The following is a 50549-nucleotide window of genomic DNA, read 5'->3' as shown; positions in this document are numbered from 1 at the left end:
AGTGTTACGGTTGAATAACCTACCCCTTTGATGAAATTCAGACTTCTGCTACCGATGGTACTGGGCCTGTTTCTGAGCGGACCGCTATTAGCAAATTCTGCCAACCAGCGTTTTGATGAGTCGCGCTCCAGGAAACTTTTTGAACAGGGTGTTGAACATTATAATGCTGGCCGCTATTACAGTGCATTGGACATTTTTAGGAGGCTGAAAAACCACCCGCCGGAGGAGTCACCGCAGATCACAGCAAGCATACTCATGTGTATGAAATCGTATGCACAGGTGGGCCGATACGATGAAGCAAAGGCCACAGCGCGGGAATTTCTTAAAAAATTCAACGACAGTGCTTATTTGCCTGATGTCCACATGACGCTTGGGGACATTTACGTGAGCGAAGGTTATTACGGCGCGGCGTTGGAGTCTTACCTCAAAGCCCGTAGTGCCGGCGGGGTAAGAAATACTCAGATCGATGAAAAGCTTTTTAAGCTCTCTTCCGGATTTGTTGGCAAGGAGAAGCTAAACGCACTTATGGCTACGGAAACTAATTCCACGTCCCGGTCTATTCTTTCGCTGGCGCTGGCGAATGGATTGATCTATGAAAGTAAGCGTGATGAAGCCGCCCTTATTTTGTTCAAACTGGACAAATCAACCCTGCCGAAATCCTTCCAGGAATATTACGAAAAGCTCCGGGGTGAAACGTATGAAAAGCGAGGTAAATCTAAAACAATTGGTCTCATTCTCTCTACCAGCGGCCCCGATGAAAAAATGGGGCTTTCATTTCTGAAGGGAGTTCATGAAGCGACGCGAGATATACAGAAACTGAAAAATTTTTCCATCTCAACAGAGATCATCGATATCGAAGGAGACGCTCTGAGTGGCATCCAGGCACTTAAGCATTTGACGCAGAATAGCAACGTTCTGGCCGTTATCGGACCGAGGGAAAATTCCGCCTCCCTAGCTGTGGCCGCAGCGGGTAAGGACGGCTCCACACCACTGCTCTTTCCCACTTCTGATCTGAAAGGGCTGTCATCAGTTGGCGAAAGCATTTATCAGATGAATACCGATCTTTCTCTCCAGGGGCGTTATGCTGCCCGCTATGCGGCCAAAACACTTTCGGCCGAAACAGTGGCCGTCTTGGCACCATCTGACAGGCTCGGTAAAGAACTGGCGGACGGTTTTCTGAACGAAGCCGATGAACTAGGTGTAGAAATAGTTTCTGTGGAGTGGTACTCTGGAATTCCTGTGGATCTGTCGCCACAGCTGACAGCTTTGCGTAATGTTGCATTTCGTCTTGAAGCGGGAAAACCAAAAAAATTAGAAGGTGAAATTGTCTTAGATACCGCTGATAACACTTTTGATATTTCCAGCACGGATTTTTTTGCTGAGGAAGCCACCGGTGATCTGGAGAAGGAAGAGGTGGATTCTACAGAAATTGTTTTGTCAACCATCGATGCTGTATATCTACCTATCCACCCCGGTGATATAAATTATGTCACTTCCCAGTTTTCCTCCTATGGACTGGAGACCCAGCTTCTCGGAAATGTGAACTGGTACGATCCGGATGAATTGAATCAGGATATGATCGGTTCAAATCTACAGGGGATGATTATCCTTACTGACTACCTCCATCCTCAGGAGCAACAGTCGGCTGACAGGGCCTGGGAGATTACCAGCAACATCGAGAACAGAGATGAAATCCGGATGGCTTTGGCAGGATATGATCTTACCATGTTTCTTGGTGGTTATCTCGAATCCGCTGATTCTCGTGCCGCTTTGAAGATGAATTTGGAAAGAGCAGTACCGTTGAGAGGCTTGAGTAAATTTTTCGCCTTTTCTCCTAGTGAACCCCGCCTGAACGCCTCCATCCATTTGCTGAGATATGCAAAGAACAGACTCACGCTTGTGGGTGAGTTCGTTGGCGATTCCCTCTACTCCTACATTTTAGAAATACCCTGAAAACGACCGTCAAGGAAAGTTCATTCACCCTTGAGGATCTATCACTGCATCTGCAAAATGAGGTGTATGCGTCCATCGTTTATCGGGCCGGCAAGAGGAAAGGGCGTTTCAATGATCTTCTCGATTTTTCTGACAGACTAGACAATAATGGTAAGGTAGCGTATGCCAGGCAGATTCATTCAAATAAAGTAGTTTCTGTAGACACTCCGGGGCTCGTGGGTGAATGTGACGGCCTCATCAGTGACTGCCCGAATGTGGTCCTAGCTATTCAGGTAGCGGACTGCCTACCAATTTTTCTTACAGCACCGGATATGTCGGTTATCGGTCTCATCCATGCAGGCTGGCGGGGAACAGTCGCTGGTATAGCCGGAGAAGCCGTTTTTAAACTGAAAGAAGATTTCGGTGTTAAGCCGAAATTACTCTCCTGCTTTATCGGTCCTTCCATTCACACTTGCTGTTATACCGTGGGGGCGGAGGTTAAAGAAAAATTTCATACGGATCACTTGACTAAGAATGGGCCGAGTCACTACACTCTCGATCTCATTAGCGCAAATAGTGCGCAACTGAGTGAAGCTGGAGTGGCCGCTGAAAAAATTACCGTGGATAAGAGATGCACACACTGTTCCGAATCTGGGTTGCATTCCTATCGCCGACACGGTGACCGTGCGGGACGGAATATCTGCTTTCTCAGCCTGAAATGAGTCTGATACCACTATGTCTGTCATAAACGCACTCATCTTGGGTTCTCTTCAAGGTGTCACTGAGTTTTTGCCGGTGAGTAGCTCAGGTCATCTCGTGCTCATAACCAAGGGGCTTAATGTCAAACTTTCCGGTGTCGCCTTTGAGGTGATGGTGCATATGGGGACACTCATGAGTATTGTTGTCTGTTTTTGGGATGAAATCAGAGGAATTTTTGTGAATGCTTTCCAGAGGAAGGAATTCGATTCGGTCTGGAATCTTGCAGTAGCAACTGTCCCCGTGGCCGTTGTTGGCTTTTTCTTTAAGGCCAATATTGAATCAGTTTTCGACTCTACTATCGTTGTGGGTGTTTGTCTGCTTGCTACGGGAGTGATTTTAGTCAGCACACGTTTTGTGGGGCAAGGAAAAGTAACACAGGTTGGATTGGCGGCTGCGTTCATTGTTGGTTTGGCACAGACTCTTGCCCTTTTACCCGGGATTTCAAGGTCAGGGATTACCATATCTGCTGGGTTGTGGCTGGGCTTTACCAATCGGGAAGCTGGGCGGTTTTCATTTCTCATGGCCATTCCGGCCCTGATTGGATCAGCTCTACTTACGCTACCGGACATCATTGAAATGGGCATCAGGGAAGGATCAACTTTTGCTCTATTGGTGGCCTTCCTATCAGCTTTTGGGGTCGGTCTTTTTGCGCTGAAGATGCTCCTTGGTATTTTACGCTCAGGCAAGCTCTATCTGTTCAGCGGATACTGCTTTCTCGTGGGTGTAGTTGCCCTGACGGTCTGGTATTGAAATGAACAAAACAATTGCTATAGGGTTTGCCGGTTACCTTTTGTTTATTCTTGTAGTCGGTATTGTCACAGCACGTTATAATAAGACTCTTTCCGATTTTTTGCTAGCAGGCCGGCGGCTGGGGCCGTGGGTCGTCGCACTGTCGGAACGGGCTTCCGGTCAGAGCGGATGGCTCATCCTGGGACTAACAGGTCTCGCCTATGCCACTGGGCTGGGTGATCCATCCGGGACAAAACCGCAACCGGCACTTTGGGCATCCATTGGCGGCTGTTCCGGTGTGGCGCTATCTTGGATTCTCATCGCTGAAAAACTGAGAAAAGAAACTGAGCAGTTGGGTGCACTGACACTGCCTCGATTCTTCGAGCTAAAGTTCCGAGGCCATGATCCGACCATCCGATTTGTCACTACGGGAATCATCGTTTTTTGTTTTATCTTCTACATTGCTGCTCAGTTTGACGGGGCGGGAAAAGCCTTGGAACAAACATTCGGATTTCCGCATTTCACAGGCATACTGGTCGGGGCATCCATAATGGTTTTCTACACCCTTATGGGTGGTTTTTTTGCAGTGGCATGGACAGATTTTTTTCAGGGAATTATTATGCTGGTGACATTGGTTATCCTGCCTCTAGTGGCCTTGGCCCAGATCGGCGGAATTGAAGGTTTAGTGAATAAAGTTTCAAGCATTAATCCAGAATATCTTACTCTCTCTGGTGGAAGACGTGGGTGGCCGCTTTTATCAGGTGTTCTGAGCGGTCTCGGTATTGGGCTGGGCTATCTCGGTCAACCACATGTATTGACAAGATATATGAGCATTCGGTCGGTGAGTGAGGTGGGAAAGGCGAAAAGTGTGGCAATTGTTTATGCTATTATGACTTACGGTGGTGCAGTCCTCATGGGAATTGTGGCGCTGGCCTATTTCGGTGTCGGTCAGTTTCCTGATCCCGAAAAGATGATGCCGGGACTAGCCATCGCCGTTGTACCGGCCTGGCTCGCAGGAATCCTCATCTGTGGCGCCCTCGCCGCCATGATGTCCACCGCTGATTCTCAACTGCTTGTTACAACTTCGTCTGTGGCGGAGGATATTTATCACCAAAGTATCAACCCCTTTGCGAGCCAATCGCAACTGGTTTTTCTTTCAAGAATAGTAACATTTGTCATGGGCGTTGCAGCGATCTTTCTTGCTCAGCTTCCGTCTTCTATTTTTGATAAGGTTCTTTTCGCCTGGGGCGGACTGGGCGCCGCGCTGGGCCCTCCGTTGGTGTTCTCCCTCTGGTGGAGAAGGACCACCCGAAATGGTGTGATGGTTGGGATGATTCTCGGCTTTCTCACTGTGATTGTTTGGGACAACTTTTTTAAATGGACAGGCATCTATTCTCTCCTTCCAGGCTTTGTTCTTTCAACAGCAGCTGTCTACCTGGTGTCGCGAAGTGACAGAGGTGGACTTCGGTAATCCTAATATGAAGCAAAAAAGTCTTAGAAAAACTGTTGATGAAATGAGAGAAGGCAATGTGGAGCCAGTCTACTTCCTGAATGGTGACGACTATTTTCTTCAGTCTCTTTTCGTTGATGAAGTGATGGTAGCGCTCACAAAAGATGAGCCACCTGAGAAAATCTATTTTTCAGCAGAATCTGTCGATTATACCGCAGCGGTGGCAGATCTCTTTTCTGGCTCTCTTTTTGGTGGCCAAAAGCTGGTGATCTTCCACAATCCAATCAGAATGAGTGGAAAAACAAAGGATGATTTTTTCGACTATTGCCGACAACCCAATAACGATAATTCCCTTATTCTTATACTGGACAAAGTGGACGGACGCTCAGCATTCACTAAGAATCTCTCAAAGATTGTGCCGCCTATTAACACGTCGCCGCCGTTTCCTAACAAAATGGCCGACTGGATCGAGTTTCTCCTAAAGAAAAACGGCCTTTCAGCCACAACAGCTGCCAAAGAGCTTTTACTGGAACTGAGCGGTGACTCGGTCTATCACATTGCTAATGAGATCGAAAAAATCAAGATTGGCCTCTCTGAAGACAGCGAGATTGAAGAGAGTCATGTAGCGGAATATTGCGGGTGGGAGCGGGAATATTTCCCTTGGTACCTGTCAGATGCTGCCGGAAGCAAGGACCTCCACAACAGTATACTCATCGGTAAAAGCCTTATTCATCATGGTGTGGATGTGGTGTCCATGGTTGCCCAATTGGCAACACTTTTTCAAGAACTTTATTTAATGAGCCTGCCTAATGGAGAAGACAGTGACCTCCCCCGAACAGGTTGGCTAAACCAAATTCTTACTCGGAAACTTCCTACATATTTCAATAACTTCTCCCAAAATGAACTGGAACAGATTGTAAAAGCTTTGGGCGAAGCCGACAGAAATATCAAGACAGGAAAGGGTTCCGGTGAAACGCTTCTTGTCCCACTTCTCCACAGGATTGCGGTAGGTTATGACTGATAAGGTTCAGTACAACGACAAAGAGCTGATCCTAAGATTTCAGCAAGGTGATGAACTTGCCTATGTTGAGCTTGTTAACCGGTACCGCGACAGGCTCATAAACTTTGTCTTCAGATTTGTCGGATCCTTCGAGGAAGCCGAGGATATTGTTCAGGACACATTTGTAAAACTTTATCAGAAGAAAGATTATTATCGTCCCATCAACGCATTTTCAACTTGGATTTTCACTATCGCCTCCAATTTGGCCAAAACAGAACTGAGAAAGCGAAAACGACGGAAGGTTTCTTACCTCAGTCGGATTGGGATGGAAGAGAAGGATTTCGACATCCCGGTGGAAGACACCACAGATGAGGAGACTGTAGGTGCATTTGCTGAGTCTCAAATTCAGAACGCAATCCAATCACTTCAGCTTCATTTTCGCACCGCTCTCATACTGCGAGATATTGAGGAACTTTCTTATGAGGAAATCAGTAAGATACTAGATGTTCCACTTGGAACGATTAAATCGAGAATCAACCGTGCAAGACTACAGTTGCAGGAAAAGCTTAAACATGTTCACAAAGATAGGAGGACGCCTATTTGATGGATTGTTACGAGTTTCAAGACAAAGTATCAGCATATATCGAAAAAGAACTCACCCTATCTGACGTCAACAGATTCGATCAGCACCTTGAGTCATGCAGAATCTGTGCGGTGGCTTATATTGGCGTCAAGTCAGCCGTTCGAGCTGTCAGAGGGTCGAAACGGATTTCTGTATCAACAGGCTTTAATGATCGGCTTATTGGAAGACTTGAGCGTGAAAAAGTCAAACCGGTGAGAAAAATCAGCGGGCTGGGTCGTGGAAGGAGAATATTTGGTTACAAGCCCCAGTACGCATTTGCCTCCTTAGCGGCCGTCGTGCTTATCGTTGTGCTCACCATCGGTATACTGCCGGACGGTGACGACAATATCAATTTCAATCCGTTGCCGCTATCCACACAGCAGAACGTGAATGACACCATTCAGCCAGCCATGAGAGGCGGTGCGCCCGCCGCTCCAACGCTCGTCTCAGAGGAGCCTGAGGAAGATTCACTGGCCGCACCGAAAGACAAGACATTATCGACACCGCTGGACTTCCGTGAGAAGATTCAGCTTGTTAAAGACAAGAAAAAGTAAGTCCCGCGCCTTCTTTCTTTTTCTCCCAAGCAACTTTAATTTCCCGGTGTGAGTGGACTTCGACACGCCTTCTCCTCGGACAATAGCAGCAGAATCGGCATCATTCTGGCGTTTGCTGTTCTGTTTCTGTTATTTGTCTATCCCAACCCGGAAGGGCTTATTTTCGGACTGCTTCGCATGGCATTCCTGGGGTTGGCTGTTTTTCTTTTCATCCAATTTTATCAGCAGGAGCAAAAGAGGGGGTTCCCAGCTTCAGGTAGAGGTGATACTTTAACAATGCTTAAAAACCAACCTACCTCTTTGGAAGAAGAAGTTAAGGGCCTTGCTGTTGAGGGTCGCTTCATCATTGATTTATTGGCCGACGCAATGCCGGGCTTTGGTATTGCCTATTACAGTTACAACGATTCATCGCCCTCTCTATCACTCAGTCAGACTGCTGGAGAAGAGGTAGAGTTCGCATCAACCATCTCTGCGGAATCTGGAAAGATTGAAGATTTCGTCAAAACCGTAGCCGTGAGATTTTTCACGCCCGGTGCTGATGAGGACGCTGTCACCCAATTTTTTATTACAGACGCCACTATTGAAGATGGTACTACACTTCTGGCGGTCCCAGTAAGTGAAAGTGATGAAATGACGGGGGCGTTCATCATTTGCGCTCATCAGTTTGGCAACTTTCAGGATTACCACAGACCTCTGGTTGAATCCTTTGCTAACGTCTTGGCGGAAGTTATTGGTGATGAGAAAAGTGGCGACAGGAGCGAGGAACACCTCAGTTTCTTCAAACGTCTGGAGATTTTTCAACACGATCTTGATATTTCCAGATCCAGAGAGCAGTTGGTCAATGCCATAGCCGATTTCTGCAAAGAAAACTTTACTTTCGATAAGTTCACTTTGGTTTTTCTCGATCCTAAAAAAAAGGATGAGGCCGTGGCTGAGGAAGTGATAGGATACAAAGATGATTTTGAAGCAGAAACACACTTCCACAGGGAAAAGTCACTCCTTTGGAAAGTCCTTGATGGAGAAGACTTTCTTTCTACTGATTTGACAGACGAAAGCCTTCTCGGTGGCGGGAGATTTAGTAAAGGTGATACTCAGAATCACCACTTTTTTTCCTTCATTGGGGTACCTATTCAAACCGACAGCCAGACAATGGGCTGTCTCGTTCTTGAGAGTTTTTCCTCGGGTCTTTACCGTAAAAAGGAAGGTCGAAATCTCCATATTTTTAGCACCCGTCTCGGTGTTTTACTGGATTGGTGGCAAAAGTATGACGTTATTCGCGAAACGGCTATGCGCGACGGCTTGACAGGCTTGCTGAACCACCGCTCTTTTGTTGAAAGATTCCAGCAGGAACTTCAGAGAGCTGGTCGCTACAACGAAAAACTTGTTCTGATGATGTTGGACCTGGATAAGTTTAAACGAATTAACGATAACCACGGTCATCTCTATGGCGACTATGTATTAAGGGGCACTTCCGCTGTTCTCAAGACCGCTGTTCGAAACATTGATATTGTAGCCCGGTACGGGGGAGAGGAGTTCGCCATTGTTCTTGTGAAGACGACCAAGGTGAAAACCTTCAACTCGGCAAAACGAATTGTTCAGTCTCTTGCTGATCACCCATTTGAGAAAGAAGGAAAAAAGGTTCGAATGACCATCAGTGCAGGAATGGCAGAATATCCGACGGATGGCGAAAACATGAGAGAACTGATCGCAATTGCCGATCGCGCAATGTATGAAGTGAAAGGCCGGGGCGGTAACAATGTGGAGGTCGCAGGTGAGATTACCAAATAAACGTTTCGTGTGATTATATGTTTGGAGCACTTTATTTGTTTTGTCCCAATGAACGTTAGGATAAATTTTCTCGATGAGAAATGAATCTTAAACTGTATAAAGATACCTCATTTTGGACTCTCACCGTGCTCTCGGCAGTTTGGTACAGCTGTACCGTTAAGCCGGCACCTGAACCTGTGTTGGCGATTGAGACTGGTCCGGCTAAGGTAGAGGTGGAGGAGGTCAATACCAAAGCGCTCCAGCACTTTATGGACGGTGAGATGTATTTCTCTCAGGGCAACTATCCCATGTCGGTGATTGAATTCCAGGACGCACTTCGCTATGACCCTGGTTCATCAAGTATTCACACTTCGCTGGCGGAAGTTTATATCAGGTTAGGCAAGCTGGACCGTGCCGAAGAAACGCTTCAGGAAGCCCTCAGGCTGAATCCTCTCAACCCAGATGCCAGGGAGTTACTTGCGCAGCAATTCCTAATGCAGAACAGTATCGAGAAGGGGCTGGAGCAGTATTTCATTCTGGAGGAGAATGATCCTGACGAAAGACAGTACTCTTACGTGGTGGCAGAAATTTTGGTGAGACAAGGGAAACTTGAGGCTGCTCAGGAAAAAATGTGGACTATCTATCAGAGATATCCTTCTGAGCTTCAGGCGCTCATGAGAGCAGCGGAAATTGCCAAACAACGCGATGAACTGGAATTTTCCTTGGAAGCTTACGCAAAGCTCACTGAGGAAAAACCAAACAATATTCAGTTCTGGAAAGCCTACAGTGAACTGGCTGTCATGCTGCAAAAATTTGATAAGGCGGTAGCTGGACTCAACAGTTTGGCACGGCTCACAAGTGACGATCCCGCAGTCCAGGAACGTCTGGGCATTCTTTATTTTGAGAACAATGAAATGGAGTCAGCAGACTCCATTTTTACCATGTTGTATGAGGGTGGTACACGGACACCGGGAATCCTCTACTATATGGGGCGTATTTCCATATCCGAAGATGATTATTCCCATCTTGCCGTGCTGGCCACAGAACAGGTGGAGCTGTTCCCTGATGAGGTTTCCGGATACACCAATCTTGCGCTGGCTTACATAAATCTTGACAATCCTCTTGAGGCTATCTCCATCCTTCTTAAAGCACGTGACAAGTTTCCCAAGAGTTTTGGGATTAACTATCTGCTGGGCAGCACATACAGCATGGAGAAAAGATACGAGCTTGCCAAGAAGAGTCTTAAGACAGCCCTTTCTATCGATCCCGAGTCAAAGTCTACAAAGCACTTGTTGGCAACTGTCTACAACTATCTAGAAGATTGGATATCTTCCGACGAATTGTACGAAGATCTTCTCACATCCAATCAGAACGACGGACAGGCCTTGAATAATTACAGCTATACACTGGCTGAACGAGGAATCAACTTGCGCAATGCTTTGGACATGGCTGAGAAAGCCATAGAACTTGAGCCGGGAAATCCTGCTTATTTCGATACCATTGGCTGGATCTATTTCAAGATGAAAAAATTCGAGAAGGCACTGGAATATATCGAACAGTCTCTTTCAAAAAATCCTGAGAATGCGGTTGTTTTGGAACATTTAGGTGACGTGCTCATGAAGGTAGATCGTCCGGAGGATGCTCGTACCTATTACGAAAAGGCGCTTGCCATAGATAAAGAAAACGACCGCCTTCAGAAAAAGATAAAAGAGTAATGCTTCTTGGCTGAACCAGTTAACCTCTCCATCGTCATTCCGGTCTTTAATGAGCGAGAATCGATCTCTCACTTGCTTGATGAGATTCATTTCGTCATGGACACCGATTACAGCTATGAAGTTATCTGCGTAGATGACGGCAGCAGTGATGGCACTTTCGAGTATCTCAGGGAGCGGAGTCAAAGCGATGGAAAGCTCAGGATCATCCGGCTCCTCAGGAATTATGGGAAGTCCGCTGCACTGGCGGAAGCGTTCAAGAGAATCTCATCAGGTTATGTGGTTACCCTGGATGCTGATCTTCAGGATGACCCGATGGAAATACCCCGTATGGTGGAAAAACTGCAGGAAGGTTATGATTTGGTGTCAGGATGGAAAAAGGAGAGGCGAGATCCGTTATCAAAGCGTCTGCCGTCCAGGCTTTTCAATTTTACCACTCGTCTTCTGACCGGCATCCGCATTCACGATTTCAATTGTGGTTTGAAGGCTTACCGATGCAATGTTGTTAAATCACTTGATATTTATGGCGGCATGCACCGCTACATTCCAGTTCTGGCTGGTAAAAGGGGATTCCGTGTCACTGAGATTGTCGTAAACCATCGGCCCCGTCAGTACGGGGATAGTAAGTTTGGTAGGGAACGGTACTTTAAGGGGATGTTTGATCTCCTCACTGTACTTTTTCTCAGCCGGTACACACGGCGTCCTCTCCACCTGTTCGGTCTTTTCGGGCTCATCAGTCTTTTCCTCGGAATCGGCGTGGATCTCCGTGTTCTTTACTTGAAATACGGTCTGGGAGAACCTTTTTCAAAGCATATTGCTCTGCTTGTTTTTGGCGTATTGCTGGTGATTCTGGGCGTTCAGTTTATTGCCATCGGACTTTTGGGTGAGATGATTGCTCAGTCAACTTTCAAGACCGGTGAGTCCGTCAGGGAAGTTGTACTTTATGATAGTTCAACTCCCTGAGGTTTAGTCACAATTTCCTCTTCATCCTCATCTGTAAGCGTGTTAATTAGCGTCATTACACCGGTATTTAACCGGGCCGATGAAATTCCTCACCTCCTTGAATCCATGGCAAAACAGACCGTGGCTTCAGATAGGTTCGAGATGGTGATTGTGGATGATGAATCAACGGATGAAACGATCAATATTATTGAATCTATAGAACCTGACTTAAACTTTAACTTTAATCTCGTGAAACAGGAGAATGCTGGCCCCGGTGCCGCTCGAAACCGGGGGATGGAAGAGGCAAAAGGGGAACTGTTTATTTTTATAGATTCGGATTGTGAAGCCGATCCCCGATGGCTGGAGACTATTCTTGAATCTTTTGAAGGAGAAGGTTTTGGTGCCTTTGGTGGTCCCGATGCCTCAAAAATGGGCTTCACCACACTTCAACGTGCCATTGATTTCAGCATGACATCATTTCTCACTACCGGCGGGCTTCGAGGGCACAGCATTCGTCCCTTGGCCAAATTCTACCCTAGGAGCCACAATATGGGGATGACCCGATCTCTCTATGAAAAGGTTGGAGGTTTTGGGTCTCTCCGGCACGGCCAGGATATAGAATTGAGCAACCGGATACACGCTAGCGGTGCGAAAGTGGCTTATTTACCGGAGGCTGTTGTCTATCATCGCCGTCGGAGCACTTTAAAGAGATTCTTCAGACAGGTTTTCAACTGGGGCGTGGCCCGGATCAATCTCGGTAAAATCGATTCCAAGATGCTGGAGCCGCTTCATTACGTACCGGCTGTGGTCACCGTTGTAGCAACTATCGTGACAGTCGGTTTCCTCATAGATCCTATTGAGTATGGTTCATTTTTCGAGCTTGGTTTCGGATTTCTTTTGTTTCTAGCCGGTGCCGGTGCGTGGAAGCTGAAAGATGTGAAAATATTTTTCACTCTTCTGGCAGTCATACCGATCCAGGTTTTTGGTTATGGTCTGGGGTTCCTCCTCACCTTTGTGCGCCGCTTCATTTTCCGGCATGGGGAATGGACGGGATTTCGCAAAAAGTATTACTAAGCGAATGGAACAGAGTTCGCAATTGCCTCCACATTTGACCCTTCTGAAGCGAGAGGAAGGGAGAGAAATTCCCCGATCGACGAGTGAAATCAATGATAGAAGTATGCGGGCATACAATGAACAATATTGGTACGGTGAAAATTTTCTCGCAGACTATATCGGTCTCGCAGACTATGTCGGAAAAAAAATTCTTGAAGTGGGCCCAGCCGAAGCAGGTTTGCTGAAATTCTTAAATGAGCAGGGCGCTAATTGCACTGGAATGGAGCTCTCTCCTCTTCGGTTTTCACACTCTGAACTTCTTCTCAGCGACAACTCGGAGATAAAGTTGGAAAAAGGTGATATCTGTAACTCTGATTCTTATCTGGAGACATTGACAGAAAAATTCGACGTCATTATCATTCGGGATGTCATTGAACATATTGAAGATAAGCTGGCAGCTCTCAGAAATATGTTTGATTTACTGTCAAATGAAGGGCGTCTTTTTATTTCGTTTCCGCCACGTTACTGCGCCTATGCTGGGCATCAACAAACAGTGAAAAGCATTTTCGGAAAAATCCCGTATTTACATCTGTTGTCGAACACGTTCTACTCAGCTTATCTCCGAATGTTAGGACACCCGGAGACAGGCATTGATTATCTAATGGCTACGAAGATGACAAGAGTTTCAGTACGTAAAATGGAGCGACTGTTTAGCGAAGCTGGCTATAAAATAGAAAAACGAGGCCTTTTTTTCTTCCGACCCGCATATCGTTTTCGATTTCATCTGCCGACCTTAAAAAATCCTCTTTCCTGGCTGTTTGGATTCAGGGAACTGCTGACAAACGGCGCACTCTACGTGCTCGAAAAAAGGACGAACAATTGATTGTGATCGTCGTTGGGGTGCACCGAAGTGGCACCTCTGCCGTGGCTGGGATCCTGCACTTGAACGGCATTGCCATGGGGTCTGAGAAAACATTCAAACCGAAACCGATGCCCCAAAATCCTAGGGGATTTTATGAGAACTACGATTTTAGGAAACTAAATGACAGGATTCTGAAGTTAGCAGGTTACAGGGTAAAATCTTTCGATACCCTTATCCCTCAGGCCCATACCAATGACAGGATGATGGCCAAAATGGGGAACCTTATTGACAAGCAATTGTCGGGAAATAACCATTGGGGATGGAAGGATCCCCGAACCTGTCTGACACTCAGTGAGTGGTTGACCGTCATGAAGGAAAAAAGCCTCCTTAATGATACCAAAGTTGTGTTCACTACTCGAGGAGCATCGGCTGTTGCTCAATCTTTACGGAACCGTAATGGCCTCCATTTTGATAACGGCCTTATTCTTTGGCGCCTTTACACTGAAAGGGCCCTGGAGGCGGTGGATAAATATTCTACCCAAACATTTCATTTTTCCTTCGAGGATCTGTTGAAAAGACCACAGTTTGTCTGTGAGAAACTTTTTCAGTTTCTAGGAACAGAGTATGACCCATCGATAGTGGAAAAATTTATTGATCCTAGTCTCAATCGCAGTAAGCCTGCGGTTGACATTGAATTGAGTGGGGAGGTGGCGGCTCTTACTGATAAACTTCAAAGGTTATCATCAGTATAGATTCTGTGAAAAAAGAAAAAACAATTACTGTTGTCTCTGTCAACTGGTACTCTTCAGAGCATATAAAAAGACTGTTAAATAATTTGCGCAATAAGGCAGATAACATCAATGCTCTAACTTTTATGATTGTTGACAATACGAACGGTGCCGATGTCCAGTTGCAAGATGCAGTCGGGGAAGTTCCTTTCGTAACAATCTTGCCTAATGAACCTGAGCGTAAACAACGCTCTGAAGCCCATGCCTCAGCCTTGGACACGGCCATGCAACAATTAGAGACATCCCACACTCTTGTTGTTGACCCCGATGTTTATATTTTCAAGAAAGGGTGGGACAGTTTCTGCCTCAACGAAATCGAATCTGGGAAAACTTCTGTGGGGGCGCCCTACCCGAAATGGAAACTTGGTAAGGTACATGACTTTCCCAGCGTTGTCTTCATTTTTGCCCGTACAGATTGGTTCACAGAAGAAGGCCTAAGCTGGTTCCCTTTTCCTCCGCTGTGGCATAGAACATGGAATTTTTTTGTGCGGAAAGTTGTGAGACTTTTCAGATTTGCTAAGAGATCGAGGTTGGAGAATAGTAGGTATATGAGAATGGTAACTTCGGGACTGGAGGCCATGACAGGAATCACATCTCCAGACACAGGATGGCACTTTATAAAAGCCGCTAAAGAAAGAGGAGATAACTGTACTGTTTTCCAAGTTCCCTATGCTGCTGAACTGCCGTCGGATAGTGAATCCATGATTGAGTTAGCACGCAACTTCGAACTTTTTTTGCATAACGACGAACCTTTCATGAGTCATATGTACTCTTCTGGTATTGCTTATTACCGGACTGAAAAAGGTGGTGACCCGGAAGCTTGGCTCTCGGCAGTGTCAGAAGTGGAGAGGAGTTATAATTGAAACTGAACACTAAGACCGTGATTTTCATCCTTGCCGCGGTTAGTTTTCTTTTCCTCGGTGAGATGATCCTTTCCAATAAGGTTCCAGAATCGGCGGATATGTTTCACCGGATACCACTGGATCGATGGGCTGAAGACTATAACTCCAAGAACGACAACATGCCGCAGTGGTATCCCCACCTTTTCGGAGGAATGCCGTCATACGGAGGTTTCATTTATGCCCCGGCCGATCCACTTAGAAAGATTTTCGATTTTTTGAATCTTGGATGGGGGTTGAGATATTGGGTCCATTTTATCATTGCGGCCCTAGGCATGAATGCTTATTTACGGCGCAAAAGATTGTCAGAGGTAACAAGCCTGTTCGGTGCACTGTCTTTTTCACTGTCGCCTTATCTATTTGGTTTGATTAATGCCGGTCATCCGGCAAAGATGTTTGCCATTGCTTTCATTCCATTGGTGGTTCTCTTTGCGGAAAAGGTGATGGAAAACAGAAATGTGAGATCGGTTTTACTTTTGGCCGTTTTCACCGCATTTCAACTGTGGACAAAGCATGTTCAGATAGTTTACTATACCTGGATGCTCATCGTGTTTTTGTGGTTCTGGCGAGCGGGGTCAGCCCTTCGACTTAAACAGTTTGATCTGAAAAAATCCGGACAGAGCCTCGGACTTATGGCGGGAGCTATTGTCATAAGCGGTTTTCTAGTGGCTGATCCATATCTGCCCATCTACCGGTTCCAGGGGTACTCCACACGCGGCGCCGCCTCAACACTGGATATTGAGGGAGAAGCAAAAAAAGGGACCAGTTGGGAGTATGCCACCCAATGGTCTTTTCATCCCAAAGAAACCATTTCGTTGTTTTACCCATACTTCTACGGGTTACAGAACTTTCCCACTCGCGATCTGAACTCTCAATCCTATTGGGGTTACATGCCTTTCACTCAGTCTACTCACTATATGGGGCTTGGGGTCCTTGTTCTGGCTGTGGTTGGTTTCCTGATAGGGAAGCCGAAAACGGACAGCCTATCCATGGGTGTCGCCACTGTTATTATACTTATCATAGGGTTTGGAGAGCATTTCCCCGTTCTCTTTTGGCCCCTTTATCAGTTTTCCCCCATGTTCGGACGGTTCCGGGTTCCTTCCATGATCTACATTTTACTGCCATTCACACTTTCTTTTCTTTCCGCAACAACGCTTCATCAGATATGTGAAGTATTGGAATCCAAAAGTGAAAAGATGGAACACCTAAGGAAAAGAATTATTGTTGTTTTTGGTATCATTGTTGGTCTGTCCCTACTGTTTCTGATCCTTGGCTCTGAACTGTTCTCTTTCTCCAAACTGGGGGAGGCTGGCAGGTATCAACCAGAGACATTTGCCCAACTGAAGGGGGCAAGGATTAGTTTGTTTAAAAAAGGAGCACTGGTGGCTTTTGTTTTATCCGGAATGGGCTTAACTACATTTTGGTTAGCTTTTAAAGGAACTGTGAAGCCGTTCTTTGTAGGGTTGTCTTTCATAGCAATAACCATCATTGATCTTTGGGTTGTCCACAACGAATTCATGCATTTGAGATCGGAACGGTCCATTAAAGCCGGTTACCGCCAGACAAAGGAAGTTCAATTTTTATTAGAGAACAATGGGCTACACCGGATTTGGCCTGTCGAACAGTTTAATACCAACTGGTACGCCTACTTTGGACTCTCAACAGTCGGTGGCTACCGGCCGGTGAAGTTGAGATCCTATCAGGATCTTCTGGACGCCCAGGCGTTGAACAGTGAGGCGGTCCAAAATATGCTCAATGTTAAGTATTTGGTAACACAGCGAACCATGAACGATCCGAGATTCCGCCTTGCCTTCCACGATCAGTTGAAGGTGTATGAGAACAGGAAGGTTCTTCCCAAAGCGTGGTTTGTGAAGAAGGTCGAATCAGTTAAGAGTGTTCAGGAATCTCTGGCATCCATCCTGAGATCAGAATTTGATCCCAGTTATATAGCTTATGTTTTGAACTATAGGGATAAGACTAGTTTAGAAATGGGAGTAGGAACAGTCGAGATTATTAAATATTCTGAAAATGAAATTGTTTTGGAAACAGAGATAACTGGTGATGGTTTTCTTGTTCTCTCCGAAAATTATTATGGTCCCGGCTGGAGGGTCGATGTGGATGGTGTGGAGACTGAGATATTTCGTACTAACCATGTTCTCAGAGGTGTTCAGATTCCCACCGGGAGCCACAGTGTTACCTTTTCAGTTGACGATTCTGCCTATAAAATGGCACGATTCATCTCCCTTTTGAGCATGGTGTTAATGGTTACTATGCTATCGGTTGAATATCGCGGTGTTATCACTGACCTCACCGCTCGGTTACGAATCAAAAAGCAAGATATGGGGAGTTGACTTCGGCTTTGTAATTTTACGACCATTATTTAACAATAAATAAATGAGCATTCCTCACGGCGAAACGTTAATTGATCTTCAAGTGGAAGCACCCCAAGAGGTTAATTCTGACTTGCCAGTAGTCACGCTCTCACGGAGGGGGCAGGCAGATTTTGAAATGCTCTCAATTGGTGCATTAAGCCCGCTGAGCGGCTTTATGGGTGCTGACGATTACCAATCCGTCCTCAATAAGATGAGACTAAAAAACGGTTTGATCTGGTCTCTACCCATCGTTTTACCTGTGGAGGATGAATTGGCTGAGCATCTTAAATCATTCGGTGAAGCAGTACTAAAGGGCAACGGCGGTGAAGTTTTGGGTAAAATCACAATTGAAGACATTTATAGAGCTGACAAGGAGAAAGAAGCTGAAACTGTTTTCCTCACAAGTGACGGAGCCCATCCCGGTGTTGCTTCGCTCCAGAAGCTGGGTAATTGGTACGTTGCTGGTGAAGTAGAAGCCTATAAGTTTCCTCATCACGGCAAATTTTCTCAATACCGCCATTCGCCGGCTGAATTGAGGCAGCTATTTCAGGAAAAAGAGTGGAAAACAGTGGTGGCTTTTCAAACACGCAATCCCATCCACCGGGCTCATGAATATCTCACCAAGTGTGCTCTTGAGACTGTGGACGGCTTGCTCATCCATCCAATCGTCGGTGAAACCAAAGGTGATGACATACCCGCGGAAATCCGGATGGAATGTTATGAAGCCATTATTGACAACTATTTTCCGCACCGCCACACCGTTCTTTCAGTCTATCCTGCCTTTATGCGGTACGCCGGTCCCCGGGAAGCCATCTTTCATGCCATTACCAGAAAAAATTACGGCTGTACCCATTTTATTGTGGGCCGAGATCATGCTGGTGTTGGTGATTATTACGGCACCTACGATGCACAAAAAATATTTAATCAATTCTCTTTGGATGAGTTGGGAATCCAACCCATCTTTTTTGAGCATGCATTCTATTGTAAGCGAACCAACTCTATGGCCACCACGAAGACATCAAGAGCTATGGATCATGAAAAAATTTTTCTGAGCGGGTCCAAAGTTCGAGAAATGCTTATAAATGGAGAAAGATTGCCGGAGGAATTCACTCGACCTGAAGTAAAAAAAATCTTGAGGAGACATTACCAAAATGTCTAATGAAAAAACACTGTTACCGGGAAGCAATTGTCAGAAGGGTGTTGCTGTCTGGCTCACGGGTCTGTCCGGCTCTGGAAAAACCACCATCTCTATTCCTCTGTGCGAGAAGTTGGAAGCCATGGGTTATCGTGTCCAGAGGATGGATGGGGATGTAGTGCGCCAGAAATTGACACGTGATCTAGGGTTCAGCAAAGAAGACCGGGACAAGAATATTGAGAGAGTCACTTTCGTGGCTGAACGTCTTGTGAAACACGGCATTATCACAGTTTGTGCATTCATTTCACCCTATCGTGCCGAAAGGCAATACGCTCGGAGTGAGATAGGACGTTTTGTGGAGGTTTTTGTGAAATGCCCACTTGAAGTTTGTGAAAAACGGGATGTTAAAGGGCTTTATGCCAAGGCGAGGGCTGGAGAGATAAAGAATTTCACGGGAATTGATGATCCTTATGAAGAACCTGAAGATGCTGAAATGACGGTAGACACTTCCACGACAACATTGGAGGAGGAAGTAGATACCATCATCGCCTATCTTCAGGGAAATGGCTACATAATGTGAGCATGCCGCACTAATTTCCCTGCGAAGGGTTTGTATGCGGATTTACAAGCAGGCTGGAAATATCAAGGGAGCCCTTTTTCTAGGGGCTGTAATCCTGATCATTGGCCTTTTTATTTATACTCAATCCATCATTAACGCCCTCCGGAGTGAAAGCCGCGAGACCGTTTCGCTCTATGCCCACATCATGGCCAAGGGCGTTACAGGTGCTAACGATAACGAACTCGATTTTGTCTTTAGAGAAATCATTCTGAAAGTGACTTTTCCCATCATTCAGTCCGATGCCGATGGAAATCCTGTAAACTGGCGGAATCTTGTAGATGATGGCGACATTGAGAAAGAAACAGTTCGAGAGATAATGGAGGCCATGGATTCTCAGAATGATCCCATTCCCCTGGTGGTGACGCTTGATGGGGATGTTGACGCTGGTCCCAGAGTGTATGAGCTCGGTCATCTCCATTTTGGGGATTCCGTCCTAATTAACCGGTTGAAGATGTTGCCATACATTGAGATTGGGGCAGTAGCCCTATTCATTTTCTTTGGCTTTTCAGGTTTCCAGGTGATCAGGAATACGGAAAAACAGCACATCTGGTTCGGTATGGCAAGGGAGACCGCTCATCAACTGGGAACACCCGTTTCATCTTTAATGGGGTGGGTAGAACGATTGAAGGATCATCCCGAGGAGTCATCTCAGCTTGCCTCGGAAATGGACACCGATGTTTCCCGACTTCAGGAGATTAGTGAACGTTTCTCGCGTATGGGCTCTGTTCCAAAAATGGAGCCGGTTGAGGTTAGAGATTTCCTTGAAAACCTGAAGTCCTATTTTGAGCGCCGGCTTCCTAGCGGTGCAAAAGAAATGGTGCTCAGTGTGGATAGCCAGGAAGTAACCGCCAAGACGTCACCAACCTTGCTTAGCTGGGTGCTGGAAAACCTTATAAAAAATGCCATCGATTCCATTGACAAGGGGGACGGTAAGGTTACGCTAAAGTCAGAGAAAATGGACAATGATGTTTCTATCAGCGTGAGTGACAATGGGCGGGGAATTGCCAGACGGGACTGGAAAAATGTTTTCCGGCCAGGCTACACCACTAAGGAACGGGGTTGGGGAGTCGGACTCAGCATGGTAAAGAGGATTATGGAAGATTTCCTGGACGGCTCTATACAAATTAAGTCATCGGAGGTGGGAAAGGGGACCACTATAGAAATTCGCCTGCCGTCTTTTGCGTCATAGCGAAAAAAGTAATCACAAGAATTCTGTACTTGAGCACTTTTCTATGATGAAAAAACTGTTATTCTTGTTTTTCGGCTTTTTTTTATTTGTTGTTCAATTACATGCGGATGACTATCCAAAAAATCCTGACATTGATATACTGCATTACCGTTTTGAACTAAACCTTTCCGATGATGAAGATATTATCCGGGGAAGTGCAACCATCAATATCATTTTTAAGGTTAAAGGCATTAAGGAGATACGCCTTGACCTAATTAATAAAGATGATAGCCTTGAGGGCAAGGGCATGGAGGTATCGGGAATCAGTTGGAATGACCGCACTCTAAAATATCTTCATCGGGGGAACGTATTGACTATTGCTCTAGATCAACCATCAAGAGTAAACCATGAAATATCTCTAACTATAGATTATCATGGGGTGCCCGCTTCTGGTTTAAAAATTGCTCCAAATAAATACGGTGATCGCACCTTCTTCAGTGATAACTGGCCAAACAGAGCCAGGCATTGGTTGCCAACCGTGGATCACCCCTATGAAAAGGCCACTTCAGAAATGATTGTAATTGCACCAAATCATTACCAGATAATATCAAATGGCCTTCTTATTGAGGAAAGTAATCTTGAAAACGATCTAAAAAGAACTCACTGGAGACAGTCCGTACCTATATCTTGTTGGCTATATGTATTAGGCGTAGCCGAATTCGCAATTCAATATGTTGATACGTTTGAGGGAAAATCCATTCAAACTTGGGTTTATAAACAAGATAGGGAGGCAGGATTCTATGATTTTGCCGTTCCTACTAAACATGCCCTGCAATTTTTTTCTGATTATGTAGGTCCTTTCTCCTATGAAAAGCTTGCCAATATTCAATCCAATAGTGTAGGGGGTGGCATGGAATCAGCGACAGCCATTTTCTATGGTGACAAATCCGTTACTGGGAAACGGACGACCCGCTGGAGAAATGTCATTATCCATGAGGTTGCCCATCAATGGTTCGGAAATGCTGTAACCGAATATGATTGGGATGATGTTTGGTTGAGCGAAGGGTTTGCCACCTACTTTACTTTGTTGTTTCGGGAACATGCTTATGGACGGGAGGATTTCGTCTCCGGATTGATTCCTTCCAGGGAACGGGTATTCGATTATTATGAAGATCATAAGAACTATCGAATTGTTCATGACAATCTTTCTGATATGAGTCAAGTTACTACCGGTCAAACCTATCAAAAAGGTGCATGGATTCTTCACATGTTGAGGAATCTGGTAGGAGATGAAAAATTTCAGGAGGGGATCAAAAACTATTATTTACGATATATGAACTCCCACGCATCTACCGATGATTTTAAACATGAAATGGAAAAAGTATCAGGCTTGGATCTGGACCAGTTCTTTAGTCAATGGCTTTACAAGGGGGGGCACATTGTTCTTGATGGTTCATGGAAATTTGACGAGAAGAAAAAAGAAATTATCATTGATATCCAACAAGTTCAGGATGATGGATATTTATTTTCTTTTCCTATCGAATTCGGGATTTATGAAGAGGGAAAAGTTGCGCCGAATGTTGAACAAAGGAACCTAACCAAAAAGAAATCCTCATATTCCATTCCTGCGGAATTAAAACCTAGTAGGGTGGTCATTGATCCTAGAACAGTACTGCTTGCTAATTGGTCCTTAAAGGAAAAAATCAATTAATTAAACTTTTATGGTGTCTTCTACGTGGTAAAAACGAGACTCCAATCATTTCTGTCATTGTAAATCTTGCTTGGTAGCCATATCGTGGCTACAATTTGTTTAATTGAGATAAAAGATATTTTTTGTGTGCTATGAGCAGTAAAAAAGAATTCAACGAAAAGTATGATAAAATGCTTGGCGAATTACAGATCAAGTTGGTCAATATGCAGGAATGGGTTATACATAGTGGAGCAAAGATTGCGGTTGTTTTTGAAGGGAGAGACGCCGCAGGAAAAGGGGGTACCATAAAGAGGGTCACAGAAAATTTGAATCCCAGATATTGTAAGATCATAGCTCTTGCAGAACCCACGGAAAGGGAAAAAACCCAGTGGTATTTTCAGCGTTATATCCCTTACCTGCCAGCCGGTGGTGAGATTGTCATTTTTGACCGAAGCTGGTATAACCGTTCCGGGGTAGAGCATGTCATGGGTTTTTGCACTGAAAAAGAGTACATCAATTTTTTGCAAACTTGTCCCGAATTTGAGCGGATGATTATCAGTTCCGGTATTCAGTTAATCAAGTACTGGTTTTCAGTCAGTGCTAAAGAGCAGATGAAACGCTTCAAGGGCCGGGCAGAGGACCCCACCAAAGGTTGGAAACTGAGCCCCATGGATCTGGAATCCGTTAACAGATGGGACGATTATTCTCAAGCCAAGGACAATATGTTCGAACACACGGATACGCAATTCTCTCCATGGTACGTTGTTGAGTCAGACAACAAGAAGAAGGCCCGGGTCAACTGCATCAGTCATCTATTGCACAAGGTTGATTACGATGAGGTAGAACGGCCCGAGGTCAAACTTCCAGAGCGTGTTCAGCAAAAAAACAGAGACCGGCCATCGCGGTCTATTTACAATTACGTGCCGGAAGTACTCTAATTATTTAGTTCATTATAAAATCATTTGAAGCGTGAAGCGAAGTTGAAATGAAATCATTACCCTGACTTCTTGGGCATTAATATATACCCCTACGCCACTATCGGACATGAGGGTACGGGGGGATAAAAAAACACTAACCTTCGAGTTATGAGCCCGACTGAAGTGTTTCTATTTTATATGTGCTGGATGGCTACATTGCGTGGAATTATCCCACAAACAAAAAACCCTCGAGGAAAACCCCGAGGGTTGCTAAGGCTAACTTAAGTTGCCTTCAGCTCATTCTGTCGGCAACAAAATCCCAGTTGATTAGATTATCCAAAACGGCACGGACGTGATCTGGTCTTACATTTTTGTAATCCAGGTAATAGGCGTGCTCCCAGACATCAACGCCCATGAGGGCGTGCTTGCCGCGGGCCAAGGGATTTTCAGCATTGGGAGTTCCCATAATGGTAAGGTCGCCTTCTTCCTCAAGGAGCCAGCACCAGCCGCTGCCGAAGACGCCGACGGCCGCCGTGGTGAATTGTTCCTTGAATGAATCCAGTCCACCGAAAGCTTCGTCCATCATTGAAGCGAGACGCCCGGAGGGAGTCCTAGAACCGCCTGGCTGCATTTGGTTCCAGTAAAGAATATGGTTCCACGCCTGACCGGCATTGTTGAAAATCTTTTGGGTATCGGCGTTTCCAAAACTACCCGTAACCACATCCTCAAGGGCCATATCGGCAAAATCCGTCCCTTCCGAAAGGGTGTTAAGCATATTGAAATAAGCTGCATGATGTTTGCCGTAATGAAGCCCTACCGTTTGCGATGATATTGTGGGTTCAAGGGCATCTTCGCCATAGGGGAGTTCAGGGAGAGAGAAAGGTTGACTCATGATTACCTCCGTCAATTTTCTATCTTATAAAGTCCAAAAAAGAGTCTCAGTACATAATAAAGTTACACCACGGGGAAGATAGAGTAAACGCAAAAGCAACCTTCAGGATGAATTATTGATACCAGTCATGAAAAAACTTTCATGTAAAATCTCTTTCAAAGTGTTTACCAGTGATTCCCCGTTGCTTTGGGTGAAAACCATGGGCGGCCTGATTTTCAATACATTATTTCTAGTGCCATCAGTTGAAATAAGAATTCCACGTTCCTTCATTCGTTCAACTAGGTAGTTTGCGTGCTCTGGCGCCGGTTCCAAGGAATCGCGGCCCTTCACCAGTTCCATACCGATAAAAAGCCCACTTCCTCGGACGTCGCCAATGACGGGATGTTCTTTCTGGAGGGCTGTTAGCTGGTCCAAAAGGAATTTCCCAACTTTAGCAGCATTCTCCTGAAGTTTTTCCTCCTGCATCACATCCAGGACAGCCAGTGCGGCAGCACAGGAGACAGGATTGCCGCCGTAAGTGTTAAAATATTCCATACCTGTATTAAAGGAGGCGGCAATTTTTGGGGTGGTTACCACTGCAGCGATGGGGTGGCCGTTGCCCATAGGTTTGCCCAGGGTTACAATATCCGGGACAACGGACTGAGCCTCAAATCCCCAGAAATGACTGCCCACTCGCCCGAACCCCACCACCACCTCATCGGCGATACAGACGCCGCCGGCTCCCCGGACAGTTTCGTAAACGGTGGAGAGATAATTTTCAGGTGGAATAAAAATTCCACCGCTGCTGATCATTGACTCACTAATGAAAGCAGACAACTTTTCACCCTTGTTTTTTATCTTATCCACGGCCTCTTTCACTTTATCTGCATATCGTTCTCCCAGATCTGGTTCATTGTATTTGTATTTACCCCGGTAGCCGTCAGGCATGGTGACCATCTCAACATGATCAGCCAATCCTTCACCACCGGGTCCGTCAAACTTGTAAGGACTCACATCAATAAGTGAAATGAGATGGCCGTGATAGCCCCCTTCAATGGTGATCACATTTTTTCCGCTGGTGTAGGCTTGGGCCAGCCTGAGGGCCAGATCGTTGGCTTCACTGCCGCTGTTCACAAAAAAGCAGATGGAAAGAGGGTCTGGCATGGTGTCTGCGATTCGCCCAGCCAGTTGTATAATATTTTCGTGGAGGTAGCGCGTGTTTGTATTCAAAACAGCCGCTTGTTTCTGGATTGCATCTACAACCCTGGGATGGGAATGACCAATGTGGGGGACATTGTTTACACCATCTAGGTATTTTCGCCCTGTATGATCGTAAAGATATTGTTTCCAGCCCCGGACTATTTTCAACGGTTTTCGGTAGGAAACACTGAGCATGGCACTCAGATTGGATTGTCGTGAAGTGGTGATTTCTTCCGGCAGTATTTCTTTTGCCACCGCCCCTTCACTGTTGAGATTCAACAATGCTGAGGGATCGGGGGAGATGCTGGTCCAGATCTCACGTTCTGATGACCTGGCAACGCCGGGAAAATCACCGTAATAATTCAGGCAGTCGGTAATAACCTGAAAATGAAGGTGTGGCGGCCAACCGCCATTTTCATTCTCATTGCCGATCTCTCCGATCTTTTTTCCGGCCTTGATGGTGTCGCCATTTTTCAAACTCTTCAGAACTTTATTACTCAGGTGCCCATAAAGAGTATAAAAAGTGGAAACATCGGCCGGAGAATGTTTCAAAATGACAGTTGGTCCGTAGTCCAGGTGACCGTCATTATTCTGGACTGATTGAACCACCCCCTCCAACGGGGTAGTGACCTGCGACCCCGCCGGGAGGAAGACATCGAGGCCGAGGTGAATGGTTCTCCATTCATGCCCATTGTTGTTTATAGTTTGGAATTGATCACTGGTATAGATCATTCGCGGTTCATTGTATCTGCCCAAAGCTGGGGTACCAATGAGCCGGGTGAGCGCTTCCATGTTTTCCCAGACACTGTTTGTCAGGTCCAGACTACCGATGGAAAGATCAACCACCACCATCTCGTCATCGCTGAGATCAGCATCAACTACTTTTGAAAACTGGTTCTTCTGATGATTCATCCACTTAACGAGGTGGGGAGTAGAAGGCGACGGCTCTAGTCCACAGGTGTGCCTGAAAGAAAAATGGGCAAACTCCGGTGATGTTTCCTTCAGCTTTCCAAGCAGCTGCCACGCCGATTCCTCACTGACAGAGAGGTAGTCATTCTCCGGCTCCAGTGATTTCTGGTGGGTCGCTATAATTACTGTCATGCAAGACCGCAAACAGGAGAGCGCAAACAGAACGGATATCTCCTCCTCTGTCAAAGGAAAGTTTTCATGATAAGCGCCTACAATCTCTCTGGCAGTGGCCAGCGGGTCCGGTTTGTTCAGCATGGCGTAGGCGCACGCTACTGCCGGTTCAGCAGCAAGCCAGGAGTGTACGGAATCACCCACATCGATAGCACCCACAATTTCACCGTTACCGTTAACACCGCACTCGACCAGGATATTGTGATCATTGGCGTCGTTGTATATGACACCTGTTCTGAGGTCATTTTGAATGGGAAGGAGGGCATTATTAATAATTCCCAGGAAATGGTGAATGAGATCTTTTCGTTCTCTGTCGTTGATTTCATGAATATGTTCTTGGATTAGACCGACGCCGTTCTTCATATCCCAGAACAGTTCCCTATCCATGGCCGAATGGGTGAAGTCAGACAATGAAGTAGTCACAGAGCCTAGGAACCGGCCAAAGTGACGCATCAGATGGGGTGAATGGGGGCGATAATCGGCTAGGAAAATCCCATCAACGAAAGTGAGAAGCCTGACCCTTACCTCTTCATCTTCACAATTTTGGACATGACTCATAAGACCACCGTTATTGTCATGCTGAGGCTGGGGCCATTGCCACTGGTTGCTGCTGGAGGAGAGATGAGTGAGCAACTGGTTCTGAAAATCGATCACCTCGTCACTGTCGGCAGGGTTGCACACTTTCAGAACATATTTCTGATCTCCTTCACATGTAATAAGAAAGTTTCGGTCACGCTCGCCGGCAAGTTCCGCAGCTAATCCCTTAATACCGAAAACGGAATAGGTAGCACGGCGGGCATCGTCAACGGAAAAAGTGGGGCGGGGGAAACGATCGATCTTCATAAACTGATTAATTTATAAATAAAACCAGAACACATGAAAAATGAGGCCCCTCAAGGACGACCTGACTGATTACCTCACGCCGTAGTTGTTTTCCGTGGCCTCTTCGTTCCGATCAGTGGCTGGTGATGGTTTAGGTGAAAGAGCTGATATTTCGGCTCGGAGTTCATCAGTCATATTAATCTCGACTGATTGAAGGGACAATTCCAGCTGTTCGGCATTTCTACCACCTATAATGGGTGCTGTAATAGCTTCGTGGGCACCGACCCACGCTACAGCCAGAGATATGGATGAGACACCCTGTCGTTTTGAGAAGTCAGCAAAGGACTCAGCCACGCTATACACTTGTGGATCACCATAACGCTCCTCATACATTTTGTTCTCTAGGAGACGTCCTTCATGGGGTTTTTGACCTTTGGCATATTTGCCAGTCAATAGTCCACCCCCCAGTGGAGAATAGCTGATGACACCCACATTTTCAGAATGGGCCATGGGAAGTATCTCCACTTCAGCTTGCCGCTTCACAAGATTATACATGGGTTGAATACACTCGAACCTGTTCCAACCGCGTCTGGCTGAAATTCCCAACGCCTTGGTCACTTGCCAGGCTGCAAAGTTACTGGCACCCAGATACAGCACTTTACCATCTCGGACGATATCATCCAGTGCCCGGAGAGTTTCTTCCAGCGGTGTGAGATCATCAAAACGGTGAATGAAATAAACATCAATGTAGTCTGTGCCAAGGCGTTGGAGGCTTGCTTCCAGTGCGGCCTTCATATGTTTTCGAGTAGCACCCCGGGCATTCACATCTTCGTCGGTGGGGAAATAAACTTTACTCGTAATGACTACCTCGTCCCTGCAGTCGGCCATCAGTTTGCCCAGAATCTCTTCGGAGCGTCCTTTCTCATAAACATTGGCACAATCAAAAAAGTTAATTCCCGCATCCCGACATCGGTCGAACATTTTTCCCGACTCCTTCTCATCAGCGGGACCGCCGAAGGTCATAGTTCCAAGACACAGTTGAGAGACCTCAACACCTGTATTGCCTAATAGTCTGTATTCCATCGGTTTGCTTGTCCTTTATAATATTGATGACGATTTTAAGCGAAGTGACAGGTGTTAGGCTACTGATTAATTGACATTTGGTGTTTTCCTAGAATTCAATTGATGCCTGCCGTTCACCCGTGATAACTTTCCCCGTGCCTTCCCCCACCAAGAAGAGGCTCTTTCTCATTGATGGTTACGCCATGGTTTACCGTGCCCATTTTGCCATGATTCGAAGCCCTCTAATAACTTCCGACGGAAGACACACCAGCGCCCTTTTTGGTTTTATCAATTCTGTTTTCAAACTATTGAGAGATGAATCGCCCGATTATCTTGCGGCTGTTTTTGATGGCAAAGAGAAAACATTTCGCCACAAGATGTATCCGGAATACAAGGCAACCCGGGAAAAGATGCCTGATGAACTTCGTGAGCAACTGCCCTCTATGTGGAACCTGGTAGAAGCCATGAACATACCCCGCTTGGAGGTTGAGGGTTACGAAGCTGACGATATTATCGGCACACTGGCACTGAAGGCGCAGGCGGAGGGTTTGGAGTGCTGTATCGTTAGCGGTGACAAGGATTTTATGCAGCTTATAACAGACCAGATTCTCATGCATGCACCGGGAAAGGGTGGCGAGTCAATTGTCTATGGTCCTCTGGAGGTGGAAGAGAAGTGGGGTGTGCCGCCGGAACGAATTGTAGATCTGCTGGGTCTTATGGGAGACAGCTCTGATAATGTGCCCGGAGTACAGGGAGTGGGTCAGAAAACGGCCGTAAAACTGTTACAGGAGTACGGTTCTTTCGAAAATATCCTTGAGCATGCGGAAGAAGTGAAAAATAAACGTGTTCGGGAAGGATTGACTCATGGTGTGGATATTGCGCACCTGTCGCGGGAACTTGTCACTCTAAAAACGGACCTTGATCTTCCCATTAAGATAGAAGAAATGAAATTGGGTCAGTTCGATTTTGAGGCCATGAATCAGCTGTTTAAGGAACTAGAGTTTTTCCGGCTCCAGAGTCAACTGGATGCTTTCAGGGGTGATGAAAATGTCAAGACTATTAAAGAGGTTGAGAAAAATTATATAACGGCAGATAGTGAAAAGGCGCTCAAAAGTATGGTCAAGAGTCTAAAAGGTTCCGACCTAATTTCCTTTGATGTGGAGTCTACCAGCACCGATCCCATGCGTGCTGAGATAGTCGGTTTCAGTTTTGCTGTTGAGCCTGACGCTGGCTGGTATTTACCCATCTTGTTTCCTAAAAAAGAGAAAACACTTTTTGGAGGTGGTGATGATCTGTCAACAGTGCTGTCTGTACTGAAGCCGATCCTAGAAGATGAATCTCTGAGAAAGTGCGGTCAGAATATTAAGTATGACATGTTGATTATGAAGCGTCATGGTATCGAACTGAAAGGAGTTCAGTTCGATACCATGATTGCAGCCCATCTCATCCGTCCGGAGGCCCGTTCCTATAAACTGGACTATCTCAGTCAGGAGCATCTCAACTACACCATGCAGCCCATTACAGATCTCATCGGCTCAGGTAAGGGACAGAAGCGTATGAATGAGGTGCCTCTTAAAGATGTTTCTTTCTATGCTACTGAAGATGCTGATGTCTGTTTTCAGCTGGTTCCGATCTTAAAACATAAACTCGAAGAAGCCTTGCTGGAAAAGTTTTACCACCAAGTGGAGGTGCCACTCCTTCCTGCTCTGGTTACTATGGAAAACGACGGCGTCTATGTGGATGAGACGCTAATGAGGGAGATGTCAAAATGGATGGAGAAACAGCTGGACACTTTTTCAACTGACATCCATAATCTTGCCGGTATAGGATTCAACATTAATTCTCCCCAGCAGCTGGCCACTGTTCTGTTTGATGAACTCTCCCTACCGGAGATTCGAAAAAGGTCAACAGATGTGAATGTTCTGGAATCACTTAAAAGCCACCATCCTCTCCCTGGGAAAATTCTTGATTACCGAAAGTTTCAGAAATTAAAGTCTACCTATGTGGATGCTATCCCTGAAATGATCCATCCTGACACCGGCCGCATCCACTCGTCATTTAACCAGACCGTCACCGCAACGGGCCGCCTTTCCAGCAGCAAACCCAACTTTCAGAATATTCCCATTCGAACAGAGGAGGGGCGGGAGATTCGAAAAGCGTTTCAGCCTCAGGAGAAGGGTTGGGCACTTTTTTCAGCAGATTATTCTCAGATCGAACTCCGTGTCATGGCACATCTCAGTGGCGACGAAATGCTGCTCAATGCTTTCAGTGAGGGCGAGGATATTCACGCCCATACTGCTTCAAATATTTATGGTGTCCCTGTAGATGCTATTTTGCCTGAAATGCGACGTACTGCCAAGATTGTCAATTTCGGCGTCATGTATGGAGCAGGTCCTTTCCGGCTTTCCCAGGAACTGGGAATTCCCATGAGTGAATCAAAAAAGATTATTGATTCATATTTTGAGCGGTATTCGGGCATTAAACAGTTCATCGATGAGACATTGGTGTTTGCCAGAAAAGAGAAGTATGTCCAGACTATGCTGGGACGGCGCCGTTACTGCCATGATATTGAAGATAGTAATCAGCGGATCCGGAGTGCATCTGAAAGGGCGACCATCAACATGCCCATCCAGGGAACTGCCGCAGAAATGATTAAATTGGCAATGATCTCTATTCACAGTCAATTAAAGAAAAAGGACTTTAAAACAAAAATGATTCTCCAAATTCACGATGAACTTCTTTTCGAAGTGCCTGATGACGAAATGGATGATGTCAGGAAACTGGTATTGTCAGAGATGGAAAATGCTCTGCCTCTGGATGTACCAGTGGTTGTGGACTGGGGTGTAGGAGAATCTTGGTATCATGCACATTGAGTTATGGAAGCTTCTGTCTCTCTGAAAAAAATTGGTAAGATCCTGAACGGCAGGTCCGTTCTTGCCGGGCTCTCTTTTGGCATTGAACGTGGTTCCATCATGGCTGTGGTAGGACCCAACGATAGTGGTAAGAGCGCTCTTTTAAAGGTTATTGCAGGCTTCTCTAAGCCCGAATACGGGTCTGTCTTCATTGACGGCAAGGATGTACAACTTCGAAGAACAGAGACGGCAAGTGTGGTTGGATATATGCCTCAGGAGGTGAACTTTGATCCTCAACTTACCATATTTGAAAATTTTCAGTTTCATGGCCGGCTCTACGGTATGCCGTCTCAACGGATGAACAATCGTATTGCTTCCCTATCAGAACGCCTCGGTTTTCGCGAGTTTATTCATGATTTTCCTCACGAACTGTCATCAGGATTTCTTCGGCGAGCGCTCCTGGCCAGAACGTTTCTCCCTGATCCTCATGTCCTTCTGCTTGAGGAACCGACCGCCTCACTGGATCTCCGCTCTCAGTACGAAGTGTGGGATTTTCTACAGGAGATGAGAGGCAGCAAAACAATTATATACACAACTCACTCCATTCGAGAAGCAGAACGTGTGCACGACAGGTTGGTCATTATGGACCACGGAAAAGTGGCTCTAGATGGTACACTTGACAGGCTACTGGAGAATGCTGGTGAACTGTTCCATTTTCAGATCCACTTTAAAAAACTGCCGAAAGAACTTTATAAAAATATGAGCAAAGTGACCACTGTGGTGAGCCCTTCCCAAATAGGGGAAGTTTTTGATTTTTATGCCAGAGAACGGAAAGTCTTTTTTGACATCATGGAACTGGCTATCCAGGAAGAACTATTGGACTATGCAGCTGATAAAGTAGGGCTCGAAACCCTGATCATGACTTCCACAGAAGAGCAGCTCCGGTGACTATTTTTTCCGCATTTTTTAATCGTAGGCTCGCCCAGCTCCGGCACAGGTGGATTGGTGAGCTTTCCCTGGCACTTCTTCTTCCAATTGGTATTTATATCACTGTCGGTTTTGGCCTTTCGGAAAGTATACCGAAGTTGCAAGATATCCCTCAACTCGGTTGGCTGATTCCCGGTGTGGTTTTGATGGTGGCTTTCGCCGGTGCTCTTATTGCTGTATTTAATGATCTTTTACGAAACCGTGGCCTGAACGGTTTTTATTGCTCAGTTTATGCCTCGCCTTACACGACCGCCTCAACTGTGATGAGTCTCATGTTTTCGATTTTGCCTGAAGGTGTTGTAAGGTCCCTTCTCGCCCTGGGTATCCTCCAGGTGCTTCTAGGATATGCCTATCCCTTTGTAGGTCAGCTTCTGTTCCTTTTTCTCATCTTCTTGGCTGTCATGTTGGGCGGTGCAGCAGGTTTAACCCTGGGGATTATTGGTGGCGATGCAGTTGCAAGCCAGATGGTAATTCTTCTTATCCTGATCGGCCTCGGCTTCTGTTCAGAATGGTTCGTTCCTGTCGATGTTTTTCCCACAGCGGTTCAGCCGTTGCTTCATTTCCTCCCCACAACTATTCTTGCTGAGTTAAGCAGGGGTCTGCTTTTAAATCAAAATTACTCCCCGGTTCTGATACTCGTTGTACTAGGTACGGTGGCTCTCTGGACCGTTTTCAACAGTTTCCTGTTCCCTCGCATTTCCTCTGAATGAAGGCCTACCTGTCCGGCGGGATGGAAAATGCCCCGGAGCTGGGCCGAGCCTGGCGAGATGAGATGACAGTCTGGCTGAAAGATAAGATCGGTCACACCGTCTTTAATCCTGTTGTGATACAAAATGAGACACTAACTGATGAAGAGTCTGAGAACTTCCGTTACTGGCGTCTTAGTAAGCGGGACCAGTTCAAATCGACTGTGAGGAAACTGATTAAGCGGGATTTGGATGCCATCGAAAACGAAATTGATTATGTTATATGTCTCTGGGACGATACTGTTCTCAAAGGAGGAGGAACCCACGGGGAGGTGACCTCAGCCCATCGTCTGAGTATTCCTGTATATCTGGTGATGAAAATTCCCTTCGATGATATCAGCTCTTGGATCCTTGGTTGCTGCGAAGGGGAATTTGACAGTTTTGAAGCTCTGAAACAGTTTCTGATGGAGAAGTATGTCGGCTGATGGCTGGGTTGTCTCCGTTGATGGTGGAGGTACCTCAACAGACGTTCTTCTTGCGAATACATCATTGGAGACCGCTTACTTAAAAAGCGGTGAAGGAACAAATCCCAATGTCTATGGCGCTGATGGCATTGATAGAGCGGAAAAGCTTATTCGAGAGGCACTTTATGAAAGAGATGTAGCTGTGGAAAATGTGGAAATATGTGTTATGGGTATGGCGGGGATAAGTCACCCAAAACACAGGCCAAGGTTGGAAGAAGCGTGTGAAGCACTTTTCCCTCAGGCGTCTTTGCTTTTTACCTCAGATGCCGAACTGGCACACCGAGCCATCTGGGGAAATGGGCCTGGCATGACACTCATTGTAGGAACTGGTTCTATCGCAATTGGAGAAGATAAGGATGGAAAATTGAGACGGGCCGGAGGGTTTGGTTTTCAAATTGGTGATGTAGGAGGCGGCTATTGGTTCGGCAAGTCCCTCCTTACCGAACTCATCGTCGCCGACCGCTCTGGTGATGAGGAAGTTGCGGAATTGAGAAAAAGGGTGACAGACCATTTCGGAGTCACCAGTTTTGAAGAGGCTCTTGAGAAAGCGTCAGGTGACGAAAGTGTGGCGACTGTGGCGGGTTTGGCACAAGAGATCCTTCAGCTGGCTGAGAGTGAAAATTCCATCGCCAATCATATTGTTGCCTTAGGTGCTGAGGGAATCCAGGAGCTGGTGGAAGAGCTGAAGGAAAAGATTGGCTTCTCCGGCGATTTGGGCCTTCACGGTTCTGTCATCACAGAATCAAAATTCTATCGATCCATGCTCATGAAGAGGTTAGGATTTGATGACTGGAGGAAGGCAGATTTTCCGGCTGTGTTCGGCGGGCTGATTACGGCTGGTGCCGCGGCAGGACTGGAAGAATTGGTTAAGCTCTCGGTTCAAAATGGCTAACCCCATTGCTGAAATACACCTCGACCGCCTTGTTCACAATTATAGGCTTATCAAGAATCGTGCTGGCAAGGCTGAAGTGTTGGCAGTTGTTAAGGCTGATGGCTATGGCCACGGCGCAGTACCTATCTCTCAGGCGCTGGAAAAAGCGGGTGTCAATTATTTTGGAGTTTTTACCATTGGTGAAGCGCTGGAGCTGAGGGAGGCTGGTATCAAGGGTGAGATTATTATGTTTGAGCGTCTTTCCAATGAGGCTGTTTCTCTTGCTGTAGAACATGCAATTACTGTCAATGTTTCATGGTTTGGAGATCTTGATTTCTTAGCGGAAAACTTTCAGAAGGGAGGACTTGTACCAAAGTATCACATTAAAGTTGACACAGGTATGACCAGGCTGGGGATACCCTATGATGAAGCTGCATCCGTTACCGCCCGGATTGTGGAAGGAACTGGCCAGAAACCTGAAGGGGTCTACACCCATCTCTCCACCTCGGACGAAGGTGATTTATCATTTGCCTATGAACAGAAAAAACTTTTCGAGGTTACCGTAAAGCAAATAAGGAAAATATGCTCGCCCGATTGGGTACATATTGCCAACAGTGGTGCACTGGTTAATATGCCGGATTCTTTCTACAATATGGTACGTGTGGGAATGCTCTTTTACGGCGCGGATCCTTCTGAGGAAATGATCAATCCACTTTCAATTGAACCAGTGATGAATTTCAAAGGGGAGATTGTTCTCGTCAGGCGCGTGGCTGCTGAAACACCAATCAGTTACGGTGCCCTTTATCGTCCGAAGACCGACATCATGCTGGCGGTGGTTCAGGTGGGCTTCGCTGACGGCATGCCGAGACCGTGGTTCGAGCGGGGTTTTGTCGGCTGGAATGGGGGGCGGTATAAAATTGCAGGTCGAATTTGCATGGATCAGTTCATGGTGGACTTCGGGGAAAGCGAACCTTCCGAAGGCGACACCGTGTTGATATGGGGTAAAGATGATGAAAATGTCATTCCAATTGAAGAAATTAGCAGAGATATAGGGCTGAATCCATACACACTTTTCACGGCCATGAGCGGCAATAGAGTTGAAAGGATATATCTGAATGAATAGTGCGAAACAACTGGTTCTGGGAATCTTGTTATTAGGCTTTTGGCACTGTACACCACCATCTCCTGATATTAAAGTAACACTTAAAGAATTATCCTTAAATGAACTTAATATTGAAGAAAAGGTCGGACAATTATTCATGGTGAGGTATACTGGTGATTATTACCGCAATGATGCCCACAGGTTCCAGAATGTGAAGCGACTTATCACTGAGCGCCACCTTGGTGGCGTTATCACTTTTGTAGGATCGGTACACGGAACGGTGGCAAACTTGAATGAATTCCAGTCCTTTTCAAAAATTCCCTTACTTGTGGCGGCCGATTTTGAGAGGGGTGTAGGTCAGAAGATTGATGGTGCTACACTTTTTCCTTCCAATATGGCCATGGCTGCCACCGGGGATCCGGAGCTCTCTTACGAGCAGGGTAAGATCACTGCTTTGGAAGCGCGTGCTCTCGGTGTCCACGTCACATTTTCACCTGTGTTGGATGTGAATAGCAATCCGCAAAATCCTATCATCAACTTCAGGTCTTATGGTGATTCGCCGGAGATCGTTTCAAAGTATGGTAATGCCTTTATCAGAGGTGCACAGGATCACGGCCTTATCGCCTGCGCCAAGCACTTCCCCGGTCACGGTAATACGGGCGTCGATTCGCACAGCACATTGCCGGTTATTACATCTGATGAGGCGACCTTCAGGAAAATCGACCTGGCACCATTCAAGGCCGCCGTCGATGCAGAAGTAGGTATGATGATGATTGCTCACATTGCAATACCCGATATGGACGAGAGTCGCTTGCCTGCAACCCTATCCTACAAACTTAACGGTCAAATACTGAGAGAAGAGTTCGGCTTCAACGGACTCATCGTGACCGATGCCATGGAGATGGGTGGCATTACGGAAGCTTTCTGGTCTGCTGAGGCGGCAATTCGAACAATTGAGGCAGGTTCTGATATCGTTTTGCTCCCTATTGAAAATGATACAGCTATTGACGGTGTCATCGAAGCTGTGCGGCGCGGACGGCTTTCTGAAGAAAGAATCAATGAATCGGTTCAGAAGATTCTTCAAGCTAAGAAAGAGTTGGGCTTGTGGGAAAAACGGACCGTTTCTGTGAAGAATGCAAGAGATGTTCTGAGTGGAAGGCAACACACCTCCTCATCAGCCAAGGCAGCGCGAAAGTCCATCACCTTGGTCAAGGATGAGAAAAATAATATTCCCATCCATGTAGGCTCCAGTAAGAAAATGAGTCATATTCTCCTTGCCACCAGTGAAGGGATGCTCTCTTTTTCGAGTCCCTTTCGATCTGCCGTTTCCAGACTTCACGGCAATGTTGATTCCCAGTTCCTCTACCAACCTCTGTCAGAAACCCAGATTTCAGAGATCGTGGCGGAGTCAGATTCTTCTGATCATATTCTCGTGTCTCTACTCATCCGCGTTGCCGAGTTTCTCGGTACGTTTACAATTGATTCAACGCATCGTGAGCTTATCACTAAACTGCAAGAGACTGGAAAACCTGTTGTGGTGGTCTCGTTTGGTTCTCCATACGTCAGTGATGTGGATGAGATTGGCAGTTACCTGGCCGGTTACGGCTACGGGTCAATCTCTATGCGGGCCATGGCTGATGCTCTCTTTGGCGCCACCAGCATTACTGGCACGCTTCCGGTGGACCTCAGTCCGTCATTGCCTCAGGGGCATGGAGTGGAAAGAAGATTCGGTGAGCCGTTGCCCATGTCATCGGAAAAGATCGATTTCAGCGCCGCCCGATCTCTACTTGAAAAAGCCTTAACCGATTCTGTTTTTCCCGGAGCCTCGACCGTTGTATTGAAGAACGGAAAAATTGTCTGGGCACATCAGACCGGTCGTCACACTTATGATCCATTGTCTGAGTCTGTATCATCTGAGACAATCTATGACCTTGCTTCACTAACAAAAGTTGTTGCCACAACGGGTGTGGCCATGAAACTGGTCGCGCAAAGGAAGCTGCCACTGGATGAGCCGGTGAAAGATTTTATCCCCGAATTCACCGGCGGAGGAAAGGAGAAAGTGACCATTAGACACCTGCTGACCCATTCCGCCGGGCTGAAGCCATTCGATGAATACCCTTTGGGCTCAACGGCTGATGTCATTCTCTCAGACATCATTCAGCGGCCACTGGTTTATGAGCCAGGGAAAGAGTACAGGTACAGCGATTTCGGTCCTATCCTTCTGGCCAAGATCTGTGAAAAAGTATCAGGCAAAGCTTTTGAAGATCTTGCCGCTAGTCACATTTTCAAACCGCTTGGCATGAAGAGTACCTTTTTCAATCCCGATTCGTCAGTTCTTGTGCGGGTGGCCCCTACGGAGATTGATGACAGGTACGGCCGGGGACTCGTCCACGGCATCGTTCATGATGAGCGAGCGTGGCAGCTGGGTGGAGTGGCTGGTCATGCGGGACTTTTTTCCACAGCCGATGATCTGGCAGCCTACGCGCAGATGATGATGGATGAAGGATTCTATGGGGGACGGCGCTATTTCAGTCGTTCGATCATCGAGGATTTCACCCGAAAACAGGAGATGCCAACCACTAGCGATAGGGCACTAGGATGGGACACACGGGCAAAGGAAGGCAGCTCGTCTGGAGATTATTTCAGCGAAAGCAGTTTTGGTCACACCGGATTTACGGGAACATCCATGTGGATCGATCCGGTCCGTCGCATCGGGGTGATTCTCCTCACGAACAGGGTGCACCCTACGAGAGAGAGGGAAGGGATTACACAGGTTCGCCGGGATTTCCACAATGCAGTCATGGAGGCGATTCTCAACAAAACGTCCTCCTGATTTTGTGCAGACTGTCGATTTTATTGTTCTTTTTGGCTATCTGACCATTGTTTCCGGAGTGGCACTCTGGGCTGGGGGCAAACAGTCCTCAGCAAAATCATATTTTCTGGCGGAGCAAAATCTACCGTGGTGGATGATTATGCTTTCGGTGGTGGCCACAGAGACGTCTGTCCTCACCTTTTTGAGCATTCCCGGTGTTGCCTACTGGGGAGACTTGGGGTTCCTTCAGCTGGCTTTGGGGTACATTGCCGGTCGATGGATCGTGGCCCGATATTTGTTGCCACTCTATTTTGAAGAGGGGTTAGAATCTACCTACGAATTTTTGCGCAACCGGTGGGGACAATCGGTCCAACGCTTCGGTTCACTGGTTTTCCAGGTAACGCGGATTCTGGCCGATGGTGTACGGCTTTTCATGACAGCCATTCCCTTGGCACTGATTACCGGTTGGTCATATGGCACCTCCATCGCAGTCATTGCGGTGTTTACGCTTGTCTACACCATTCTGGGTGGTATCCGGTCTGTGGTTTGGGCCGATTCCATTCAGTTTTTCATTTATATCATCGGTGCTTTCGTCACTATGGGCCTGTTGAGCATCTTGGTGGACGGTGGGTGGTTAACCATTTTCGCCGAAGCACGGGCTGCAGGAAAACTGGCTATTTTTCACGGCGGCGATCCGGTTACTCAGCAGTACCACTTTCTCACTGCGATAGCAGGGGGGATGTTTCTGTCGCTGGCCTCCCACGGCACGGACCACCTTATGGTTCAGCGTCTTATGGCAGCAAGAAACGCTAGGGACGGGCAGAAAGCCCTTATAGGAAGCGGTTTTATGGCTTTCTTCCAGTTCGCTCTTTTCCTTCTGGTTGGGATAGGGATATGGGTTTACTACAAAGGCGCCGACATAAACAGTAACGAAGTTTTCTCAACGTTCATTATCAATAATCTACCTGTTGGCCTTCGGGGACTCATTGTTGCTGCAATTTTTTCAGCGGCCATGTCAACATTGAGTTCGTCCATCAATGCACTGGCTTCTTCCACCATGACGGACTGGATCAAGTGGCTCATGCCTGATCTATATACACTCCGTACATCTCGCCTACTTTCACTCATCTGGACTGTTGTGCTGGCCGGCGGAGCTACACTGTTTACATCAATGGAAGGGCCTCTGGTGGAGATCGCCCTAGCAATCGCCTCCTTCACCTATGGTGGTCTGCTTGGGTTTTTTCTTTTGGGCAGAGTGAAGGCGGAGTTTCCTGCCTCATCGGTCATAACAGGTTTTGTCGCTTCCATTGCGGTCATGGTTTTCGTTGTTAGCTTTACCGCCGTGGCGTGGCCGTGGTATACACTTATCGGTCTGTCTGTTATGGTAAGCACATCTGTCACAATGCATCTCATTCAGAAATGAATCGCTTCCGGAAAATAACAATCTGTCTGTTATTGTTTGTATCTGCATTTCTTGCAGGTCAGGAGTTTGAGCATTCCAGAGTGGTTCCTGTTCCGGACATGGGCTTTTTGCCAGGCGTGTTTACAGGTCTCGATATCCTCCAGGAGATGAAGTTTGATCAACTCCGCGGCAAGCGACTGGCGGTCCTCACAAACCAGAGTGCACTGAACAGGGGTGGCAAGCATCTCCTGGACCTTCTGGCGGAAAAGAAAGATAAGTTCGATGTAAAGATAATCTTCACACCGCAATATGGTATCCTCACCGATCCAGTCCATTCCCTTAAGCCACCGCCCGACCGTATGGATCAAAGATTTGACGCCAAGATTAAACGGCTTTGGGGGCGGGAGTACAGGCCCAATGTACTTGATCTTCGGGAGGTGGATCTGGTGATTATAGACTTGCAGGACACGGGGGTGCGATTCCATACACTCATGACAACGGTCACCAAAGTGATGGAAGCGGCGGCGGAGTACGAGAAACCGGTGATCATACTGGATCGGCCAAATCCGATAAATGGGAATATCCTTGACGGGCCAGTGGTGAGGCCCCAGTTCCAGTCTTTCGTGGGTTACCATCTCGTGCCCATTCGCCACGGGATGACTGTTGGTGAGTATGCCCTTATGGTGAATGAGACTGGATGGATCCGCCAGTCCGTTACTTGTGACCTGACGGTTATTCCCATGTCCAATTGGCGCCGGGAAATGTGGATGAACGAAACGGGCCTCACCATGACACCTCTCTGGAAAGAGATTGCCGATCCGGTGACGCTGGCTGCCGCTGTCGGGACGGGCCTTTTGGAGGGGACAAACCTCTCTTTTGGTGAAGGGACGTCCGAACCCTACAGGATCGTGGGTGCACCGTGGCTGGTACCCAATCAATTGCTCATGGGGCTGAACAGAGCAGGTCTGGCCGGTGTTCGTTTCAGTGAAGTGACTTTTATGCCTGATTCTCTGTCGCCGATCGTCTCAAATCCTATCTATCGTGGTCAGGAATGTTATGGCGTTAAACTGGTTATCGAAAATCCAGACCGATTTGATTCAGTGAGAACTACCATAACGATCCTTTCCCTTACCGCTCATCTTGAACCCCGCCGATTCAAGTGGACGGGAAACAACTATGTAGATAAGCTGTACGGGCACAACTACCTTCGCATTTTCATTGCCCAGGAGAGAGACATCAGGAAGCTCCCCGCCACATGGTCCGAAGAATTGATCAGGTTTAACCAGTTTCGCCAGAAATTTCTCCTTTATTGATCCCGAAATATGAAGACCGTTAAGTCGGCGGCAACAGTGTGGATTTTATTTGCCGGGCAATTATATGGTCAGGCACACTTTACCTTGCCCAAGAATGTCTGGCGAATTTCGGTGGTGAAGGAGGCATCGTCAGAAAATTGGGTCAGTGCTGGAGGGAAGAAGGGATTGCCAGATGAATATTTTACACTGGACGGTTACGGGCTGAAGTACTTCGATCACCTAAACCCCGAATCGAAAAAAGATCTTGTGAGGCTGAACGAGCAGTATGTTAGTGCCACAGACATGACTAACAAAGTGATTGAAGAGTTCCAATTAAAACAGGCGGCAATCGGTTGGGGAGATACACTGGCTGATTTCAGCCAAAATTTTTTCGGTCCCGATTCAGTCACAATCGGCGGTTATATCAGCAACACGAAAAGGACTATGGAGAGACAACTCACCCGTATCCGTTTTGAGTACGGTCTTACAGAGCGAGTTACACTGACACTGGGAATCCCCAACTATGCCAGTGCCACGCAAACAAATGAATGGGGGTGGCGGGCAAGTCATTCCGAAAACATTGACCTAGAAGGATTTATCGATTATCACACAACCAACAAGGCGAAGTTTGAAAATTTCTTCGCCTCCCCCCAATATTACGACAGTCTCGATACCTATTTTGCCGGTAAGCTTCAGGCTGTTTACGATGCGTTCTACACCACTAATGGGGCGGCATCTGTCCTCTGGGTGCTTGAGCAGGGCCTTGACCCGTTAGGTACATCCATTACCGGCGCTCAATTCAACCCTTTTTCAAACTCTGATAAGGACACAACCAACATTGATTCTCTAATGAAATTCTACCATCCCAATCGATCCACATCGGGACTTGGAGACATTCGCTGGGGCCTCAACTTTCATCTACTTGGTTCACCGATTTGGGCCGGGGAGTCTCTCTTTTCTGTTTACGGTGGGATCGGCATGACAATCCCAACGGCGAAGCTTATCAGTAAATTTAATCCTGATAAAGTTGATGGTGACAGCGGCCGTCCAAAACAATTTTCCCAACTTCAACTGGGAGAAGGAGTTTCCGCTTTACACTTTTCACTGTTTGGGGAGTTCTACAGAACTGTCAGATCAAGGGAAGTGAAGGTCAACTGGTCAACGGCGTTCAAGTTTAATACTGAGGCCAAGTTCTGGCCGAGGGTTACACCTAGAGGCACTTTTTCGGTACAACACGATTCCATACTCTCACAAATTGGAGAAGTGTACAGATTTCACCGTGGTGATGAATTGTTTGGCTCACTGGTGGGATCGCTGGAGTTGATTCCCCGAAAGCTGAAAATTTCTGCGGGGCAGACCTGGTATCTGAAAAGGCGGGACAGTTACTATTCAAAGGATAAGCGGTGGAATGAATGGATGGCCGGGGGTACTGACTTGAGAAAGGACTACGATACGCGGAGTGTGATGATCTTTCAGGATCTTGCGCTGATTTTCCAAAACACCGATCCCATGAATCAGTTTGGTTCTACGCCGTTTGAAGCTGAACTTTCAGTAACACTACCCGTACTTACTCGGCATGCCTGGCACGCCGTGGAGATAAGGGTTTCCTTTGTGACATACTTTCAGTTCTGGTAGAGGGATAAGACTTGAAGCAGAAGAACAGAACCCAGACCATCAGCTGGTGTTTTTATGACTTCGGCAATTCCGCATTTACCACCCTTGTTGTTACGTTTATCTATTCCACCTATTTCACCCAGGCCATTGCCCCGGATGAAATTACGGGTACCTTACTTTGGTCCAGAGGTATATCCATCAGTGCAATTCTGATCGCACTCTTATCGCCCATTTTAGGGGCGATAGCTGACCAGACGGGTCTCAGGCGGCGGATGCTGATCTCCACCACACTAATTTCAGTTGCGGCAACATTTCTGCTCTATTACCCAACGGAAGGAATGATCCGCGAAGCGCTGATTCTTTTCGTCGTTGGTAATGTCTGTTTTGAACTGGGCAGTGTATTCTACAATTCTTATCTACCAGAAATTGCGCCTCAGGAAAAGGTGGGTAGAATTTCAGGATACGGCTGGAGCTTTGGCTATGTGGGAGGGTTGCTCGCCATGTTTATAGCCATGGTCGGTTTTGTTAATCCCGAAACACCTTGGTTCGGTTTGGCCCGGGATGGTGAACACATAAGGGCCACGAACATTTTGGTGGCGGGGTGGTTTGCCGTTTTCAGTCTGCCACTTTTTTTTTCCGTACGGGAAGTGCCAAAAAAAGGGAGAGGAAGCTTGGGGAAGGTCATTAATGATTCTTTCATCCAGCTGAAAGATACCTATCAGCATATTTCAAACTACCGCCAGATCGTCAGGCTCCTCATTGCACGGCTTGTTTACAATGATGGACTGGTAACAATATTTGCTTTCGGTGCCATTTATGCAGCCGGCACCTTTGATTTCACATTTGAGGAAATCATGATATTCGGCGTGGTTCTGAATGTGACCGCCGGCCTTGGTGCCTTTCTCATGGGCTTTTTTGATGATAGGCTAGGTGGAAGAAATACTATCATTGTGAGTCTTTTCGGTCTCATTGTTGCAACATTGGGTGCTGTTGCGGCGCCGAACAAAACCTTTTTCTGGGCGTCTGGAATTCTCGTGGGTATCTTTGCCGGACCTAACCAGTCTGCCAGCCGCTCGCTCATGGCTCGTTTCATACCGAAGGCAAATACCAATGAATTTTTTGGCTTTTTCGCCTTTTCCGGTAAACTGACTTCCTTCTTGGGACCGCTATTACTTGGCATCTTTACGAGTACGTTTGGTTCACAGCGGATGGGTGTGTCGGTGATACTGGTTTTTTTTGTGTTTGGGCTTTGGCTCATTTATAGAGTGGATGAGGAAGAAGGAAAGAGGCTAGCGACCATATCGACCTCGGTCAGTTGAAAAATTATATAATCTTGAAACTTTAAGAATCTGGGTTTACATTTACCAGCCTAATTAAGATTGGAGGAGATGAGACAATGAAGAGAACATCATTTTTCGCAATAATCATCATCGCTATGGTTATTCTTGTCGGTGGTACCTATGAAGCCGAGACGGTTGAAACAGCGTCCATTTCTATAGAAGGGATGCGTTGCGGTGCTTGTTGCACAAAGGTTGAGACGGCGCTAACGGGGAAGAATGGGGTAAAAACTGTATCAGTTAATCTTGAGAGTAAGTTTGCCATCGTTGAATATTATCCCGCCAAAGTTGCAAAAGCGGAGCTGGTGAAAGCTGTTGCTGACGCTGGTTTTGCGGTGAATGAGGCTGCTTGTGAATACAGCGTTGAAAAAACCAAAGCTGCCGCGGAAGGTGCCTCATGTAATCTTAAATCGAAGAAAAAAGCGATTTAGCTGCGATATTACCGTATAAGTTGTAGAAAAAGGCCGGCATTGCCGGCCTTTTTTTTGAAATTGGTATTGACACTAAATTTCTGAGAGATTAAACTTCATTAGAGTCCCGTTGGCACGGCGTGCTCTTCAGAGGAATTTAACATTTCTCGAGGGTAGGACCAGCGGGGCTCTTTTCATTTGACAAAATTATCGATCTGAGGAAGAAATTATGGAACAGGTAACAGCAAGGTACAGCCAGCTTGTTATGCCGAATGATCTGAACAACATCGGTACGCTTTTCGGTGGTAAGATGGTATCGTGGATGGACATCGCCGCGGCAAAGGCTATTCAGCGTTTTCTCCGAGGGACGGAGGCAGCAGGTGGCGTTACTAAAGCCATTGATGAAGTGGTTTTCTCCGAACCGGTATTCGGCGGAGAGTGGGTGAATTTCGATGCAACTGTCATCTCGGCGGGTACCACTTCAATAACAGTAAGGGTGAGTGTCCGGGCCGAAAACGCCGGAGGCAATGCAAGAGATGTCTGCGAAGCAATATTCACCATGGTGGCTGTGAAAAAAGGTGGCGGTGGCCGGTGGGTAAAAGTGGCCCACGGTAAATCTCTTAATTAGTTTGCTTTGGCGATAGGCTCAGTGGGGTATCCTGGTTCATTGCTGAAAACGCGATCGAGAAACTGGGCGAGATGCAGTACTTCCATTTCAATTCCTCGGCGCCTGACACCCCAGGCCAGCTGAATCTGACAACCGGGATTAGCGGTCACCAGGATATCTGCACCTGTTTTCATAACTGCGTTCATTTTCCTTTCCAGAAGATCCAGTGACATTTTCGTTTCAGTAATAGAATAGCTTCCGGCGCTGCCGCAGCAGCGGTCGGCTTCCTTAAGTGGCACCAATTCAACTCCAGGAATCTGTGAAAGTAACGATTTAGGCTCCGCCGATACACCCTGACCGTGGAGCAGGTGACACGGTTCATCATAGGCAACCTTCAACAATCGTCCGTTTGACATCTGTTTCGTCTCCATCCTGGCCAGAAACTCAGAAAGATCAAGAATCTTACCGGAAATCCCCGCTTCCCTATATTTCGAGTATGACTTTAAGTGAGCCCCGCATCCTGCCGAATTTATAATAATAAAATCACTACCTATATTTTCAAAAAGATCGACATTTGACTGTGCCAGATCAGTGGTCGTTTGTGTGTCGCCGCTGTGGGCGTGGAGGGCGCCGCAGCAGGTTTGTTTTGCCAGAATGTTTACATCAAAATTGTACCAAGTGAGAAGCCTAACCGTTGCCGCATGAACATGCGGATAAAGATGATCCATGACGCATCCTGTGAAAAGGGACACTGTCCCACTTTTTTTGCCTACCGCGGAGTAAAGTACGTCGTCATTGGTACCGAAACGCCGTGGCGGTACAGATGGTATGGACGCCTGTAAAGTTCTTACTTTTTGCGGAACCAATAAGTTGAAAGGCCGAGTTGAAAACAGTTTCCGGAGGCCTGTCTTCTGATAAACACGCGTTAGGGTAAACAGTGTCGACAGCCAGCCATGAGAAGTGAGAACTTTACTTAGCAAATGCTTTTCAAAGAATGAAGGCAGTTTTGTTTCTGCCATGGCACTTCGGGTGATCTCCATAAGGTGACCAAACTGAACGCCTGACGGACAAGCTGTTTCGCACGCTCGGCAGACAAGGCACAGTTTCATATGTTCACTAAATGCGTCATCCATGGAAGCGTTGCCGTTGAGGGCGGACGCCATTAAGTAGAGGCGGCCACGGGGAGAATCCATCTCTTTGCCGTTTTCCATGTAAGTGGGACAGGCGGGCAAACAGAATCCGCAGTGGATACATTCTTGAAGTAAACGCTTTTCGTTTTGACCAAATGCGGAGGCTAAGGGAGTAACGACAGCTTCACCCATCAGATACCTCCTACAAATGTTCCGGGGGCAAAGAGGCCTTTCGGGTCCAGATGTTTTTTCAGTTGTTTCATAAGATGAAGGGACGGGGGCGTCAGCGGCCACCGGTCTTCAGCAGAGGATACATTGCTTCCGGTAATTTCAACAGCACCATTCAACCCTGAAACCTGATCAATGAATGTCTTTCGGTCTGAGCTTTCATCGAGTTCTAGTGTGACTGAGCCGCAGGCGGGGAGAATTTTGAGTGAACAGCCTGGCATCTCTTCTGCAAGATTGCAAACAAGTTTATCAACTTTCGACTTTGGGATTGAGACTGCAGCTTCAGTGGAAGACGGGGCTGCCTCATCGTTACCGAACTGGGCGGTTTTCCAGTAGAATTGGGTATCGTCCTCGCTCGCCTTGCCCCAGCGATTTGCCGACGATTTTTCAAGGATGGAAGAGAGTACAGTTGATTGGTCTGCAACACTTTGTTCTGTTCCCATAAGTTCAATCAAAACCCACCAATGTTTCGCCTTGGCGGCCGCCCATCGACCCTTGACCACCGTTAGTGCCTCAACTTCGACTGGTGCTTTATTAATCTGCTTTGACATCCCAAGTGCTTCTTCAGGTGTTGAGAAACAGGCACGGAACGTCACCCGCTTGTCGGGTATGGGCGCCAACTTAAATGACATATTGAGCAGGATTCCTAAAGTACCCCGGGCACCGATATACAGTTTGTTCAAGTCATAGCCACTGACATTCTTTACCACATTGGCGCCTGCTTTGACGATCTTTCCCGTGCCGTTTACCACCGTTGTGGCGATGACCCAGTCTCTGGCTGTGCCGTGCCAGTGACGCCTTGGTCCGGAGCGATTGGCGCTGATGATACCGCCAACGGTGGAATTACCTTCGTCAGTAGGATCGAGGGGAATCCATTGATTTGCCTCTCTAAGTTTGGCTTGAACTTCTGAAAAGAGCATGCCGGCGGGAACGATGGCTGTCAAGTCTTCAGGTGTATGGCGGAATCCATTTGTCAATTTTTTAAGACTGATACCAATGTCAAATGTTTTTCTAGCGGTGAAGAGATCACGTCCGCCACCTAGTGGAAGGAGTGTCTTGCTTTCTTGGAGAGCCTCAGTAACCATTTTGGCAACTTCCTCCGGCGTTTTGGGAGTGGCGACCCGTTCAACAGGAATCTGACCGCTCCCACTTAGTTCGGTAGGATCGATTACTTTCGGTTCAGTAACTACAGCCATCCACCGCCGGCCACTGTTTTTCGGATTTTCGATTCGCCACATCTTGCACCGGTGGGGAAAATCTTGCTGGGGTTTAGCAGTCCCGATGGGTTGAACGCCGACCGAACGGAAAGCATCTGGGCTTCATCATCATGGTTGAACATGAACTTAAAAGCACTCAGTTTCTCCGTACCTATGCCGTGTTCGCCTGAAAGTGCTCCACCGAGATCGATACATTTTTGTAAAATTTCCCGGGAGATTTTTATAGCTGACTTCACCTGATTTTCATCATCGGGATCATACATGATAGTAGGATGAATGTTGCCGTCTCCAGCGTGGCACAGGTGCCCGATTCGAAGGCCGTGACGATTTCCTATCTCTAGATCAAACTTAAGTATTTCAGGCAACCGGGACCGCGGAACGACGCCATCATTGGTATAAAAGGCGGGGGTCACTTTCCCGATAGCGCCAATGGCCTCTTTCCTTCCGCGCCAGAGACGATCCCGCTCTTCATCGCTCTTAGCCTCTTGGAAATCAGTAGCGCCACTATCACGGCATATATTACTGATCCTGCCGGCCTGAGCTGAAAGAGTCGAAGTGAGGCCATCGATTTCTATGAGCAAGATCGCCGCCACGTTTTCAGGGAAGCCCGCTTTCAAGTGACTTTCTACCGCTTTAATCACAATATTATCAATGAGCTCTAAGGCGGCGGGGATGATGCCGGCGGCAATAATGCTGGAGACTGAATTACTGGCATCCTCCACCGATTTGTAAGAGGCAAGAAATGTCTTTACCGCCTCTGGATTTCGGATCAGTTTCACCGTTATTTCTGTGGCGATGCCAAGTGTCCCCTCAGATCCTACAAACAGTCCAACAAGATTGTAACCGGTTGAGTCTTCAGGTCGCCCGCCCAGTTTGACGACCTCCCCATCAGGCATAACCACAGTGAGGTCAAGGACATGATTGGTGGTGACACCATATTTTAGGGTGTGGGGACCACCGGCATTTTCCGCAACATTTCCACCTATGGTGCAAGCTTTCTGGCTGGACGGGTCGGGAGCGTAGTGATAGCCGTTAGGACTGGTTGTATCGGAGAGATGAAGGTTGATGACGCCAGGCTGGACAACTGCCAGTTCATCATCATAATCGATATCCAAAATTTTGTCCATTTTGGACATCTGGATGATAACACCGCCTTCAGCAGCTACCGCACCGCCGCTCAAGCCCGTTCCAGAGCCTCGGGCGAGGAACGGCGTTTCATGACGAACACAACACTTTGCAATCTCAGCTACCTCTTCAGTGGATTTGGGTAGTACCACCGCCTCGGCGCCATATTTGCTGAGCGTTAGTCCATCACATTCGTATACGAGCAGTTCAGTTGGGTGGGAGATGACACGGTCTCTGTCCAGGATCGACTCGAGATCTCTTACGAGAGATGACTTTTTTGGCATGGGCCTGCTTAGTTACACTTTGGTTAAGGCAGAAAAGTACAACCGCCGCCAAACGGACGCAATCGGTAAGGAGCGTTAGTTATCCTTCAGATCATTCACTTCGCACATAACGGCACCACAACTGCAGACGATGAGATCATTTTCCCGCATCCAGGAATAGTCCGTATAGTCCGCTGACCACGGCGTTGTGCACTTGGGACATCTGAGAATTGTGAGATTGAAGAACGGCGTGCTCTCCTCTAAAGTCTCTAAAGTAATGAATTCCATTTTTCCTCTTTCTATTAACATTGTTCCACAGTAAGCATACAAAAGGCGTATATAGTTTACACCTTGTCGACAAACGTGGCAAGAAGAATTAAAGTGTGGTTGCTTTACCCGTTCACTCATTCAAACTTAGTGGGTAATTTTGAGCAAAGAATTTTGAGAGTGGAGAAAAGCAAATGGCACAATTAACGAAAGTTCAGATTTCAAATCAGCATTGGAAAAAAGTGAAAAGTGATGCACTGGTAGTCGGGGTATTCCAAGGAGGTGCTCTTTCATCGCTGGGGAAAGATGTTAACTCTGGTTTGAAGGGAGTTATAAAAACCACCATCAAGAACAGTGATTTTAAAGGGAAATCCAACGAAGCACTCATGCTCTACACCGGCGGAGCCCACTCACGGGTGTTGCTGGTTGGCTTAGGTAAAAAGAAAGAGTTCGATCTGGAAAAATTACGACAGGCGGGTGGTACGGCAGTGAAAACACTTCAGAGTAAGGAGAAAACTTCCGCCACTGCTGAGATTCCAGGTCTGGAACTCATGGACTTTACATCAGCCGAAGCCACACAGGCGTTTGTGGAAGGGACCATTCTCGGTTCCTACAAGTTCCTCGATTATAAGACGGATGATGAGAATGGCACTGTTTTGAAGTCACTTACCGTTGTTGGTGGAGGCAGCAGAAGCGGGATGAAGCGGGGTAAGGTGGTGGGAGATGCGGTCTGTCTTGCCAGGGATCTAGCGGCCCATCCAAGCAATGTAGCCACACCGAGCAGACTGGCCAGTGAAGCCCGCAAGATCGCCCGCGCCGGCGGTATGACCTGCAAGGTGATGAACAGGGATCAGTTCACAAACCTGGGGATGGGGGCGTTTGCATCTGTGGCCCGAGGGGCTCATGAGCCGCCGAAGTTCATCTTGATGGAATACAGGGGCGGAAAAAAGGGTGATAAACCGTTTGCCTTTGTAGGGAAAGGGATCACCTTTGACACGGGTGGTATATCCATCAAACCGTCCTCAAAAATGGATGAGATGAAGTATGACATGTGCGGCGCTGCTACTGTTCTAGGCATTATGAAAGCTGTTGCAGGGCTCAAGCCCAAACGGAACATTGTGGCAGCTATTGCCGCCACGGAAAACATGCCCGGCAGCCGCGCTTCCAAACCGGGTGATATCGTGAAAGCATATAATGGAAAGACCATCGAGATACTTAACACAGATGCGGAAGGTCGCCTGGTTCTTGCCGATGCACTTGCATATGTCTCCAAACATTACGATCCGAAGTACATGGTCAACTTTGCGACCCTCACCGGTGCCGTTATTGTGGCGCTGGGACACGTCGCTTCTGGCGTCATGGGGACTGATGAAAAGCTGGTTCAATCCATTCTGAAGGCAGGTAAAATGTCCGGTGAACGGGTCTGGGAATTTCCACTGTGGGATGACTATTGCGATGATGTAAAAAGCAAAATTGCCGATGTGAAAAATTTAGGTGCCACCGGTCAAGCCGGCACCATTGCCGGCGGCGCATTCTTGAAAGCATTTGTAGGTGATACGCCCTGGGCTCATCTTGACATTGCCGGTACGGCATGGTGGGACAAGGATCGGCCGTACGTGCCATCGGGACCCTCCGGTGTGGCTGTGAGGCTCTCTCTGGAACTTTTGAATATTCTTGGGTAGAGGCTAATTTCGCCCGCAATTTTGGCGGAGTAGCTCAGTTGGTTAGAGCAGCGGAATCATAATCCGCGTGTCGGGG

Annotated in this window: 41 protein-coding genes; 34 read left to right on the top strand and 7 right to left on the bottom strand. The window is 47.0% G+C overall.

Annotation, left to right across the window (positions count from 1 at the left end):
- Window positions 1-30: 30 nt before the first annotated feature.
- The 20 genes from EYO21_00605 (at window position 31) to ppk2 (ending at window position 22991) form a co-directional block, all read left to right on the top strand.
- Window positions 31-1953, top strand: coding sequence for a hypothetical protein (locus EYO21_00605; protein HIB02316.1), 1923 nt, complete (start codon window positions 31-33; stop codon window positions 1951-1953).
- The gene (gene pgeF, locus EYO21_00600; protein HIB02315.1) at window positions 1950-2654 is read left to right on the top strand and encodes a peptidoglycan editing factor PgeF; all 705 of its coding nucleotides are present in this window, start codon (window positions 1950-1952) and stop codon (window positions 2652-2654) included. Before EYO21_00605 ends, pgeF begins: the two co-directional genes overlap by 4 nt.
- Before the next feature lie 13 nt (window positions 2655-2667).
- Window positions 2668-3441 carry an undecaprenyl-diphosphate phosphatase gene (locus EYO21_00595; protein ID HIB02314.1) on the top strand — a complete coding sequence of 258 codons (774 nt, stop codon included), beginning with the start codon at window positions 2668-2670 and terminating at the stop codon, window positions 3439-3441.
- A gap of 1 nt (window position 3442) precedes the next feature.
- The gene (locus EYO21_00590) at window positions 3443-4891 is read left to right on the top strand and encodes a sodium/proline symporter (GenBank protein ID HIB02313.1); all 1449 of its coding nucleotides are present in this window, start codon (window positions 3443-3445) and stop codon (window positions 4889-4891) included.
- A 7-nt stretch (window positions 4892-4898) separates the two neighbouring features.
- Window positions 4899-5891 carry a DNA polymerase III subunit delta gene (gene holA / locus EYO21_00585; GenBank protein ID HIB02312.1) on the top strand — a complete coding sequence of 331 codons (993 nt, stop codon included), beginning with the start codon at window positions 4899-4901 and terminating at the stop codon, window positions 5889-5891.
- A complete protein-coding gene (locus EYO21_00580; protein ID HIB02311.1) occupies window positions 5884-6474 on the top strand; it encodes a sigma-70 family RNA polymerase sigma factor in 591 nt (196 codons plus the stop codon). The genes holA and EYO21_00580 overlap by 8 nt, the downstream gene beginning before the upstream one ends.
- The gene (locus EYO21_00575; GenBank protein ID HIB02310.1) at window positions 6474-7046 is read left to right on the top strand and encodes a zf-HC2 domain-containing protein; all 573 of its coding nucleotides are present in this window, start codon (window positions 6474-6476) and stop codon (window positions 7044-7046) included. The genes EYO21_00580 and EYO21_00575 overlap by 1 nt, the downstream gene beginning before the upstream one ends.
- A gap of 48 nt (window positions 7047-7094) precedes the next feature.
- Entirely contained in the window at window positions 7095-8834 is a 1740-nt protein-coding gene (locus EYO21_00570) for a GGDEF domain-containing protein (GenBank protein ID HIB02309.1), read from the top strand.
- An 80-nt stretch (window positions 8835-8914) separates the two neighbouring features.
- Window positions 8915-10528, top strand: coding sequence for a tetratricopeptide repeat protein (locus EYO21_00565; protein ID HIB02308.1), 1614 nt, complete (start codon window positions 8915-8917; stop codon window positions 10526-10528).
- 6 nt (window positions 10529-10534) lie between these two features.
- Window positions 10535-11488: a glycosyltransferase gene (locus tag EYO21_00560; protein HIB02307.1), complete on the top strand. Its 954-nt coding sequence runs from the start codon at window positions 10535-10537 to the stop codon at window positions 11486-11488.
- 12 nt (window positions 11489-11500) lie between these two features.
- Window positions 11501-12541 (top strand): glycosyltransferase, encoded by a 1041-nt coding sequence (locus EYO21_00555; GenBank protein ID HIB02306.1) that lies wholly within the window; start codon window positions 11501-11503, stop codon window positions 12539-12541.
- A complete protein-coding gene (locus EYO21_00550) occupies window positions 12456-13403 on the top strand; it encodes a methyltransferase domain-containing protein (protein ID HIB02305.1) in 948 nt (315 codons plus the stop codon). Before EYO21_00555 ends, EYO21_00550 begins: the two co-directional genes overlap by 86 nt.
- Entirely contained in the window at window positions 13286-14134 is an 849-nt protein-coding gene (locus EYO21_00545) for a hypothetical protein (GenBank protein ID HIB02304.1), read from the top strand. Before EYO21_00550 ends, EYO21_00545 begins: the two co-directional genes overlap by 118 nt.
- Window positions 14135-14139: 5 nt before the next feature.
- Complete coding sequence (locus EYO21_00540) at window positions 14140-15033, top strand: hypothetical protein (protein ID HIB02303.1); 894 nt, start codon at window positions 14140-14142, stop codon at window positions 15031-15033.
- Entirely contained in the window at window positions 15030-17420 is a 2391-nt protein-coding gene (locus tag EYO21_00535; protein ID HIB02302.1) for a hypothetical protein, read from the top strand. Before EYO21_00540 ends, EYO21_00535 begins: the two co-directional genes overlap by 4 nt.
- A 43-nt stretch (window positions 17421-17463) precedes the next feature.
- A complete protein-coding gene (sat, locus tag EYO21_00530; GenBank protein HIB02301.1) occupies window positions 17464-18600 on the top strand; it encodes a sulfate adenylyltransferase in 1137 nt (378 codons plus the stop codon).
- On the top strand, window positions 18593-19156 hold the full coding sequence (gene cysC / locus EYO21_00525) for an adenylyl-sulfate kinase (GenBank protein ID HIB02300.1): 564 nt from the start codon (window positions 18593-18595) through the stop codon (window positions 19154-19156). The genes sat and cysC overlap by 8 nt, the downstream gene beginning before the upstream one ends.
- A gap of 34 nt (window positions 19157-19190) precedes the next feature.
- On the top strand, window positions 19191-20384 hold the full coding sequence (locus tag EYO21_00520; protein HIB02299.1) for a HAMP domain-containing histidine kinase: 1194 nt from the start codon (window positions 19191-19193) through the stop codon (window positions 20382-20384).
- 43 nt (window positions 20385-20427) lie between these two features.
- Window positions 20428-22074 (top strand): M1 family peptidase, encoded by a 1647-nt coding sequence (locus EYO21_00515; protein HIB02298.1) that lies wholly within the window; start codon window positions 20428-20430, stop codon window positions 22072-22074.
- A 131-nt stretch (window positions 22075-22205) separates the two neighbouring features.
- Window positions 22206-22991, top strand: a complete 786-nt coding sequence (gene ppk2 / locus EYO21_00510; protein HIB02297.1) for a polyphosphate kinase 2 — start codon at window positions 22206-22208, stop codon at window positions 22989-22991.
- A gap of 271 nt (window positions 22992-23262) precedes the next feature.
- Here the strand turns inward: ppk2 and EYO21_00505 are convergent, their stop codons facing one another.
- From EYO21_00505 to EYO21_00495, 3 genes are all read right to left on the bottom strand, one after another.
- Window positions 23263-23862, bottom strand: coding sequence for a superoxide dismutase (locus tag EYO21_00505; GenBank protein ID HIB02296.1), 600 nt, complete (start codon window positions 23860-23862; stop codon window positions 23263-23265).
- A gap of 102 nt (window positions 23863-23964) precedes the next feature.
- Window positions 23965-27024: an aminotransferase class III-fold pyridoxal phosphate-dependent enzyme gene (locus EYO21_00500; protein HIB02295.1), complete on the bottom strand. Its 3060-nt coding sequence runs from the start codon at window positions 27022-27024 to the stop codon at window positions 23965-23967.
- Window positions 27025-27093: 69 nt separating this feature from the next.
- Entirely contained in the window at window positions 27094-28086 is a 993-nt protein-coding gene (locus EYO21_00495; GenBank protein ID HIB02294.1) for an aldo/keto reductase, read from the bottom strand.
- A gap of 134 nt (window positions 28087-28220) precedes the next feature.
- Here EYO21_00495 and polA point away from each other — a divergent pair, with 134 nt between their 5' ends.
- The 13 genes from polA (at window position 28221) to EYO21_00430 (ending at window position 44582) form a co-directional block, all read left to right on the top strand.
- The gene (gene polA, locus EYO21_00490) at window positions 28221-30938 is read left to right on the top strand and encodes a DNA polymerase I (GenBank protein ID HIB02293.1); all 2718 of its coding nucleotides are present in this window, start codon (window positions 28221-28223) and stop codon (window positions 30936-30938) included.
- 3 nt (window positions 30939-30941) lie between these two features.
- Window positions 30942-31865: an ABC transporter ATP-binding protein gene (locus EYO21_00485; GenBank protein ID HIB02292.1), complete on the top strand. Its 924-nt coding sequence runs from the start codon at window positions 30942-30944 to the stop codon at window positions 31863-31865.
- A complete protein-coding gene (locus EYO21_00480) occupies window positions 31862-32614 on the top strand; it encodes an ABC transporter permease (protein HIB02291.1) in 753 nt (250 codons plus the stop codon). Before EYO21_00485 ends, EYO21_00480 begins: the two co-directional genes overlap by 4 nt.
- Window positions 32611-33075: a hypothetical protein gene (locus EYO21_00475; GenBank protein HIB02290.1), complete on the top strand. Its 465-nt coding sequence runs from the start codon at window positions 32611-32613 to the stop codon at window positions 33073-33075. Before EYO21_00480 ends, EYO21_00475 begins: the two co-directional genes overlap by 4 nt.
- Window positions 33065-34006: a hypothetical protein gene (locus tag EYO21_00470; GenBank protein HIB02289.1), complete on the top strand. Its 942-nt coding sequence runs from the start codon at window positions 33065-33067 to the stop codon at window positions 34004-34006. Before EYO21_00475 ends, EYO21_00470 begins: the two co-directional genes overlap by 11 nt.
- A complete protein-coding gene (alr, locus tag EYO21_00465; GenBank protein HIB02288.1) occupies window positions 33999-35108 on the top strand; it encodes an alanine racemase in 1110 nt (369 codons plus the stop codon). The genes EYO21_00470 and alr overlap by 8 nt, the downstream gene beginning before the upstream one ends.
- Window positions 35101-37920 (top strand): beta-N-acetylglucosaminidase, encoded by a 2820-nt coding sequence (locus EYO21_00460; GenBank protein HIB02287.1) that lies wholly within the window; start codon window positions 35101-35103, stop codon window positions 37918-37920. The genes alr and EYO21_00460 overlap by 8 nt, the downstream gene beginning before the upstream one ends.
- On the top strand, window positions 37880-39322 hold the full coding sequence (locus tag EYO21_00455) for a sodium:solute symporter (protein ID HIB02286.1): 1443 nt from the start codon (window positions 37880-37882) through the stop codon (window positions 39320-39322). Before EYO21_00460 ends, EYO21_00455 begins: the two co-directional genes overlap by 41 nt.
- Window positions 39319-40614, top strand: coding sequence for a DUF1343 domain-containing protein (locus EYO21_00450; protein ID HIB02285.1), 1296 nt, complete (start codon window positions 39319-39321; stop codon window positions 40612-40614). The genes EYO21_00455 and EYO21_00450 overlap by 4 nt, the downstream gene beginning before the upstream one ends.
- A 9-nt stretch (window positions 40615-40623) precedes the next feature.
- Window positions 40624-42228 carry a hypothetical protein gene (locus tag EYO21_00445; GenBank protein HIB02284.1) on the top strand — a complete coding sequence of 535 codons (1605 nt, stop codon included), beginning with the start codon at window positions 40624-40626 and terminating at the stop codon, window positions 42226-42228.
- A gap of 11 nt (window positions 42229-42239) precedes the next feature.
- Window positions 42240-43526, top strand: coding sequence for an MFS transporter (locus EYO21_00440; protein HIB02283.1), 1287 nt, complete (start codon window positions 42240-42242; stop codon window positions 43524-43526).
- Between the two features lie 77 nt (window positions 43527-43603).
- Window positions 43604-43975: a copper chaperone gene (locus EYO21_00435; GenBank protein HIB02282.1), complete on the top strand. Its 372-nt coding sequence runs from the start codon at window positions 43604-43606 to the stop codon at window positions 43973-43975.
- 208 nt (window positions 43976-44183) lie between these two features.
- Window positions 44184-44582, top strand: coding sequence for an acyl-CoA thioesterase (locus EYO21_00430; GenBank protein HIB02281.1), 399 nt, complete (start codon window positions 44184-44186; stop codon window positions 44580-44582).
- Here the strand turns inward: EYO21_00430 and EYO21_00425 are convergent.
- From EYO21_00425 to EYO21_00410, 4 genes are all read right to left on the bottom strand, one after another.
- A complete protein-coding gene (locus EYO21_00425) occupies window positions 44579-45883 on the bottom strand; it encodes a (Fe-S)-binding protein (GenBank protein HIB02280.1) in 1305 nt (434 codons plus the stop codon). The two genes, EYO21_00430 and EYO21_00425, sit on opposite strands and share 4 nt — an antisense overlap.
- Window positions 45883-47157, bottom strand: coding sequence for an FAD-binding oxidoreductase (locus EYO21_00420; protein ID HIB02279.1), 1275 nt, complete (start codon window positions 47155-47157; stop codon window positions 45883-45885). The genes EYO21_00425 and EYO21_00420 overlap by 1 nt, the downstream gene beginning before the upstream one ends.
- Complete coding sequence (locus EYO21_00415) at window positions 47106-48545, bottom strand: FAD-binding protein (GenBank protein HIB02278.1); 1440 nt, start codon at window positions 48543-48545, stop codon at window positions 47106-47108. The genes EYO21_00420 and EYO21_00415 overlap by 52 nt, the downstream gene beginning before the upstream one ends.
- Window positions 48546-48620: 75 nt before the next feature.
- A complete protein-coding gene (locus EYO21_00410) occupies window positions 48621-48812 on the bottom strand; it encodes a hypothetical protein (GenBank protein ID HIB02277.1) in 192 nt (63 codons plus the stop codon).
- A 173-nt stretch (window positions 48813-48985) separates the two neighbouring features.
- Here EYO21_00410 and EYO21_00405 point away from each other — a divergent pair, with 173 nt between their 5' ends.
- Complete coding sequence (locus EYO21_00405; protein HIB02276.1) at window positions 48986-50473, top strand: leucyl aminopeptidase; 1488 nt, start codon at window positions 48986-48988, stop codon at window positions 50471-50473.
- Window positions 50474-50549 lie beyond the last annotated feature (76 nt).

The organism is Candidatus Neomarinimicrobiota bacterium, assembly GCA_012964825.1.
Lineage (GTDB): Bacteria > Fidelibacterota > Marinisomatia > Marinisomatales > S15-B10 > UBA2125.
Note: the sequence above shows the minus strand (reverse complement) of the source record. Positions and strands in the feature narration are given on the sequence as shown.

Bases quoted from the DNA above. Each gene is read 5' to 3' on its own strand.
- EYO21_00605 (HIB02316.1), top strand. From the start codon at position 31: ATGAAATTCAGACTTCTGCTACCGATGGTACTGGGCCTGTTTCTGAGC.
- EYO21_00595 (HIB02314.1), top strand. From the start codon at position 2,668: ATGTCTGTCATAAACGCACTCATCTTGGGTTCTCTTCAAGGTGTCACT.
- EYO21_00590 (HIB02313.1), top strand. From the start codon at position 3,443: ATGAACAAAACAATTGCTATAGGGTTTGCCGGTTACCTTTTGTTTATT.
- holA (HIB02312.1), top strand. From the start codon at position 4,899: ATGAAGCAAAAAAGTCTTAGAAAAACTGTTGATGAAATGAGAGAAGGC.
- EYO21_00580 (HIB02311.1), top strand. From the start codon at position 5,884: ATGACTGATAAGGTTCAGTACAACGACAAAGAGCTGATCCTAAGATTT.
- EYO21_00575 (HIB02310.1), top strand. From the start codon at position 6,474: ATGGATTGTTACGAGTTTCAAGACAAAGTATCAGCATATATCGAAAAA.
- EYO21_00565 (HIB02308.1), top strand. From the start codon at position 8,915: ATGAATCTTAAACTGTATAAAGATACCTCATTTTGGACTCTCACCGTG.
- EYO21_00550 (HIB02305.1), top strand. From the start codon at position 12,456: ATGGTCTGGGGTTCCTCCTCACCTTTGTGCGCCGCTTCATTTTCCGGC.
- sat (HIB02301.1), top strand. From the start codon at position 17,464: ATGAGCATTCCTCACGGCGAAACGTTAATTGATCTTCAAGTGGAAGCA.
- cysC (HIB02300.1), top strand. From the start codon at position 18,593: ATGTCTAATGAAAAAACACTGTTACCGGGAAGCAATTGTCAGAAGGGT.
- EYO21_00520 (HIB02299.1), top strand. From the start codon at position 19,191: ATGCGGATTTACAAGCAGGCTGGAAATATCAAGGGAGCCCTTTTTCTA.
- EYO21_00515 (HIB02298.1), top strand. From the start codon at position 20,428: ATGATGAAAAAACTGTTATTCTTGTTTTTCGGCTTTTTTTTATTTGTT.
- ppk2 (HIB02297.1), top strand. From the start codon at position 22,206: ATGAGCAGTAAAAAAGAATTCAACGAAAAGTATGATAAAATGCTTGGC.
- EYO21_00505 (HIB02296.1), bottom strand. From the start codon at position 23,862: ATGAGTCAACCTTTCTCTCTCCCTGAACTCCCCTATGGCGAAGATGCC.
- EYO21_00500 (HIB02295.1), bottom strand. From the start codon at position 27,024: ATGAAGATCGATCGTTTCCCCCGCCCCACTTTTTCCGTTGACGATGCC.
- EYO21_00495 (HIB02294.1), bottom strand. From the start codon at position 28,086: ATGGAATACAGACTATTAGGCAATACAGGTGTTGAGGTCTCTCAACTG.
- EYO21_00485 (HIB02292.1), top strand. From the start codon at position 30,942: ATGGAAGCTTCTGTCTCTCTGAAAAAAATTGGTAAGATCCTGAACGGC.
- EYO21_00475 (HIB02290.1), top strand. From the start codon at position 32,611: ATGAAGGCCTACCTGTCCGGCGGGATGGAAAATGCCCCGGAGCTGGGC.
- EYO21_00470 (HIB02289.1), top strand. From the start codon at position 33,065: ATGTCGGCTGATGGCTGGGTTGTCTCCGTTGATGGTGGAGGTACCTCA.
- alr (HIB02288.1), top strand. From the start codon at position 33,999: ATGGCTAACCCCATTGCTGAAATACACCTCGACCGCCTTGTTCACAAT.
- EYO21_00460 (HIB02287.1), top strand. From the start codon at position 35,101: ATGAATAGTGCGAAACAACTGGTTCTGGGAATCTTGTTATTAGGCTTT.
- EYO21_00455 (HIB02286.1), top strand. From the start codon at position 37,880: ATGCAGTCATGGAGGCGATTCTCAACAAAACGTCCTCCTGATTTTGTG.
- EYO21_00450 (HIB02285.1), top strand. From the start codon at position 39,319: ATGAATCGCTTCCGGAAAATAACAATCTGTCTGTTATTGTTTGTATCT.
- EYO21_00445 (HIB02284.1), top strand. From the start codon at position 40,624: ATGAAGACCGTTAAGTCGGCGGCAACAGTGTGGATTTTATTTGCCGGG.
- EYO21_00435 (HIB02282.1), top strand. From the start codon at position 43,604: ATGAAGAGAACATCATTTTTCGCAATAATCATCATCGCTATGGTTATT.
- EYO21_00430 (HIB02281.1), top strand. From the start codon at position 44,184: ATGGAACAGGTAACAGCAAGGTACAGCCAGCTTGTTATGCCGAATGAT.
- EYO21_00425 (HIB02280.1), bottom strand. From the start codon at position 45,883: ATGGGTGAAGCTGTCGTTACTCCCTTAGCCTCCGCATTTGGTCAAAAC.
- EYO21_00420 (HIB02279.1), bottom strand. From the start codon at position 47,157: ATGTGGCGAATCGAAAATCCGAAAAACAGTGGCCGGCGGTGGATGGCT.
- EYO21_00415 (HIB02278.1), bottom strand. From the start codon at position 48,545: ATGCCAAAAAAGTCATCTCTCGTAAGAGATCTCGAGTCGATCCTGGAC.
- EYO21_00410 (HIB02277.1), bottom strand. From the start codon at position 48,812: ATGGAATTCATTACTTTAGAGACTTTAGAGGAGAGCACGCCGTTCTTC.
- EYO21_00405 (HIB02276.1), top strand. From the start codon at position 48,986: ATGGCACAATTAACGAAAGTTCAGATTTCAAATCAGCATTGGAAAAAA.